At 58.4% G+C, this 57,671-nt stretch carries 49 protein-coding genes and 4 pseudogenes (1 of these 53 running past the window's edge); 29 read left to right on the top strand and 24 right to left on the bottom strand.

Annotation, left to right across the window (positions count from 1 at the left end; all coding sequences use genetic code 11):
• Positions 1-150 (bottom strand): annotated as a pseudogene (locus DFO48_RS25915) (MFS transporter) (its annotated part extends 12 nt beyond the left edge of the window); the annotation flags it as partial.
• Between DFO48_RS25915 and DFO48_RS23360 the strand changes: the two are divergent.
• Positions 119-325: a hypothetical protein gene (locus DFO48_RS23360; protein ID WP_114864928.1), complete on the top strand. Its 207-nt coding sequence runs from the start codon at positions 119-121 to the stop codon at positions 323-325. The pseudogene DFO48_RS25915 and the gene DFO48_RS23360 overlap by 32 nt on opposite strands.
• A gap of 68 nt (positions 326-393) precedes the next feature.
• On the opposite strand, the gene DFO48_RS23355 is transcribed toward DFO48_RS23360, so the two are convergent.
• The 6 genes from DFO48_RS23355 to DFO48_RS25840 form a co-directional block, all read right to left on the bottom strand.
• Complete coding sequence (locus tag DFO48_RS23355) at positions 394-6,231, bottom strand: pilus assembly protein (protein WP_158545689.1); 5,838 nt, start codon at positions 6,229-6,231, stop codon at positions 394-396.
• A 215-nt stretch (positions 6,232-6,446) separates the two neighbouring features.
• Entirely contained in the window at positions 6,447-7,025 is a 579-nt protein-coding gene (locus tag DFO48_RS23350; RefSeq protein WP_158545688.1) for a PilX N-terminal domain-containing pilus assembly protein, read from the bottom strand.
• On the bottom strand, positions 7,022-8,107 hold the full coding sequence (locus DFO48_RS23345) for a PilW family protein (RefSeq protein ID WP_158545687.1): 1,086 nt from the start codon (positions 8,105-8,107) through the stop codon (positions 7,022-7,024). Before DFO48_RS23345 ends, DFO48_RS23350 begins: the two co-directional genes overlap by 4 nt.
• Before the next feature lie 48 nt (positions 8,108-8,155).
• On the bottom strand, positions 8,156-8,668 hold the full coding sequence (locus DFO48_RS23340) for a hypothetical protein (RefSeq protein WP_114864924.1): 513 nt from the start codon (positions 8,666-8,668) through the stop codon (positions 8,156-8,158).
• Positions 8,662-9,246, bottom strand: coding sequence for a GspH/FimT family pseudopilin (locus DFO48_RS23335; RefSeq protein WP_114864923.1), 585 nt, complete (start codon positions 9,244-9,246; stop codon positions 8,662-8,664). The genes DFO48_RS23340 and DFO48_RS23335 overlap by 7 nt, the downstream gene beginning before the upstream one ends.
• Positions 9,246-9,662, bottom strand: coding sequence for a type IV pilin protein (locus DFO48_RS25840; RefSeq protein WP_304466309.1), 417 nt, complete (start codon positions 9,660-9,662; stop codon positions 9,246-9,248). The genes DFO48_RS23335 and DFO48_RS25840 overlap by 1 nt, the downstream gene beginning before the upstream one ends.
• Positions 9,663-10,738: 1,076 nt before the next feature.
• Here DFO48_RS25840 and DFO48_RS23325 point away from each other — a divergent pair.
• A complete protein-coding gene (locus tag DFO48_RS23325) occupies positions 10,739-11,719 on the top strand; it encodes an AraC family transcriptional regulator (protein ID WP_114864921.1) in 981 nt (326 codons plus the stop codon).
• Between the two features lie 430 nt (positions 11,720-12,149).
• On the opposite strand, the gene DFO48_RS23320 is transcribed toward DFO48_RS23325, so the two are convergent.
• A complete protein-coding gene (locus tag DFO48_RS23320; protein ID WP_114864920.1) occupies positions 12,150-12,632 on the bottom strand; it encodes a GreA/GreB family elongation factor in 483 nt (160 codons plus the stop codon).
• Between the two features lie 285 nt (positions 12,633-12,917).
• On the opposite strand from DFO48_RS23320, the gene DFO48_RS23315 reads away from it, so the two are divergent.
• Positions 12,918-13,892 (top strand): tripartite tricarboxylate transporter substrate binding protein, encoded by a 975-nt coding sequence (locus tag DFO48_RS23315; RefSeq protein ID WP_114864919.1) that lies wholly within the window; start codon positions 12,918-12,920, stop codon positions 13,890-13,892.
• A 19-nt stretch (positions 13,893-13,911) separates the two neighbouring features.
• Here the strand turns inward: DFO48_RS23315 and DFO48_RS25910 are convergent, their stop codons facing one another.
• From DFO48_RS25910 to DFO48_RS25510, 3 genes and pseudogenes are all read right to left on the bottom strand, one after another.
• Positions 13,912-14,025: a TonB-dependent receptor plug domain-containing protein gene (locus DFO48_RS25910; protein WP_370449612.1), complete on the bottom strand. Its 114-nt coding sequence runs from the start codon at positions 14,023-14,025 to the stop codon at positions 13,912-13,914.
• A gap of 32 nt (positions 14,026-14,057) precedes the next feature.
• Positions 14,058-14,270 (bottom strand): annotated as a pseudogene (locus DFO48_RS25905) (hypothetical protein); the annotation flags it as partial.
• Between the two features lie 539 nt (positions 14,271-14,809).
• Positions 14,810-14,962: pseudogene (locus DFO48_RS25510) on the bottom strand (IS30 family transposase); the annotation flags it as partial.
• Here DFO48_RS25510 and DFO48_RS23300 point away from each other — a divergent pair.
• The 10 genes from DFO48_RS23300 (at position 14,947) to DFO48_RS23250 (ending at position 26,643) form a co-directional block, all read left to right on the top strand.
• Positions 14,947-15,663 (top strand): RNA polymerase sigma factor, encoded by a 717-nt coding sequence (locus DFO48_RS23300; protein WP_370449610.1) that lies wholly within the window; start codon positions 14,947-14,949, stop codon positions 15,661-15,663. The pseudogene DFO48_RS25510 and the gene DFO48_RS23300 overlap by 16 nt on opposite strands.
• 74 nt (positions 15,664-15,737) lie before the next feature.
• Positions 15,738-16,853 carry a FecR domain-containing protein gene (locus DFO48_RS23295; RefSeq protein WP_114864917.1) on the top strand — a complete coding sequence of 372 codons (1,116 nt, stop codon included), beginning with the start codon at positions 15,738-15,740 and terminating at the stop codon, positions 16,851-16,853.
• Positions 16,854-16,970: 117 nt separating this feature from the next.
• Entirely contained in the window at positions 16,971-19,376 is a 2,406-nt protein-coding gene (locus tag DFO48_RS23290) for a TonB-dependent siderophore receptor (RefSeq protein WP_114864916.1), read from the top strand.
• Between the two features lie 283 nt (positions 19,377-19,659).
• Positions 19,660-21,306 (top strand): PepSY domain-containing protein, encoded by a 1,647-nt coding sequence (locus DFO48_RS23280; protein ID WP_199407045.1) that lies wholly within the window; start codon positions 19,660-19,662, stop codon positions 21,304-21,306.
• Positions 21,303-21,605: a DUF3649 domain-containing protein gene (locus DFO48_RS23275; protein ID WP_114864914.1), complete on the top strand. Its 303-nt coding sequence runs from the start codon at positions 21,303-21,305 to the stop codon at positions 21,603-21,605. The genes DFO48_RS23280 and DFO48_RS23275 overlap by 4 nt, the downstream gene beginning before the upstream one ends.
• Entirely contained in the window at positions 21,575-22,450 is an 876-nt protein-coding gene (locus DFO48_RS23270; protein ID WP_199407044.1) for a DUF3325 domain-containing protein, read from the top strand. The genes DFO48_RS23275 and DFO48_RS23270 overlap by 31 nt, the downstream gene beginning before the upstream one ends.
• Entirely contained in the window at positions 22,437-22,805 is a 369-nt protein-coding gene (locus DFO48_RS23265; RefSeq protein ID WP_199407043.1) for a hypothetical protein, read from the top strand. Before DFO48_RS23270 ends, DFO48_RS23265 begins: the two co-directional genes overlap by 14 nt.
• 21 nt (positions 22,806-22,826) lie before the next feature.
• Positions 22,827-23,474 carry a hypothetical protein gene (locus DFO48_RS23260; protein ID WP_233506507.1) on the top strand — a complete coding sequence of 216 codons (648 nt, stop codon included), beginning with the start codon at positions 22,827-22,829 and terminating at the stop codon, positions 23,472-23,474.
• A 14-nt stretch (positions 23,475-23,488) separates the two neighbouring features.
• Entirely contained in the window at positions 23,489-24,682 is a 1,194-nt protein-coding gene (locus tag DFO48_RS23255; protein WP_370449609.1) for an efflux RND transporter periplasmic adaptor subunit, read from the top strand.
• Positions 24,676-26,643 (top strand): MacB family efflux pump subunit, encoded by a 1,968-nt coding sequence (locus tag DFO48_RS23250; protein ID WP_114864910.1) that lies wholly within the window; start codon positions 24,676-24,678, stop codon positions 26,641-26,643. The genes DFO48_RS23255 and DFO48_RS23250 overlap by 7 nt, the downstream gene beginning before the upstream one ends.
• 386 nt (positions 26,644-27,029) lie before the next feature.
• Here DFO48_RS23250 and DFO48_RS23240 read toward each other — a convergent pair whose 3' ends face one another.
• The 4 genes from DFO48_RS23240 to DFO48_RS23225 form a co-directional block, all read right to left on the bottom strand.
• Positions 27,030-27,368 (bottom strand): DUF6616 family protein, encoded by a 339-nt coding sequence (locus DFO48_RS23240; protein ID WP_114864909.1) that lies wholly within the window; start codon positions 27,366-27,368, stop codon positions 27,030-27,032.
• Positions 27,369-27,378: 10 nt separating this feature from the next.
• Entirely contained in the window at positions 27,379-28,152 is a 774-nt protein-coding gene (locus tag DFO48_RS23235) for a DNA alkylation repair protein (RefSeq protein ID WP_114864908.1), read from the bottom strand.
• Entirely contained in the window at positions 28,149-28,643 is a 495-nt protein-coding gene (locus tag DFO48_RS23230; RefSeq protein WP_114864907.1) for a MarR family winged helix-turn-helix transcriptional regulator, read from the bottom strand. Before DFO48_RS23230 ends, DFO48_RS23235 begins: the two co-directional genes overlap by 4 nt.
• A 718-nt stretch (positions 28,644-29,361) precedes the next feature.
• A complete protein-coding gene (locus DFO48_RS23225; RefSeq protein WP_114864906.1) occupies positions 29,362-30,762 on the bottom strand; it encodes a PLP-dependent aminotransferase family protein in 1,401 nt (466 codons plus the stop codon).
• Positions 30,763-30,933: 171 nt separating this feature from the next.
• Between DFO48_RS23225 and DFO48_RS23220 the strand changes: the two genes are divergently transcribed.
• The 4 genes from DFO48_RS23220 to DFO48_RS23205 all read left to right on the top strand — a co-directional run bounded on the left by DFO48_RS23220 (position 30,934) and on the right by DFO48_RS23205 (position 35,063).
• The gene (locus DFO48_RS23220) at positions 30,934-32,223 is read left to right on the top strand and encodes a hydroxymethylglutaryl-CoA reductase, degradative (protein WP_114864905.1); all 1,290 of its coding nucleotides are present in this window, start codon (positions 30,934-30,936) and stop codon (positions 32,221-32,223) included.
• Positions 32,224-32,311: 88 nt separating this feature from the next.
• Positions 32,312-32,755, top strand: coding sequence for a hypothetical protein (locus DFO48_RS23215; protein ID WP_114864904.1), 444 nt, complete (start codon positions 32,312-32,314; stop codon positions 32,753-32,755).
• A 17-nt stretch (positions 32,756-32,772) separates the two neighbouring features.
• Positions 32,773-34,155, top strand: coding sequence for a tripartite tricarboxylate transporter permease (locus tag DFO48_RS23210; RefSeq protein WP_003066594.1), 1,383 nt, complete (start codon positions 32,773-32,775; stop codon positions 34,153-34,155).
• A gap of 14 nt (positions 34,156-34,169) precedes the next feature.
• Complete coding sequence (locus DFO48_RS23205) at positions 34,170-35,063, top strand: hydroxymethylglutaryl-CoA lyase (RefSeq protein WP_114864903.1); 894 nt, start codon at positions 34,170-34,172, stop codon at positions 35,061-35,063.
• 276 nt (positions 35,064-35,339) lie between these two features.
• On the opposite strand, the gene DFO48_RS23200 is transcribed toward DFO48_RS23205, so the two are convergent.
• From DFO48_RS23200 to DFO48_RS23180, 5 genes are all read right to left on the bottom strand, one after another.
• Entirely contained in the window at positions 35,340-35,795 is a 456-nt protein-coding gene (locus DFO48_RS23200; RefSeq protein ID WP_233506506.1) for a DUF4198 domain-containing protein, read from the bottom strand.
• Between the two features lie 427 nt (positions 35,796-36,222).
• The gene (locus DFO48_RS23195; RefSeq protein ID WP_114864901.1) at positions 36,223-38,637 is read right to left on the bottom strand and encodes a TonB-dependent receptor; all 2,415 of its coding nucleotides are present in this window, start codon (positions 38,635-38,637) and stop codon (positions 36,223-36,225) included.
• A 129-nt stretch (positions 38,638-38,766) separates the two neighbouring features.
• A complete protein-coding gene (locus DFO48_RS23190) occupies positions 38,767-39,933 on the bottom strand; it encodes a FecR family protein (protein WP_114864900.1) in 1,167 nt (388 codons plus the stop codon).
• Between the two features lie 80 nt (positions 39,934-40,013).
• Positions 40,014-40,511: an RNA polymerase sigma factor gene (locus DFO48_RS23185; protein WP_034350297.1), complete on the bottom strand. Its 498-nt coding sequence runs from the start codon at positions 40,509-40,511 to the stop codon at positions 40,014-40,016.
• 343 nt (positions 40,512-40,854) lie between these two features.
• Positions 40,855-41,778: a LysR family transcriptional regulator gene (locus DFO48_RS23180; RefSeq protein WP_114864899.1), complete on the bottom strand. Its 924-nt coding sequence runs from the start codon at positions 41,776-41,778 to the stop codon at positions 40,855-40,857.
• 87 nt (positions 41,779-41,865) lie between these two features.
• Between DFO48_RS23180 and DFO48_RS23175 the strand changes: the two genes are divergently transcribed.
• The 4 genes from DFO48_RS23175 (at position 41,866) to DFO48_RS23155 (ending at position 45,565) form a co-directional block, all read left to right on the top strand.
• A complete protein-coding gene (locus tag DFO48_RS23175) occupies positions 41,866-42,372 on the top strand; it encodes a GNAT family N-acetyltransferase (RefSeq protein WP_199407042.1) in 507 nt (168 codons plus the stop codon).
• A 247-nt stretch (positions 42,373-42,619) separates the two neighbouring features.
• Positions 42,620-43,666, top strand: coding sequence for a GNAT family N-acetyltransferase (locus tag DFO48_RS23170; RefSeq protein ID WP_233506504.1), 1,047 nt, complete (start codon positions 42,620-42,622; stop codon positions 43,664-43,666).
• 460 nt (positions 43,667-44,126) lie between these two features.
• Complete coding sequence (locus DFO48_RS23160) at positions 44,127-44,825, top strand: hypothetical protein (RefSeq protein WP_114864896.1); 699 nt, start codon at positions 44,127-44,129, stop codon at positions 44,823-44,825.
• 284 nt (positions 44,826-45,109) lie between these two features.
• Complete coding sequence (locus DFO48_RS23155) at positions 45,110-45,565, top strand: hypothetical protein (RefSeq protein ID WP_114864895.1); 456 nt, start codon at positions 45,110-45,112, stop codon at positions 45,563-45,565.
• Between the two features lie 525 nt (positions 45,566-46,090).
• Here the strand turns inward: DFO48_RS23155 and DFO48_RS23150 are convergent.
• Together DFO48_RS23150 and DFO48_RS23140 are read right to left on the bottom strand one after the other, a co-directional pair.
• A pseudogene (locus DFO48_RS23150) lies at positions 46,091-46,357 on the bottom strand (transposase); the annotation flags it as partial.
• Between the two features lie 315 nt (positions 46,358-46,672).
• Entirely contained in the window at positions 46,673-47,581 is a 909-nt protein-coding gene (locus tag DFO48_RS23140; protein ID WP_114864893.1) for a LysR family transcriptional regulator, read from the bottom strand.
• A 154-nt stretch (positions 47,582-47,735) separates the two neighbouring features.
• On the opposite strand from DFO48_RS23140, the gene DFO48_RS23135 reads away from it, so the two are divergent.
• Together DFO48_RS23135 and DFO48_RS23130 are read left to right on the top strand one after the other, a co-directional pair.
• A complete protein-coding gene (locus DFO48_RS23135; RefSeq protein WP_114864892.1) occupies positions 47,736-48,734 on the top strand; it encodes a tripartite tricarboxylate transporter substrate binding protein in 999 nt (332 codons plus the stop codon).
• Between the two features lie 51 nt (positions 48,735-48,785).
• Entirely contained in the window at positions 48,786-50,006 is a 1,221-nt protein-coding gene (locus DFO48_RS23130) for an amidase (protein WP_233506503.1), read from the top strand.
• On the opposite strand, the gene DFO48_RS23125 is transcribed toward DFO48_RS23130, so the two are convergent.
• Both DFO48_RS23125 and DFO48_RS23120 read right to left on the bottom strand, forming a co-directional pair.
• On the bottom strand, positions 49,996-50,256 hold the full coding sequence (locus tag DFO48_RS23125) for a helix-turn-helix domain-containing protein (RefSeq protein ID WP_080569939.1): 261 nt from the start codon (positions 50,254-50,256) through the stop codon (positions 49,996-49,998). The two genes, DFO48_RS23130 and DFO48_RS23125, sit on opposite strands and share 11 nt — an antisense overlap.
• 110 nt (positions 50,257-50,366) lie before the next feature.
• Positions 50,367-51,011 (bottom strand): TetR/AcrR family transcriptional regulator, encoded by a 645-nt coding sequence (locus tag DFO48_RS23120; RefSeq protein WP_003081579.1) that lies wholly within the window; start codon positions 51,009-51,011, stop codon positions 50,367-50,369.
• 280 nt (positions 51,012-51,291) lie between these two features.
• Between DFO48_RS23120 and DFO48_RS23115 the strand changes: the two genes are divergently transcribed.
• From DFO48_RS23115 to DFO48_RS23090, 6 genes are all read left to right on the top strand, one after another.
• Positions 51,292-52,839, top strand: coding sequence for a bifunctional 3-(3-hydroxy-phenyl)propionate/3-hydroxycinnamic acid hydroxylase (locus DFO48_RS23115; RefSeq protein WP_003081581.1), 1,548 nt, complete (start codon positions 51,292-51,294; stop codon positions 52,837-52,839).
• Between the two features lie 31 nt (positions 52,840-52,870).
• The gene (locus DFO48_RS23110) at positions 52,871-53,773 is read left to right on the top strand and encodes a VOC family protein (RefSeq protein WP_114864890.1); all 903 of its coding nucleotides are present in this window, start codon (positions 52,871-52,873) and stop codon (positions 53,771-53,773) included.
• A 45-nt stretch (positions 53,774-53,818) separates the two neighbouring features.
• Positions 53,819-54,664, top strand: a complete 846-nt coding sequence (locus DFO48_RS23105) for an alpha/beta fold hydrolase (protein ID WP_003081586.1) — start codon at positions 53,819-53,821, stop codon at positions 54,662-54,664.
• 82 nt (positions 54,665-54,746) lie between these two features.
• Entirely contained in the window at positions 54,747-55,697 is a 951-nt protein-coding gene (locus tag DFO48_RS23100) for an MBL fold metallo-hydrolase (RefSeq protein WP_003081588.1), read from the top strand.
• 117 nt (positions 55,698-55,814) lie between these two features.
• Positions 55,815-56,606: a 2-keto-4-pentenoate hydratase gene (locus DFO48_RS23095; protein ID WP_114864889.1), complete on the top strand. Its 792-nt coding sequence runs from the start codon at positions 55,815-55,817 to the stop codon at positions 56,604-56,606.
• A gap of 25 nt (positions 56,607-56,631) precedes the next feature.
• Positions 56,632-57,582: an acetaldehyde dehydrogenase (acetylating) gene (locus DFO48_RS23090; protein ID WP_114864888.1), complete on the top strand. Its 951-nt coding sequence runs from the start codon at positions 56,632-56,634 to the stop codon at positions 57,580-57,582.
• Positions 57,583-57,671 lie beyond the last annotated feature (89 nt).

Below are 57,671 nucleotides of genomic sequence, written 5' to 3'. Positions count from 1 at the left end.
CCAGGCTTCGCGCATCATGGCGCCATAGCCGCCCATCATGCCGTTGACGAACAGGCCCACGAGCGCTCCGGCCCGGAGCATGGCCACGGAATCCGACAGCTGAGAGTAGAGCACCGCCATGATGACCGAGCCCGGCAGGAAGATCAGGAAGCCTGCGGCCTATGCAGTTCACATCGAAGACTTGCTCAGGCTCAAGCCCAGTCATCTGCGCGCATTTACCTGTGCGCATTTATCTGCGCACATTTCGTGGCTCGGTGGTGTCAGCCACTCCAAGGAGGATCTGCACTCCCCTGTTTTCATGCACCAATCCATCACAACCTATTGATTGCATTGAATTGGATTGGATTGGATTGAATTTCCAGAAAACGAGGTTTTGCAGAGGCCCCCTCATGCTTATTTCACCAGTTCACGCCAGCTAATGCGTCTACCCAGCGGCTTGGGTGAAGCATAGGGAATGTCAATGTCCAAAGGCCTGTCCCTGTTGCCCGTCGTCGATATGTGATCGGTTGCCTTGCCATCGCCGGTGGTAGTGGTGGCATGTCCCGAGATCGTTGAGCCGTCCACAATGATCGATACATCGCCCTTGCCATCCGGCCCTTGGATCACGGCCTGACCAGTGTTGAAGTTCAGGTAATTGATCCAGCCATAGCCGCCTGCCAGGCACACATCGGGTGAAGGCACATTGCTGGCGATGACCAGGGTTGTGTTGGCTAAGCGCATGTCGATATTCACGCGCTCACCTGAGTCGGGCAAATCTACGTACCAGCCCTTGGCATCATCCTTGCAGTCCGTCGAACTGCCCAAGCACCTTATCGTGCGCGTGCGCTGGCCGCCCGCTCCGGTACTGGGCTCCAGCAGCATCTGATTGAGCCGGCTGCGCAGCGACTCCCCCGACATGCCATCCATGCTGTCATCGAAGCCATAGACGCTTTGCGTACTCTTGTCTGCAAGATCGTATGAACCAAACAGCCTGCCGGTTCCCACCAGGATGCGCGGCCTCTCGGTCGCCGCAGAAGTGGGCACCAGTTCCATACGCGTGGTAATGGGCTGGGGATTGCTGCTTTCGTCCACCAGTTGAACGACCTTCTTCGCGCTCTTGGCTGAGCCGTCCTTATTGAACTCGAAGCGCCAGACATTGCCTTCCAGATCGCCGCCATACAGCAGCTGCGTCGTATTGTCGGTGGCCGGGTTGCGCACGAAGTTGTTGATCTCCCTCAGGCCGCTGCCTGCCGTGGCAATCGTGTGGATGATGCTGCCGTCGTTGGCATCAAGCACATAGAGATACCCCTTGTTATCCGAATTGTTGTAGCCAGAGGTCAGGAACACTGCCCAGCGGCCGTCGGGCAGCTTGGACACCAGTGGCCGCCCAAAGCTATGGCCCATGGTGGAGATGCTCGTGCTGTTGACTTCCCATAGCGGCTTGGGGTCCTGCGGGTTGGTGATATCCAGCGCATAGTAGCCCTTGCCGCCCTTGTTGAATCCGCCCACCAGGATGGTTTTCCAGGTGCCGCCGGCCTGGATGTCGGCCGTCACCGCAGAGCCGTCCACAAAGTAGCGGTGACCGCCTTCATAGCTGACGCTGGCCAGTCTGGGCAGCTCCGGCATCACGGTCGTCGGCACAAAGGCCCAGGCCTCACGTGCAGCCGTCTGCACCTGCTTGCTGCCTTCGATGCCGGAAGCACGCGGGTCCACCTCGGCATAGAAGGCATGCAGCATGCCATCGTTACCGCCCACATACACCATCGGCGTGCGGCCGCGCTGGGCCAGCCGAAAGGCGCTATGGCCTGCATCCCGGTACTTGCGCAGTGGCTCCCCCACATACAGCGGCTGCGAGCCGATGATGTCGCCCAGCCTGCTCTCGCGCGTTCGGTACAGCCTGCCGCTCTGGTCCTTGGTGAAGCCCTCCTTGCTCTGGTCGCCACGGATGAAGTTCACCAGATTCTGGCCCAGGGCGGCCTCCTTTTGCGTGGTCGACATCTGGTCGTACTGTGCCAGACGGCTTGAGGCATGGGTGCCGCTAAAGTTGCTTTGCAGGCTGCCCAGCTCGCTCCATGTGAAAGGCTTTCGCGTCTTGCTGCCGTCCATGAAGTAGATCGTGCGGGGGTCGCTGGCCTGATCACGGGCATCGAGCCTGGCCCGTGCCGACCAGCCATCAATCTGTGTGCGCTGGCCCGATTGCGGATCGATCTTGTAGGCCAGCAGGTCGCCAGACCATCGGCCGGTCTTGTAAGTGGCGCCGTAGGCGTAGTGGCTGTCGGCACTTACCAGCGCAGAGGACACCGCCACGCCGGCCCCCGAACCCGTGGCTGCGCGGATGTCTGTAAACACCTCGCTCAGGCCGGCCTCGATGGCTTTGGGATCATTGGCGCTGAAGTACAGGCCCCGGCCATTCACGGCGGTATGCCAGAAATCATCGATGGATTGCCGTTGATCGTAGTTCGTCGTGCCCTCAATGGGCCAGATCGGCCAGGTCTTCTTGCCCGTGCGCAGGTCGGCAAAATCGCCCGCACCATTCTTGTAGTTCTTGTCGTACTTGAGGTTCCCCGAAACGCCCATGCCAATCACATAGGTGCTCATGTGCTGCCAAGCAGCCTTGTCATCCTCCGCTCCGTTACCTGCGGGCTTCACCACATTGTCGCTGTCAGGGCGAAGGTCGGTCGCATAGTAATACTGGGCCACGTCGGCCAGCGAGTTGGTGCTTCCTCCTCGGGCGTCTTGCATATTCAACACTTCGCAGGGCAGCTTGCCGCAGGCCGTGTGGGTCGCGGGAAGCTTTGTCCATGGGGGCGTTCCTGGCTGCGGCCGCCCTCCCGGGGGTTGTTCAAGCGGAAGCAGCGCCGCCCATTCCTCAGGGGCATAGCATCTTGGAGGGGACTCCAGGTCACCGTCGAAGTAATTTTTTTTACCTGTCGTCGTTTCCGTCTCGACCGTGCCGGTCATCACCTTCTTGTCGGTCCAATAGCTGCCCGCGTAGGTCTTCTGCCTGCCCAAGGCTTCCACGCAGGCCGGCGCAGAGCAATTGGCAGGTTCGTCGGCCACGATTTCGCTTGTGGACTGGCCCACGCCTGAGCAGTCCGTCACCTTTTTCGTGCTCGCGTTGTAGCCTGGGATACAGGCTTCACCCTGGAGCACTGTGACGGTGTGGGGGCCGTCCTTGATGCACTGGATTTCGACACCATTGGCAGCCTTGCTCTTGCTGGCCTCGCAAGCCGCAAAGTCCGCTTCGGACTGCAGGTAGGTCAGTCCGCCGCCTGCCCCTTCATCGACCTTGCTGCAACTGCTGGTGGTCCAGCCATTGGCTTGCGTTGGATTCCCGCCCCCATCCAGCGAGGATTCGCAGGTGCCGTAGGCCATGTCCGTGGCTTCGGATTTGTCTATACAGTCGGTAATTTGCTTGAAGCCGTCTATCAATGATCCCGAGCAGGAAGGCACGGATTTGCCTGGCTCGGAGGCTGTGGTACATGTAGTCTGCGTCCAACCATTGGCCGCCGAAGGGAGGCTGGCAGCGCACCGATTCGTTGCAACGTCAGTCGGATCGGGGGCATCAATAGTGCACCAGCTGACAATACAGCCATTTTCTGCCGTGGCGTCCTGCGGTGTGCAGGTGCCTGGAGCCTTGGGACGGCTCGCCGGCGGCACAATGCCCTCCTTGCCTGGCTCTGGCTTGCATGATGGCGGGTCTGTGACGTCGCCTCTGTTTTTGCACTCGCGGCCGATCCAGCCATTGCTTGCCGAGGGAACCTCATCCGAACAGGTCTGCGCAGGCCGCCAGATACTGTTTCTTTTCTCACAGGACAGCCCCTCCGAAGGAACTTCCCGGCAGGTATTGGTGGAAGGGCTCTTCTCAACCGGACCGCTCCAAGTGATCGGCAAGGGCGTGCATTCCCAGAAATATCCATTCAAAATGTTGCCGTCTTTGCAAAACATCGGTGCAACATTCGCGGTGTGCAGAGGGTCCGGGTCCCCACGGCTCCCGCACTGGGTATTCATGCGCCCCGGTTTATCGTCCAAGGGACCCGGGGTACAGACTGGAGTCCACTCCTGACCAGCATACTTCTTGCATTCGTAATACAGGTTGTTGTTGGATGCATCCAGCACGGGGGTCGTCGTAATCTGGCAGCTATTGTCCGTGACCGATGTGTACTCCTCTTTTCTGCAATTGGTCGTCTTGAATCCATTGTCCTTGCTGGGTTGAACCGATTTGCATTCGTCGGCTGTGACGAATTTCTCTTCCTTGTGCTTCGCGTTGCAGTTGGAGAACTGCACCATTGAAAGAGGATTGGCATGCCCTTGCGATGCAGCCAGGATTTTGTCCCGCAGATCCGGGTGAATGGCCCCGCAAGCGGCAACAGGCCCGGAATAAGGTGCGACCGAGGTAGTACCGTCACATTGGATGAGCCCCCATCCCTCCACATACTGGCCATGTCTGTCACAAAAATCCTTTGCGATGACGGGTACGGACAAGGTTTCGCACTCGACCAAGAAGAATCCGTCCATACCGGCAGAGCAGAACTGCACCACGCTCCCCTGGTCGCTGCCCTCCAGCCTGCAGCCGCCTGGAAATTGATCGCATACCGCTTTGTCCGTGGTCTTGAGGTCCTGCTCACCCACGGCAGGGTTCTTGTACCAATAGAAATAGCGCTTTTGCCGGGTCTGTATGGCCAGGGCCGAAGCCCAGGGCGTCTGTGTTTGCGTACTCCAGGTGCTTGTCAACTTCCAGCGGTATTGCGACTTGCGGACATAGTCCCAGGTAATCAATTGTCTGTAGAGCTTGCGGGTGACCTTCTCTGTCTTTTGCGAATACCAGTAGGACTGGACGCGCTTGGGCCATTCCAGTTGCTCCGTCATGTCGCCGATTTTTCCGAAGTGCTCTCGCAGCGTCCTCGTGCTTTTCTTCATCCAGCGAAGAGTGGCAGTACGCCAGGTTTTCTTGAGAACGTCTTTCTTGACGATCTTTTTGTAGATGGTCTCGGTCTTGGTGCCCCCGCCTGGCGTCGTCACCTTCCAGCCCAAGCTGCACGACTTCGAGTCATAGCTGACGCTGGCATCGTGTACGTCTTTGGTGCCCTTGACCGAGCCATCGAAAATAGGCCGCGGGCGCAGCCCATCGGCATCGGTCAGCGATTCTGGCGGGCCGTCCTGCTGGCCGACCAGGGTTTTGCCATCGATCTTCACAGGCCCTGCGCTCTCTTGCCCGATGTTCCAGTACCCATCAGTGGTGACAATGGCGTAGTGGCGCTGGCAGGCCGAGACCACAGGGTCGACGAAGGGCGTCATGCTGGCATTGATGCTGTCGCTTTGGCCTGCATAGTAGCGACCGACGCGAGCCAGTGCCTCGCGGGCGGGCGAGGTGCCGCCAGTCTTGACCGTCTGTATGGCCTCGAGCCACTGCTGCTTGCCCTCTGTGTTGAAGTCAGCGACCGGTAAAAACTTGCTGTGGGGCCCGGCACCGGGATTGGCCACGGTCAGAAAGCCGATGCGAAAATTGTCGTTCAGTGTGGAAAAAGCCAGGCTGACCGACGACTTGGCCATATTGATGCGCGTGCGGTAATAGCTATACCAAATGGCGAAATTTTGCTTTTGGGTGTCTGATGATATGGCTGTGCGTACCCAATGTCCGTTTGGGCCGCCGCCCCAGACGCGTTCGCTGAGCACGCCGACGCGCAGTGTGCCGTCGTCCACGCGCATTGAGTTCCATTTCGATTGCTTGCTGTCGATCTTGTTGCAAACACCGGAAACCTGGGAGGACTCCTCAAACTGAGGCTCCGCTATATATACCGAGTGGTACTTTTGCCATCGAAAGTAATAGGCTGGCTGGGCGGGATCTTCAATATACGCCCTGCGGCGGGTGTCGTTGTCGTAGGCCTGAAAGTTCGTAGACAGATTCACCGTGCCCAGAGACTGGTCGTAGCCGTCCTTCCAGGCGTTCTCAAACGCAGGCGTGTCCATATCCCGGCCATCAGGCCTCTTGGGCAGCACATAAGTAGTTTGCGGGTTGTAGTACAGCGTGTTGCACAGCGCGCTTTTGTAGCCAACGGGAAAGTAGGTGGTGCCGTCCGGCTCCCAGTCGTCGGGCATGTGGGTCCACTGCATGGAGTCAGAGGTATCCAGAAGCAGCATCACGTTCGGCTTGTTCTGATCGGCCATGATGCCCAGCGGCGTGTCCGATATCTGCACGACATCCTGGGCCGGGGCGTCGGCCACGGCCATGCGGCCGGCGAAGGCCAGCATGCCCAAACTGACGACCCCTGCCAGCGACGCTGCTACGAATGGCCGCAGCCTGTATGTCAGTTTCTGGTGCATCTCGAACCTCCCTTTTCCAATCTCGGGTAGCCCGAGTGCCTGTCTTTCTGTTGGTCTGTCTGTCTGCCGGTCTGTCTGTTGGTCTGCATTCATGCCGAGCTGTCCACGGCCTGCGTTTTGCCGCCAGCCATGAGCACCCACGGTCAATACACGGTCATCTGCACCAGGCTTAGGGTGCTGCGCGGGCCCGTGGCCCGTGCCGTGATGCGGTACATGGGGCGGGCGTTGCAAGAGGAAGCACTGCCTGCCGTCTCTGAGGAGCCTGGACAATCCAGCTCCTGCGGCAGCACGCAGCTTTGGCCAGCCGCATCCCAGCGGCCGGCGTCCCTGCACAGCCGGTGAATGAGAAATTCCACCTTGTTGCCCAGGCCATCGTCTTCGGTGACCAGCTTGGCCTGGCTCCAGTCCAGCGGCGCCCCGGGGTCATGGCTGGCGAAGTAGCCACCGTCGGCATCGGCCTCCAGCGTCGCACTGCCAGCGGAATACAGCGCATCGAGCTGGGCCATGCCTCTCTCCAGTCCCAAGTCGGCACCCGATGTGGCCCCTTGCTTGAGCGCAAGGCTGCCCGCCATGCCGGCGCCCTGAGTAGAGGTGCGCATCACGGCCAGGCCGGTGAGCGTCATCACCAGCAGCACGATCAATGCGACCAGAAGGATGACGCCGCGTTGCGGCTCCTGCCTGGGGGGCCTGGGGCGATGTGCGGGTGAATGCACGGCTTTCATAGCTGCTGTCCCCATAGCGTGTTGCGCAGCGGGACAATGCTTTCGTATACCCGGTAGCGGTAGTGCATCCACTCATCCCCGTCTCCCATGCTGAATTGCTTGGTGCCGTTGGCCCAGCGGGGGGCGGAGTTGGTGACTTTGTCTTTTTCGTAGTGCGGAATACGCATCAATACGGCGATACGCACAGCAAGAATCTGCTCCCACCTGGTTGCATCGGGAGAAAGCGAGGCGGTCCATTCGGCTTCTTCATCGATCGCGCCATTGGCGTTGGCGTCATAGCCGTATTCGGCCTGAAGTTGCAATATGTCATGGGCCACGGCGACCTTGTCCGTCTCGGTTTCGTCGAGATGGTTGTAGCGGGTCAGTTGCTTCTTCTCGTCCACGCTCCAGACGGTGAGGGTCGGCTCCGGCCCCAGGCTGTAGAGCATGCCTTCGCCCAGGCTGCTTTTGCTCGAATCCAGGAGGCTGATGTGAGCGCCATCATTGCGCGTGGCATCGACCTCCTGGCCTTGGTAAAAATCCTGGTAGGAGCCGGTCTTTCGATGGACTTTGTTTTTGTTGGCGGCTGCCGTCGCGGATGTCGGGTCGGCCCCGGCGGTCACTTCCATCAGCAGGCAGTTGTCGGTGAAGCTGTCGCTGGTGCCCAGGATCACATCGCCGGCCTGGAAGCCCGCATTCGATCTCTCCATCTTGAACTCACCGCCACTGCTGCCCACATAGCGGGCACCGGCAAACATATTGCTGGAAGAGCCGGTCAGCACCCAGATTCTCCCGTCTGCTATACGCACAGGTAGCAGCGGGAAGTCGAAAGCGGCCGTGCTGCGTCCGCTGTTGTACGCTTTCACTGAGCAGTTGAGATAGCGGGCGTCGATGCTTGCAAACCCCAGCCCTGCCGAGCGGATATCGCGTTCAATGGCGAACAATGCCATGGAGCCTGCCGTCTGCGCTTCACTGATCGAGACGATGGTGCGCCGCCGCCCTTCGGACGTTGCATACAACTGGTAGATGGCCAGCATGCTGGCCAGACCTATGGCCAACCCCACCATGATTTCGATCAGGGAAAAACCGAGGGATCGACCCATCGCCGGTGGCCTTGCGCATGGGCGCTTGCGTTTGTACATTGGCATGCCCTAGTGCACGAAAGCCTGGATCTGGTAGTTGCGCACGGCCGGGTCATTGGGCCCTTGCCAGCACAGCGTGACCGTGATCCGGTTGTCGTGCGCTGCATCAATCCTGACTTGCTGCATGGCAGCCGTGGCGCCAGGCAGGCCATGCACGTTGGGTTGCTCACCCCGTGCGGCTTTGAGCACGCCTTTGAACGTGGAGTCTCCTGCGCTATTGCCGCTGAAGTCGCACATCTCGCCATCGGGCTGGTGCTGGAACGCTGTAAGCGAGTTCGCCAGATTTTCTGGCGAGCTGCGGCTCACTTTGAGTTCGATCAGCCGCACGATCTGCGAAGCGAACATGCCCGCCTCCGTGCGGTACTGCGCATGGCCGGCCCAGGTCGCAGACTTCATGGTCAGCCCGGCAATTCCGAGGATGCCAGTCATGACGATGACGATGGATACAAGTGACTCGATCAGCACAATGCCGTGCTGGTTGCGACCCTGTCTTGCGCCTGTACTGGCGGGCGAAGTCAGCATTTGCGGTTATCTCCGTTGTTTGAAATGCCTGGATCGCACAAACGAACCTGTCCGCCAAGCGATATGACGACATGCAGGCAGCGGGGACCCTGGGGATAGCAGGTGTCCGCTGCGGGGCCCAGGAATTTGACGATCTGGTTGACGGAGGCCGCACCCTGGCCATCGAACTGCACGACGGCCTCGTTGGCCGCCACGCGCAGTCCCGTGGTTCGTGCCTCCTGCGGATCTTTGCTGTCAACCCATTCCGTTCCCTCGAGCGTGCTCCAGTCGACTCCCTGCGGGCCACCACCTGCCAGCATTACCCAGCCGAGGCCATTCACACTGGCAGTGGGCTGTGAAGCGCGGGGATCATCGGTCAGCAGGAGACGTACCTCGGCATTGCGACGTACGGCCTCGGCGCGCGCAAGTTGTGCGCCGCTGTAATAGGTCTGTGCCGCCGCGCGGATGCGAGCGTCGGTCAGGTAGGCGCTGGCGCTGGGCAGCGTCATCAGCATGAAGAAGACTGTGAGACCCAGGCCCACGAGCATCTCGACCAGGGTGAAGCCCTGTACTCCCTGGAATGCGGCGGCGCGGCGCATCAGCAACTTCCATCCCTGCGTGAAGACCAGCAATTTGCTTCAGGCTTCGTCCAGCCAGTAGGCGTTGCAGCAGTCTTGCGCACGCCCTTGGTGTCAATGGTGAAGACAAAACCACCCATGCTGCCCTTGCCTGTGGCGGTGACCTTGGGGGGTGTTTCGTCCAGGGAGCAGGTGTACTTGAAGTGGCTGGTTTCCGCAGGCAAAGGCGCGATCGAGTCCGCCTCGCAGGCACCGGTGTACTTGCGGTAATCCTGGAAATACTGCTCCAGCTTGGCCCCCATGTCCGCAAGAGGCACCAGGCCATCGACGATGCGTCCGCGTTTGAGGTAGTCGCTATAGCTAGGCACGGCGATTGCCAACAGGATGCCCATCATGGCTATGACGATCAGAAGTTCGATCAGTGTGAAGCCTCTCACACACTCACTCTTATGCATTGATACTCTGTTTTTATTTAATTCAGGGCGCGAATTTAGGCAGAAACCCAGAAAAACTCCCACAGCAAAATTTCAAAATAAGACTATTCTTATAGAAACCAAGGAGTCCTGTGCGTAAAGTGCATTCTTCAATCCGAGTTCCATGGATTAATCATGGGAAATATTGTTGGCGTCGGAATTAACAACCCCCTCATTATCATGATTTTTATTGCCTATTCCTTTCCCATTCATGAATATTTCCCCAAACGCCTACTTCCGGTTGATCCGTATCATTTGAGTCGATATCGTTTTCGTTGGCGTTTTGCTCTATTCTCTTCCGATTTCTGCGAATTCTAGCCAAAACCAACCACAACAACAAAAATACAAAAACCATACTTAATGAGTACCACGACCAATCCACAACTGGCTCAAACCGCATTAACTTCAATACGGAAACAACTGCACCCAATAGAATCAAGAAATACATACCACCTCCCCCCTGCTGAACATGTGAAATATGCAGATTTCAGTCAAATGACATTCAATTCAATGCAATCTCTTGATCGGCGGCAATCCATTGCGTTAGCTGCGCATGCAAGCCAAAGCACAGAGACAAACAGCAATTGCCAAAGCCAAGAAGATCATTCCCATTCAGTTCTCACAATCACCCAATAACTCACCTCTCTTGCAAGGATGAACAGCCATAGAAATCAATGCCCCTGCAGTAATCTTGAGCAACTGAAAACCAGGTAGGAGTGTCTGCTTTGTACTGAAATGGCAAATCTTGCCGCTCATGAATAATAGTGATCCAACTTTGCGCTTCAATCACCTGCTTAGCACCTGCACTACACCTCAGATCCCGCCAGGAATTATCAATGATGAGTTTCAGGAAAAAAGTATATGCATCCTGCTTATTGATTTACCGTACATATTTTGGTGACCGTTCTGAAAATGGAACCGATGCGCTCCATTGGAGAGATCACTCCTGAGCAACAGGAAATTTCCTCAGTTCCCTATATATCCACGAGATCCACACAACAGCCTCTCTGGGAAATCAACAATCGACCATCAGAAAAACCATGGAAAAATGCAGTAAGAAAAACAGCTATTCAGGCGTTTGGAATCCTCCGCAGCAATCCACTTCTGCCTCACGCCTGCGTACGCAGTCATGGTCCGCGCTTGAATATAGACTGGAGGAAACCTCACTTCCGCAGATTGATAGCATCAAGATCCTTCATTCCAGTGAAGGGTGCGGATGGGGCGATTTAGCGGCAGCGATTACTCAGGAGTCCCCGCACACCATTGAGCACCGACCTATCTCCAGCATATGGATTGCGATGGTGCTGACTCCAGCAGACATTCAGCGCAATGCACAGGGGGAAAATTTTGCAGGCTTGCTTGAGCCTCAGTCGCTGGTCATAACTCCGCCCGGTGAGGCCGTTGTAGATACGATAGGCAACCATCCTCGCACGTTGCATTTCTTCCTGAAGGATAGTGTGCTCAGAGAAGTGGCCGAGGACATATTCGACTTAGGAAAGGTGGAATTTCACTACAAGGCTTCGTTCGGCGCCACCGACCCCATATTGTCGCAACTGATGCGCGCGACCAAACAGATGCTTTTAGAGGGTCTATATCAGGACTGGCGCGGCGAGTACCTCGCACGCGCCATTGGCAGCCACATCCTCCAGCGGCATTGTGTACTTGACGGCAAGGAGCCCCCTCATGCCGACGTACGGCTGTCAGCGTCTCAACTCAGAAAAGTGGACGAATATATGCATTCCCACTTGGAGCGGCCTTTCACATTCGGAGAATTGGCCGCATATGTCGGCTTGAGCCGTACCGTACTTTTCCAGCGATTCACCCGGACCTTGCATCTAACGCCCAACCAATATCGACAGAATCTGCGGGTTGCACAGGCCAAGGCACTCATTAAAAATGGCGAAATGACGCTCTCCGAGATTGCCAGTGCTTGTGGGTTTTCTGACCAAACCCACATGAATCGCACCTTCCGACAGCAACTGGGGGTGACCCCTGGTCAGTATCGCAGGGACATCGAATAGGGCTCCTCGACAACAAAGAGTTCGCCATGAACAAGCCAGTTTTCAGATTCCGGTTCGGCGGTGTTCTCCCAGCCTGAGTGGAACCATCAGCGAGAGCACATGAGAGTCTTGCGCCCCCATATTGAAGCTTGTATCTGGCAGGGAGGAGGACATGGGACGCCTGGGGAACGTCGACTCCGGGCAGAAGAATACCGGGATGGCATTGGCCCTGCGGTCGCCGAATGACCGCCACCATGCTCGATTTGGCCGCAGACAGCTGCTCTTTCGTCCATTCACTTGTGACCCCGAAATCAGGCGCAGGACGATCTGGCGCTCATATCGAATGTCTGCTCCAGGAATTCATGACGCCCGCAGCCTCCTCGCCATGAGCTGGCCTGAAGGGTCTGAAACGAATGATCTCCGATCCATCCAGTGTGAACTTGCTCGGGGCCTAATGAACCCACAGCACCTCGAACTGCTGTCGGAGCGGCGCGACCTGTACCGACACCTCATCGCCTTCACATTTACCCAGCATAGCCCTGCCCAAGGGGGCTTTGCTGCTGATGACCTGGATGAGTTCAGCGCCGTTGAGCAACTTCATGTTCCCCCCATCCGGGCCGAGAAAGATCTGTTGTTGCTTGTCGTCTGAATCCACCAGGCAGATCAGTGCGCCGAGCTGTATACCTTGGCTGGCGTTGTAGGGCTGCGGGCGGAACTGGCGCCAATTGGCCATCGCTTGGCGGATGGCTTCTGCGCGACGAGCTTGGCCTGCAGCCAGGTAGGCAGCTTCGAGACCCAATGTGTCGTATTTGTTTTCGGCAATATTTTCCTCATGAGTCGCCGTTTCATGGGCGACCCTCGCTGCCTGCTCGACTTGCAGAAGGTCCTCGGCCAGCCGTTTCAGCACCTGCTGCTGCAACAACAATTTATCCATAACAAAAGGTAGGCATCTCGAACAAGTTGGAGGCCTTGATTATGAAGGCCCCCTCCCCCTTTCGAGGCTTCCATTGGCTACAGGTCAATGGGTTGCCAGCGCCTGCACCACATCTGCACCTGGCAGTTGCTCAGCAGTTGCCAGACTGAGCTCCCACGGGCTGCATTGAACAAATACACTGCTTGTCACCCTGCTTCGGGCGATAACGGCCTCCGAGGCCTTGCTTCAAGCAGATTCCGGATATCGACTTCAAATGCTACCCACTAGAACTACCAAGGAGACCCCGTGAACCGTCGACAGATACTTGCTTCCATCGCCGCCGTAGGCACGCTCACCACCATGGCAACCGTCCACGCGGAAACTGCTTTTCCGCAAAAGCCCATTACTTTTGTCGTTCCGTATCTGGCTGGTGGAACTACCGATCTCGTGGCACGAGTCGTGGGCGAGCACATGGCACGCACGCTGGGTCAACCGGTGGTGATCGAGAACAAGCCTGGCGCCGGGGGCAATATCGGCATGGATGCAGTGGCCAAGTCCAAGCCCGACGGCTACACGATCGGTTTCGGAGCCATCTCCACCAATGCGCTCAACCCGCACATCTACAAATCGATGGCATTTGATCCCCGCAAGGACTTCACTGCAGTTTCCATGCTGGGCTACTCCACCATCGTGCTGGAAGTGGGCAAGAGCTTCCCGGCAAACAACGTGCAGGAGCTCATCGCCTACATCAAAGCGAACCCAGGCTTTCAGTACGGTACGGCCGGCGCCGGAACCAGCATGCACCTGGCTGGCGTGATGTTTGCGCAAATGACAGGCCTGGATACTGTCCATGTGCCCTATAAAGGCAGCGTACCGGGTATCACCGACATGCTTGGCGGCCACCTGCCCGCCATGTTTGATAACCTGCCCGCTTCCCTGCCACACATTCAGGCAGGCAAGCTCAAAGCACTGGCCGTGGCTGGTAGCGAGCGCAGTCCATCGTTACCCAATGTGCCGACAATCGCGGAGAGCGGACTCAAAGGCTACGCAGTCGACCCATGGTTCGGGGTATATGGCCCAGCCAAGCTCGACCCCGCCATCACAGCCAAACTCAATACTGCCATCAACCAGGCCCTGAGCGATCCGGCCGTCAAGGACAAACTGGTGCAGGCCGGGTTCACCCCCAAGGGATCTGCGGCACCAGCCTTCGAAGCGCTGACACAGTCCGAATACAAACGACTGGGCGAGGTGGCACGCAAGGCCCAGATGCAGGTCAACTGACGGCGCCGCCTCCAGACGCCTAGCAATAGAGAGTCGAAGCCGGGCCTCTTAGCACCTCGACACGCTCCAAAGCAAAAGGTGTTTCCGCAAAGCAGCCGAAATACCCACCCGAATGAATGCGCAGACCATCCAGGCAGGTTTGCCTTCCGTGAGGAGACCGCGCATGAACAAGTTGTTGGCACTGGTCTGCCCCTCTTCCGAGCGCACACCCGAGGTGCAGCGCAAGGCGTCAGAGAAGGTTTGAATGCCTTGCCGGTCCATTGGGTCGCGAGTGACACGAATACCGCCTGCGGGGCCTCGCGCAGGTCGGTGTCGGTCTGGTGCCGGTAGCCGCCCACTTGGCAGTCCAGTCCACGACGAGACTGGTAACGGCTTCATGCTCGGCTTGCACCGGCACCCGCACCTTACCCAAGGTGGCATCGTGCCCTATTGCAGCGCCTGACGCCACTACGGGCGTGCCACCTGTCATTGCAGGCAGAAGCGATTGCCAGAGAGGGGACGCGTCGAGCCAAGCAACCGACCCCGAGGACGAAGTTGCCGCTCAAGACAGGGGACGCTCCAAAAACTGGTGTGGCCGGTGAAAGCCGCTCAAGCAGTGGTCCGTGATCGGCTGCATATTCCGGTCAAACTGACCGCGTTTGCCGGTGTGGCTGACCAGGCTGCTGGTCGTGACCGACTGAGTTCGGCTAGAAGTTGTCGTCCGGTCGGTAGCCGTGAACGGCAGGTCTAGGCTGATCTGAGTCATTCAGGGTCTAGTGCTTGAGCGACCGCAACCAGCAACATCGGTTGTTGAACGCCACAGGTCCTGAATGGCTGCTTCGCCCTTGAAACATGTCGCTCGATTGCGCGGTTCTCTGCATACAGGCACGAAGGAGCGCCTCTGGCGCAGCGATAGGCTCATGTCGACCGTGGATTCAACGGCGCTGCAGGCCGTTGGTGTTCTCATTCGTGTTGCGCTGCCAGAGGCAGTGTGGAGCGGCAAAGAAGACCTTCACGCCGGACTCAATGGTGGGCCTAGCATGATCGGGCAGCTCCCTGCTGCGGACCCAGGTCAGTGACTGCAACAATTGTGCAGCGAACACACCCACAGCTCAGGAAGGGATGCTGTATCGCAGATAATGAGAAGGATTCCCATCTAAAAGCGCGCATAGGTTCAGCCACCGCCACATCTCGACGCCAAATTTCCGAATGCAATCCCCATACTTATCGCATTGGTCGAGTTGTGCTTGAGCATTATTACCGTGATCTGCTGAACTTCTTGTCTCGCAAGGTGGCGGATCGTTCTGTCGCAGCTGATTTAACGCAGGAAACCTATGCCCGCATCTATGCGGCGCAAGCCTCAGGTACAGCCATCAACAACGGACGGGCACTTCTCTATCAGACAGCCCGCAATCTTGCTATCGACCATCAACGGCATAACATTGTCCGCGATGGCGTTGAAGTACCCTCTATCGATGAAGAGCCTGTCGAAGTTGCTGGTCCGGTAGGGCTGGAGCCCGAGACGGCACTTTCCTCGCAGCAAGGCATATTAAGTTTGGTGACGGCTATCGACGGACTTCCTCTGCGTTGCAGGGAGGCATTCATGCTCAACCGCTTTGAGGGAATGACCTACCCGCAGGTGGCAGAACGCATGGGTATTTCAGTCAAGGCAGTGGAGCAACACCTTAAGCATGCACTTGATGCCTGTGAACGTGTCCGTACACAAGGCCAAGTAGGCCCAGGCGTAACGGCCGTTGCACGCAAGAAACTGAATCGGTCCAGGCATGACTGAGCAAGATTGAGTCCGACAGCCGGCCTAGGGTATTTGGCTCACGACACGTCTACCTATATAAGAAACTAAGTCCCATGACTCCATCTCTGCCCCCCACTGCCAACGGCAATCCTGCTCGGGAAGATGCCTTGGACTGGTTCGTCCGGCGGCGAGACCAAGGGCTTAGCGCGCAAGATGAGCATGCATTTCAAGCATGGCTCAACGCCGCCTCGTTAAACCGTGCTGCCTTTGATCATTGGCAAGCGGAGTGGCAGTCTTTCGACGCCATCCCACAAGACATGAAGGCGCTTCTGCAGCGCAACCTGGCATACGACCAAGCCATGGAAGCAGCCAGCGGCGCTGCGCGCGAGGCCGTTCAGGCTGGCAAATCGAGGCAAGACCATGCTGAAGCTGAATCCAATACTGAAACTATCGTCAGAACCGGACCAACGCGCCGCAGAATTCTGATGCCAGCCTTAAGCATGGCAGCCGTAGCTACCGTCGTGACAAGTACAGGAGGCCTTGCCTGGAAGCACTGGCAGGCCCAGCCCACTTTTGTTCAATCATTGGCCTCCAAGCGAGGTCAACAATTGGAAGCAACGATGCCTGACGGCAGCCGTTTGCGTCTTGATGCCGCTACCCGCCTAGAAGTCGCCTACTACCGCAATCGACGCGAAGTGACATTGCTTGAAGGCCAAGCTATGTTCGAGGTTGCGACCAACCCGACTTTGCCTTTCGATGTGTTGGCAGGGCCTGTACACGTCACGGTGGTGGGTACACGTTTTGCCGTGCGGTACACCCCCAGCTTGCCGGGCGAAGCTGGAGTACATGTTGCCGTTGAGGAAGGCAAAGTGCGTGTCGCACAAATGAGAACTAGCGGCCATGTTGTGATGCTCTCTGCTGGCCAGCAAGTCACAAGTGATCGCGATGGCGTACTGGCATCTGTGAGTTCCATTGCGCCTGCTGACGTGGCACCTTGGCAGAGTCAGCGTGTGCGCTTCGATAGCCAACGACTGGATGTCGCGCTGGCGGAACTTGGGCGCTATGTGGATGTGCCGCTGGTCATCCATGACCCTAGCGTTGCCGCCTTGCCGATCACTGGCGTGTTCAACCCTACCGATCTATCTACCTTCCAGCGCGTGCTGCCTGCATCGCTACCCGTTCGACTTAAAGCGGTCGGGCAAGGAACTTGGGAAATCGTCATGCGCTGATCTGCGCCAAGTTCGTGTCACTCATCCAGCAAATTTTTTTGCTACGGGACTAGGGTATTCGGCACTCACCCCGTCTTCCTAAGTAAGAACCATTCGTTTTTGCATCGGAGGACTTTGATGTCTCGTTTCCCCCTGCGGCCAGCACCGCTCGCTCTGGCCGCCGCACTGGCATTGGCTGGATCTTCGCTTCATGCTCAAGGCATAGCGCCAGCTCCTTCCGCTGCTCCGCTTCAGTTCAATATTGCGGCCAAACCATTGGCCCAGGCATTGAGCGATTGGGCTTTGCAAACGCGCTTGCAGCTCATTGTCCAGCCGTCGTTGGTTAGCGGAAAAACTTCTCCAGTTGTCACGGGTACTTTGACACCGCGGCAGGCTCTGGATCGTCTGTTGGGTAGCAGCGGCCTCGTGGGCGTGCAAGACGGGAACGCGATTGTTATCAAGTCCGCAGGCGCAGCGCAGGAGGCTATGACGCTTGGTACTGTCACTGTCACAGGGCAAATCGAGCGCGATGGAACCACCGAAGGCACCGGCGTTTACACCACCAACAGTGTGCGCACGGCCACCAAAATGGACTTGTCCATCCGCGAGACGCCGCAATCGGTCAGCGTGGTGACGCAGCAGCAGATGCGCGATGCCAACATGCAGTCGCTTGACGATGTGACCGAAGCCATTCCGGGTGTTACCTTTAGCAAGCTAGGCACCGAGCGCTCGTACTTCTATTCGCGTGGCTTTCAGATCACCGACCTGCAGATCGATGGCCTGTCCACCAGCATGGCCGAGAGCTTCTCAGCCGACGCCATGTCGCTCAACAACATGGCGATCTATGACCGGGTGGAGGTAGTGCGGGGCGCCAATGGCTTGCTCCAAGGGTCGGGCAACCCGTCTGCCATCATCAACCTAGTGCGCAAGCGGCCTACTCGTGAGTTCCAGATGAGCGCCGAGTTGGGGGCCAGCTCCTGGGCGGATTACCGCACGCAGCTTGATGTATCGGGCCCGCTCAATGCCTCAGGCAGCCTGCGCGGTCGCGCCGTGGTGTTCGACAACCAGGCCAACAGCTTCAAGCAGGGCGCCAAAACCGACAACCGCATGCTTTATGCCATCGTGGAGGCTGATCTGGGCAGTGCAACGACGGCCAGCCTCGGCTTCAGCGCCCAGCGAGATAACCACCAGGGCTATGACTGGGGGGGCTTCAATACGCGGGAAGATGGCTCGTTCTATCGCTTGGACCGCTCTGCGTCACAAGCAGGCCCAGACGCTCACCTTAACCGGGACAACTACACCGTCTTCGGCGACCTAAAGCATGATCTGGGCAATGGCTGGAATCTGAAAGCTGCCTTCAATGCGGTGCGTTCCAACGCCAGCTTTCTGGCCAACTACCCTGCGCGCGCCTCGGGCAGTAACGAGACCCTGTCCTGGGTGAATGCAGAGTACACTGATAAGCAGGTCGCCTTCGATCTGCATGCCACTGGCCCATACACTCTGTTTGGCCGTCAACACCAGCTCATGCTGGGCCTGAGCAGCCGCAGAGACAACTTCGACTACGACATCTATGCGGCGCAGGGGTCGCAGACGATCGACGTCACCAACTTCGACTTCTCCTCCATCCGTCGGCCGGGCTTTAGCAGTACGCCCACTGTTTATGCGTTGGAGCGCAACGAGAAAGGCGCGTCTGTCGCCACTCGTCTGAGCGCCACTGATGCGCTCAGCTTCATCATCGGCAGCCGTCTGAGCTGGGCGGACTATTCCTCGCGCAGTCCGTACACCAACGCATCGTTCGACTCCGGTCGGCAGTTCATTCCCTATGCGGGCGTGGTCTATGATCTGAGCGCGGCACATGCGCTCTACGCCAGCTATACCGATATCTATTCGATACAGCAATATTACAGCCCGAGCGGGTTACTCGACCCGGTGAAAGGTAAGAACTACGAAGTCGGGATAAAGAGCCAGTTCTTCGAAGGCCGTCTGCAGACTGCTGCGGCCTTGTTCCAGACCGACCAGCTCAATTTGCCGGTGGCCATGAATGTGGCTTCGACCTGTGGGCTAAGTGGCGGCACTCGGTGCTACACAGAGGGTGCCAAGGTCCGGAACCGCGGCATCGATCTTGAGGTTACGGGCTCACCCACACCGGGTTGGAACATTGCCGCAGGCTTCACGTTTAGCGACCCGAAGTACGTAGCAGGCCCAAATGAGGGTAAGGACTACAACACAACCTTGCCTCGCAAGGTCTTCAAAGTATCCACTGACTATCGACTCCCCGGGGGGCGGTGGCGAGTAGGGGGGAGTGTGCAGGCGCAGAGCGCCATGTTCTACAACGGCAACGGCTTTCAAATTCAGCAGGGCGGCTACACGCTGCTGAATCTGCATGCAGGTTATGAATTCAACCGCCATCTACGGTTGCAATTGAACGTGCGAAATGCGCTGGACAAGCATTACTACCAATCCATCCCTACCAACAACAACTATGGCGGTGTCTTCGTCGGAACGCCACGCAGTTTCGCTGTGACCCTGCGCTACGACTACTGAGCGGCAGCCTTATTCACTGTCCACTCGACTGCCGGCTTCGTCGCCATGCTTTGGCAAGCCATCGCAGTCGCAGGATTCGGCGGCTATGGCCATTGTCAGTACCCAGGGCTCAGCGCGACTAAATGGTTGCCATAAATGGAGCCCTGTTTGCCTCGCATATGTTGTGGGCCCTAGCCATGGGTACGGTTTAGACCGTGCAGATCAATGTTCGCATTCGATTCGAGTGCTATCGACGAACACTAGTGGCAACGTAAGTGTTATTCGATCAGAGACAGGGATATCAGTGGGAAGTTCATTACGACAATCGGCAGCTTGGCTGCACACCTGGAGCGGTCTAATCGTTGGCTGGCTGCTGTTCTTCGTGTTCGTCACGGGTACAGCCGGATATTTTCAGTACGAAATCACACGTTGGATGCAGCCGGAGCAGTTGAGGACACAGCCACAAGCGCACGCGCAAGAAGACCTGCTGCGCATGACTGCTCTGGGGTTAGCACGCCTGGAAAAAATGGCACCAGAGGCGTCGAGTTGGCGCATCACGCTGCCGCATAAGGCTTTGGCCGGCCGAACTTGGCAAGAGTTCGGCGTGCGCTGGCAACTGGTGCCTGATCCCGGCCATGAGTTTGGTGCCTTCGTCAGCGAAAAGCTCGATCCTTGGGATGGATCATTGCGGCCATCTGACCTGGAGCCGCGAGCCACCACGGGTGGCAATGGGCTATACCGCATGCACTATCTGCTGCATTACATGCCTGATGCATGGGGCATACGCATAGTTGGCGTATGCACCATGCTTATGCTGATTGCCATCGTTGCGGGTGTTATCACGCACAAGAAAATCTTCAGGGATTTCTTTACCTTCCGACCAGGTAAGGGGCAGCGCTCCTGGCTGGATGCGCACAACGCTATTAGCGTCATGGCGCTTCCGTTCTTCCTGATGATCACTTACAGCGGGCTTGTGTTCTTCATGTTCACCTATATGCCTGCCGGCCGAGACCAGCTATATGGCAGCGGACATGTGGAGCAAGAGCGCTTCTATGAAGAATTATTCGATAGCGAGGGCCACAAGCACATCGCAATTGAACGTCCTTCGGCTGACATGGAGGCACTTGTGAATCAAGCCTGGGCTGTCTGGGGTCCAGGTCAGGTGGCCTTTATCACCGTTGAGCGTCACGAGGGTGAGCCCACTGAGATATCGATCGCCCGTGTCAACGGTGGCCATCTGGATCTTTGGTACCCACCCATCTTGCGCTTTGATGCCGCGACTGGGCACCCTCTACCCGATGAAGCGCGCAAGGGCGGTGGGGCGTCCTCTACGCAAGATGTGATCTTGAACCTGCATGAAGGTCTGTTTGCAGGCATCTGGGGCCGCTGGCTGTACTTCTTCGCCGGACTGTTGGGCTGCGCCATGATCGGCACGGGACTGGTGCTATGGACCGTCAAACGACGCAAACACCACCTTGCCGCAGGTTACGAAGGCGAGGAGCACTTTGGTGTGCGCTTGGTGGAAAATTTGAACGTCGCCACGATCGCCGGCCTACCGCTGTCTGTGGCCGCGTATTTCTGGGCCAACCGGCTTCTGCCAGTGGAGATGGCAGACCGCGCGGCCTGGGAACTTCACACCCTGTTCGCCGTATGGCTGGGTACGCTGTTCTATGCACTCGCTCGTCCTTTGGCGCGAGCCTGGGTCGAACTGCTCTGGAGCTGCAGCCTAGTCTACGCACTGGTGCCGGTACTCAATGCACTGACCACCAACCGGCACCTGGGTCACAGCCTGCTGGCGCGTGATTGGGTGTTCGCGGGGTTTGATCTGACCATGCTGGCACTGGCCGCTTTGTTCGCCGTGATGGCGGTGAAGGTCCGGCGGCGCGTGATAACCGGGCACGCGTCTGGGCTGCACATGCGCCGGACGGTGCTGGGTAAGGGGTCAGTATGAGCAAGACCATCACACTGACCGCCGCCTATCGCTGGTCCGTCGCATCGCGGGTGGTCGCTGCTGCGCTGGGCGGCTACGCGTTGGCATCCGCTGCCACCGTGCTGCTGGCACTGCTGTGGCCGGTGCCCAGGGCGCAAGGCGTGCTCTGGGCCACCATGCTCAGCTTTGCTATCTACACCGTCGCAGTGATCTGGGTCTTCTGCGCCCGCAGTGCCACTCGGGCCTGGGCTGGGATGGCAGTGAGTACTGCTGTGTGCGCGGGCCTGGCATGGCTATTGATGTTGGGAGGCCGTCCATGAGCGCTTCACTTCAAACCGGCGCCCACCTGGGTATTCTGGCTGTGAGCTGCGCGGGCTTCTTTGCGCTGGCTCTGGCCACGGAACGCCATGCCGAGCATCTGCTGGGAAGCCTGCCTGCACCGCGCTGGCGGATGCTGGCACGTATCGCCGGTTGGTTGCTGTTGGCTGTGTCACTGGTTTGGGCTGTCGATGCGCTGGGTACAGGTATCGGCATCACGTTATGGCTAGGCTGGCTGAGCATTGCGGCATTGAGCTGGGTCTTTACATTTCCCCTCTGGCCTTGGCAGCCACCATTGCGGGCGCAACCCGTGCGCCAAGCAAAAGCACCTCCAGCAGAGCCTGTTGCCGTGGAGAAGACCCGCGCGCGCCGTGTGATCGCCGCCGGCCTGCTCGTTCTCACGATTGTTGGCTTCGCGCTCGCGCTGGCCCGTATGGAGGTTCCGCCGCTCAAGCGCGCCGATGCGATTCAGGGCACGGTGGGTCCATGGTCCTTCACCTTCGCGCAAGCCAATCGAGGAGCACCAGAGGTCATGGAGATGGATGTCCCCATGAAGGAATATCAGCTGCGTTTCTGCGAGACCTGCGATAGCGAAATCCGCCAAGCCTATTTGAAGGTCAACAAGCCTCGCTCGGCGCGTGCCGTTGGCATGGCTTTTATGGGGCAAAGCTGGAAACGACGCGTGGAGATCCCCTTGCCATCCACCACCCACGCCGACAGCGAGCTTTGGCTCACCGTTGTTGGGAAGGACGGCAAGATTTACCAAACTGCACTGCGCATGGATCAGGCTTCGCCAGCCACTGTGCTGTGGTTCGATGAACAGAGGAAAGCTCATGCTTCGCACTGAACGAATGACAGTCCAGTGGCTGCTCGCTTTGGGCCTCGCACTTGGTAGTGCCTCAGTGTCGGCACATGAACCTGTGGCCCGCTGCTTCTTGCTAGACGAGTCCACCGTGCGCTGCCGTGGCGCAAGCAACGACGGCGATGAGATGCAGGGCTCTCGCATGGAAGTCATCGCACTGGATGGCGTACCGCTACTAGAAGGTAAGTTGGGCGTTGACTCCACCTGGACCTTCAAGAAACCCGCGCAGCCTTTCTATGTGCTGTTTGACACCGGCCCGGGATTGCAGGTCACCGTCGAACAGGAAGAAATCGCTGTGCCTCCCCGCAGCCGCACGCCGCGCTGGATGCGCACGCCGTAAAACTAGAAAAAAGGACAGGTTATGTTGCCGTTCCATTCATCACGACCTTCCACGCTGCGGTGGCTCTGCACCGGCGTGGTCTTCACGGCAGGGTGGCTTGTCGCCACATTGGCGCGCGCCGACTACCTCTGGATTCAACCCGAGGCGAATGGTGCGAAGGTCTTTGCCGGCGAGCTGCGTAAGCCACTGGAGAGTCTGCCTGTGTTGCGGGATGCCAAGGCAGTACTGCCAGAGGCCAACGACGTCCCGTATGAGCAGGTATCGGATCACTTTGGTGTTCCGAAGGCTACGGGGGATATGCGTTTCACGGCCACCCACACCAGCACCGATGGCGTGCTGACTTACTACCAGGCCCGCTTTGGCAGAACGGAGACCAAGTCCGTCAACGATCTGGAACTGGTGCCCACGGAGCCCGGCGGCAATACCTACCAGCTCATCTTCAAAGGACGGCCGGTGGCAGCCAGCCAGGTCAACGTGGACACCAGCGAAGGCTGGCATCGTACGCTGACCCCCGCCAAGGACGGCACTGTCAGCTTTGTGCCCTATATCCCGGGCCTGTATGTCCTCGAAGTCACTGCCCGGATAAACAACGGCAGCGTCACCCTGAACGGCAAGAAATACGACGACGTGCGCCACACCGCCACGCTCAGCTTCGAGGTTCCCCGCTAATGGCTGTCGGCTCCATGCAACGCCGGTTCTGGCCCGGTGGGGGAAAGCTCGTCCTGGTGATACTTGTCTGTGTGATGGTCGCTGCCGGATGGATGTTGTCGCAGCCTCGGTCTGCCCCCACTTGGCAGAGTGCCAAGGTCGAGCGTGGCGACATCGAATCCAGCGTCGCTGCCATTGGCACTTTGCAGCCCGTTCGCTCGGTGGATGTTGGCGCCCAGGTCTCCGGCCAGATCACCCGTATCCATGTTGCCGCTGGCGATGCGGTCAAAAAGGGGCAACTACTTGCCGAGATTGATGCCAGCGTGCTAGCTGCCACTGTGGAGTCTGGACAGGCTCAGATTGCCAGCCTGCGCGCTCAGCTAGAGGATGCACAAGCTCAGGCAGAACTGGCCGTGCAGCAAGATCGTCGCCAGCAATTGATGGTGCGTGACGGAGCAACCCGTATGGAAGATGCGCAGATAGCCGCGGCCACACTGCGCTCTGCGCGGGCTAAGGTAGCGCAGCATGAGGCCACGATCCGCCAGACCGTGGCCAGCCTGCGTGCCGATGAAGCGCGGCTGGGCTACACGCGCATCTATGCTCCCATCGGGGGTGTGGTGACAGGCATCGATGTCAAGGAAGGCCAGACGCTCAACGCCACCTACCAGACTCCCACGGTGCTGCGCATCGCCGATCTGTCACGGATGACGGTGTGGACCGATGTGTCCGAGGCGGACATCCGCCACGTTAAGGCGGGCCAGACCGCCTACTTCACCACGCTGGGAGGCGACAAACGCCGTTGGGCCGGGACGGTGCGGCAGGTGCTGCCAGCTCCACCCGTGCAATCTGGTGTGAATGCCTCGAGTGGCAGCGGTGCGGCTGTGGCACCGACCATGAAGGCTGTGCAGTACACCGTGCTGTTCGACGTGGACAATACCGATGGTGCCCTGATGCCGCAGATGACGGCGCAGGTCACTGCGGTGGCTGCTGCTGCCAAGGACGTGCTCACGGCTCCGCTGGCAGCCTTTAAGCCTACCAGTGACTCCGAAGTCTATGAGGTCCGCTTGCTCGCCGAGCGAGCACCCGATCAAGTCGTGGAAGTCCGCCGCGTGCGCCTGGGCGTGAAGGATCGGCTCCGGGCCGAAGTGCGGGAAGGGCTGAAGGAGGGCGATCAGATCATCACGGGCGAAACTGTGCCAGTCGCAGGTCCTAGGAGATTCCGATGGTGACTCCGCTCATCGAGCTGGGCGGCATCCGCAAACGCTACGGCGGCGGTTCCACTGGCAGGCCCGAGGTCGAAGTGCTGCACGGCATCGACCTGGCCATACATGCTGGGGAGTTCGTCGCTATCGTGGGTCAGTCGGGCTCGGGAAAGTCCACGCTGATGAACCTGCTGGGCTGCCTGGACCGGCCAAGCGAAGGCACGTACTGCTTTAATGGGCAGGACGTGGCCAGACTGGATGCGGACGAGTTGGCATGGCTGCGACGCGAGGCGTTTGGCTTCGTGTTCCAGGGCTACCACTTGATCGCCACAGACTCCGCCCAGGAGAACGTGGGAATGCCAGCGATCTACGCCGGCAAAAGCGAGGCCGAGCGGGAAGAACGCGCAGGCGCCTTGCTGAGACGCCTTGGGCTTGCCGGCAAGCTGCACCTGAGGCCAAATCAGCTCTCAGGCGGTCAGCAGCAACGCGTGTCCATCGCCAGGGCGCTCATGAACGGTGGGCACATCATCCTGGCTGATGAGCCCACGGGCGCGCTGGACAGCCAAAGCGGTGCAGAGGTGATGGTGCTGCTGCACGAGCTGGCCGATGCAGGTCACACCATTATCTTGATTACTCACGACCGAGAGGTGGCGGCGCAGGCACGGCGAGTCATCGAGATTCGCGATGGGCGTATCGTCGGTGACAGCCAGAAAGGCCAGCTCGCGTCGGGCCGTGCGCTGGTCGATCTCCCCGCTCCCAGCACGGTACAGGCGCGACTGGACCCTGGAACGCCGCTGCTGGCGGACCTGCGCGAGGCGTTGCGCTCTGCGTGGCGCTCCATGCGCATCCACCGCTCACGCACCGCGCTGACCTTGCTGGGCATCGTCATCGGTGTAGCCTCGGTCATTGTGATGCTGGCAGTGGGCATGGGAGCGCGCGAAGAAGTCGTTGCTCGCCTGGGTGCGATGGGCTCGACTGTCATGTACATCAATAATCGCACGCCGCCGCAGGGCGGACCGGAAGGCGTGACCACTCTGGCCGACCTCGAAGAAGTGGAGAAGCTGCCGGAGGTGGCACATGTCATGCCCGTGGCGCGCGACCCGGCCATGCTGCGCCATGGCAACGTGGCCTGGCAGGCAGACACCATTGCGGCTACCCACACGTGGCCAGCCATTCATCACTGGCCGGTGGCCGAAGGCCGCTTCTTCACCGAAGCGGAAGACGATGAACTGGCTCCGGTGGTGGTCATCGGCCAGAAGGTGCGTGAGCGCTTCTTCGAGGATGTATCTCCGCTGGGCCGGCAATTGCTGATCGGCAATACACCGTTCCAGGTGATCGGCGTGATGTCGGAAAAAGGAGCGGCCGATGGTGGCAAGTCCGAGGACGATCTGGTCGTAGTACCTTATCGGTCGGGCATTCTGCGCATCTTCCCGAACGGACGCAGCTTTGATCCTCACTACACGGTAGTCCAGGCACGGGACTCAGCTAGTGTGCTTAATGCTCAGGCAGCCATTGAGCGCTTGATGCGTCAGCGCCATGGGCGAGAAGACTTTTACGTCGCCAATGCGGCGGCACGGCTCAATGCAGAAGCCCAGGCCAAGGACTCCATGACCACCATGCTCAGCATGATCGCCGCCGTGTCCTTGCTGGTCGGTGGCATAGGTGTAATGAACGTGATGCTGATGGCTGTGAGGGAGCGCACACGTGAGATCGGCATTCGCATGGCGACAGGTGCACGCCAGCGGGACATTCAGCGGCAGTTTATGACGGAGGCTGTGCTGATCACGATGGTGGGCGGCGCGGTGGGCGTGATTGCAGGACTCGCGATCGGTGCTGGCCTGATCTTCTTTGGGTCCTCTGTGGTTTTCTCGATCAGCTCCATACTGCTCGCCTTCGGCTGCGCGGTCACGACAGGGCTGGTTTTTGGGTTCATGCCGGCCCGGCGCGCGGCAAGGCTCGATCCAGTCATGGCGCTCGCGGGAGAATGACAATGCTTGGAAGGTCAGCCATCGCGTGCGCCATCGCCGCATCAATAATGCTCGCGGGTTGCGCGACCGCGCCTCTGAAGCGCCCAGATGCCACCCGTTGCACTCAGGATGGTGTGATTGGAGAAGCGTGATCGGTCAAACAGCTTGCCGATCTCGTGCATGGTATCGACAGCTTTCCAGCGATCCCACACCAGGGCCTTCTGAGCTTCGGTGTAGTAAATCGCGGTCTTTGCTTAATGCCAACGTCTTGCGCAGAGGCATTCATTGTGTTGCATTGACCAGTTGAATCCACACCTTGATCAGTGACAGTCTGGGATTGGCCAAAAAGGGGCGAGAAAGTTACCAGCCGCATTGCAGATCACACAGGCATTATCCGAAAGACCGCGCTACGCGGCAGCTAGAGCAGCCAAGTGAATATCCGCAGCCCCTTGAGTGCTGGCTGCATTCACATGGTCAAAGTAGTCATACCAGCCGCTGGCTTTGATGCCTGCCAGCAGAGCGTCACGAGCGGCCAGGTCAGAAAAGCGCCAAATGCCAAGGAATTTGTGCGCGGATCCTTGGTCGATGCTGGAGTCCGTTTCTGCCAGAGAGAGAACTTCGACACCGAGGCTGGAGAGTTGACTTAATGCGAGTCCGATGCCGCCAAGAAAGTGTTGCCTTTGTTCGGCAGGCAGTGCGAGCCAAGCCGAATTGGGGGTGTAGAGCTCTACGAGGTAATGAGACATGGTTCCACTTTCACTTGAGATTGCGCAGTGCGCGTTGACATATACGATGTGTGGCGGCGGCCTGGGAGCTTTGAAGCCATTGGGCACAGATGTCACGTACCCAGGTTGGCTGGTCCTTGGCGGCATCATTGAGCCAATTGGCGACCGAGTCCTGCACGTAGACCGAAGGGTCGTTACTCAGAGCTGAGAGCAAAGGCAGTGCTTGCTCGGGCGAGCGTTTGAGCTGTGAGATATGCGTGCTCCACACACCGCGGGGACGCAAAACCTCGCACGCGAATCGTCGGACACGTTCGGAAGGATCTTGTGTCCATGGCATCAGCTGAGCGATAGCCGCAGCCAGGTCTTGCACCAGGTGCGGCCGCATCGCCATCCAAGCCCATTCACGCACACCAAAATGGGCATCGTCTGCCAACGGGCGCATTGCGACCAGCCGTGCACTGAGATCCAGGTTAGGCTGAGCACCGATCATGAAACACGCCCAGCCACGTGCCATATCGGCGCGGTGCGTTTGGCACTGTGCAATGCCGTCAGTACCCAGGGCCTCCAGCAAGACTGAGCCGATACGGGCCATGCGTTTGAGCACACCTAGTTGGCAGGCTTCATCGATCGTGCTCAGTGCTTGAGCCGTAAGTGCCGGAAAGAGTGTTCGTGCCAGTACCGCCTGGTCGACTGCCAGGCATTCAGCCAGCGTTGCGCATTCCAATTCCCCGCGAGATAGCGCATGCAGAACGTCCCGAGGAATGTCAACGGTGCGCGTCGCGCCTTTGCGGACTTGATCTCTCATGATTCAACGTCCGATTTAGGGCCTCGTACTTTCTCCAGCAGCGCTGCTAGCTGCTTTCGTTCAGGTACAGACAGGTTGCCAAACAGGCCTGCAATCCACCGGCCATGCTGGTCGATAACGGTACTGGCGAGCTGTTTTCCTTTTGAGGTGAGCCGAATGCAAAGTGCCCGGCGGTCTTCGGGGTTGGCGTGACGTTCAATCAGACCTTCGCGCTCCAGTCCGTCTAGCAGGCCGGTCACCGTGGCGCGGGTGACCCCAGCCTGTTCGGCCAGCGCGTTGGGTGCGAGTCCGTCAGGCGCCACATCGAGAAGGAACAACAGCACAAAGCGCCCCTCAGACAAACCATGAGGGGCCAGCAAAGCAGCACAGTCGCGGTCGATGTTTGCAGCCATCGACAGCACTTGAAAACACAGCTGAATGCCATCCACATCGGGAAGCTTGCGTCGTTGCGCTTCTTCAATTAGCGCCTGGTACTTCTGTTCAAACTTCATTAGTTATCCAACATATAATATGGTGGCTAATTATATGAGCAAGTACACTTCATGACTAGTAGATCAAGCATCACTTCCAGAGATGTCGACTGAGCTTCCGGTCGTACGAAATGACAGCGGACAACATGCAACCTATTGGACTGAACTTGATGGTCGATGTCCGCTTCACGGCGGAAACCTTTGCTGAGAATGAGCCTGGGTCAAAGCCCGAATGGCTGCGACGGAGCTAGATCACAATGCATTTTCAAGCGCCGGTAATCGCTGCATTGCTGCCGCTCGGCCTATATTGCTCAGCCTCTGCAACGGGTCGACAGCACCAATTCGTGAGCCGATATTGCGGACTTCCCGCATCCAGGGGGGCAGCCTGTTAGCGAGAGGCTGCAGCTGACATGAAAGCAGTCTTTGGAGAGGCGACTGTCTTGGAGCTCTGAATGACCGCTATGAGACGGTGATCGGCAGTTCGCCCTGCTGCCATGAACGGCAGCAACCGCTGCACAGCAGACATTACTGGGAGCAGCTCGAACGACAGCAACGGGTCGTTTGCTGCCGGTGGTTAGTACAAGCAGGCCGGTCCTCGCGTATCGGAATGATGGTCAATTAAGGCCAGCGACCGCAATCGGCTGCCATAAGCCCGTAGCGTTGAACAATCCAGGGAAGGCGGCTCTCAACCATGGCCACGACTCCAAACAATGAGTTGCGCAAAGCTATGCAAAAGCGATTAGCGCACCTCCTGCATTGCTCGGTAGGCCACCTCAAAGCGGGGGTCCAGCATGGCACCTACATTGCAGCGCGACCAAGGCGATGTCTGGCTCGGGTCGAGGCTGAAAACATGGCCCGGAGCCATGGTGACTTTTTGGGCGAGCAAACGCTCGGCTAGACGCACGGCATCGGGATTGCCGGGAAACGTGGCCCAGAGGTATAGCGACTGAGGGTTACGCGCAAACACCTCGCACTCGTGCATCTCCAACCAATCCAGCGCCTGCTCCGTTGCCTTGCCCAAACGTTGGCGCAATCGCACGAGATGCCGCTCGTAATGGCCTTCGCGCAGCATCACATCAACCATGCGCTCGCAGTATTCGGATCCGCTCACATGGATCAGTGATCGCAAATCTGCCAGGTCGCTGGCCAAAGCATCGCTGCAGGCGATGAATCCCACGCGAAGGGCCGCAGAAAACGACTTGGAAAAACTGCCTATATAGATCGTGCGTTCCAGCTGATCCAGCGTGGACAAACGCACTGACGAGGTCGGTTTGAAATCGGCCAACGGGTCGTTCTCTACCAACAAGAGGTTATGCCGTTCCGCAAGTTGCAGGACGCGGTAAGCCTTGGCAGCGCTGATGTCCGAGCCCGTGGGGTTGTGCGCCAGAGACTGGGTAAAGAACAAGCGCGGGCGCTCGGTCAACAGCAACTGCTCCAAAGCCTGGACATCGGGTCCATCGGCTTGCCTGGGGACTCCCAACACGCGCGCCCCTGCCAGCTTGAGCTTGCCAAACAGCAAATAGTAGCCAGGATCGTCTACCAGCACCGTCGCGCCGGGCGGGACGAAGTAGCGAATCACCAGATCCATGGCTTCATTCGCACCTTGGGTCAGCACCAGTTGCTGAGGTGTGACACCCAGGCCGAACACACCCAGCTTGCGTACCAGGCTATCGCGCAGCGGCGCATAGCCAAAGCGGCTGCCATAGCGAAACAGGGACCCCAGTCCGGTTCGCACCACTTTCTGGTGATAGCGATCCATGCGCATATCTGCCAGCCACTCTATCGGCGGAAATCCATCGCCAACCGCGACAGCGTCTGGCTGGGTCTTGAGTTGCTCGCGCATCAACCAGACCACATCCATCGCACGATTGAGCTGCCCTGCGTCTTCATCCTGAACCGCATGGCGTGCCTGCGGCTGAACATAAAAGCCAGCGCCGCGCCGGGACTCCACCAAGCCGCGCGAGACCAGAAGATCAAAGGCTGCCACCACGGTGTTTTTGGCGTAACTGTGCAAATGCGCCAGCTCACGCAAGGACGGCAGCTTGTCCCCTGCTCGATACACGCCATCGGTTATTTGCTGCCCTATCAAATCAGCTAAACGCTCTGCAATAGGGGCCTGACGCTTGCTACCACCCGCCATTCAAGTCTCCTGGATCGTGAGTTGCCAGTATGTATGCAGATGGGTCCAATGTTGCATCGCGGCAGTACTGTTCTTGCAAACTGTACCTGTATTAAAAGGTACAGTTTGAATAAATTCTCGGCCAACCGTCCCCTTGTATTGATATCCAGATTTGGATCTGTAGGAGTTTTCATGGCCGTCGATTCGCGTCTTCCCAATTTCCGAGCTCTCACCCCCGCACAGCGCTGGGAGCATGTCGCCACCGCGTGCAATCTCAGCGCCGAAGAACGCAATCTACTGACCCAGGCAGGCGCCCTGCCCGCCGCCTTGGCTGACGGCATGATCGAGAATGTGGTGGGCACGTTCGAGCTACCCATGGGCGTCGCAGGCAACTTCCGCATCAACGGCCGCGATGTGCTGATTCCGCTCGCAGTGGAAGAGCCTTCCATCATTGCTGCTGCATCGTATATGGCCAAGCTGGCCCGTGAAGACGGGGGCTTTGAAACATCGAGCACCTTGCCGCTGATGCGTGCGCAGGTGCAAATCGTCGGCATCAGCGACCCCTATGGTGCAAGGCTGGCATTGTTCAAGGCCCGCGATGAAATCCTCGCGCAAGCCAATAGCCGAGACAAGGTGCTGATCAGCCTGGGCGGTGGCTGCAAGGACATCGAAATCCATGTCTTCCCCAATTCTCCACGCGGCCCCATGGTCGTGATGCACTTGATCGTGGACGTGCGCGATGCCATGGGTGCCAACACCGTGAACACCATGGCTGAATCGGTCTCGCCGCTGGTGGAAAAGATTACCGGTGGTTCGGTGCGCCTGCGCATTCTCTCGAACCTGGCAGACCTGCGCCTGGCCCGTGCTCGTGTACGCCTGACACCGCAAACCTTGGCCACCAAAGAACGCAGCGGCGAAGCAATTATTGAAGGCGTGCTCGACGCCTACACTTTCGCCGCCATTGACCCCTACCGCGCCGCCACCCACAACAAGGGCATCATGAACGGCATCGACCCCGTCATCGTCGCTACAGGCAACGATTGGCGCGCAGTGGAAGCCGGTGCCCATGCCTATGCCAGCCGCAACGGCCAATACACCTCGCTGACGCACTGGGAAAAAGACAATGCCGGCGCTTTGGTGGGAACCATCGAGCTGCCCATGCCCGTGGGCTTGGTGGGTGGTGCCACCAAGACCCATCCGCTGGCGCGTCTGGCGCTCAAGATCATGGAGGTGAAGTCTGCCCAGGAACTGGGCGAAATTGCCGCCGCCGTGGGTCTGGCCCAGAACCTGGGTGCCTTGCGCGCGCTGGCCACCGAAGGCATTCAGCGCGGCCATATGGCACTTCACGCTCGCAATATTGCGCTGGTCGCAGGTGCCGTGGGTGAAGAAGTAGAGATCGTCGCCAAGCGCCTGGCTGCCGAGCATGACGTGCGCACCGATCGCGCACTGGAAGTGCTGCAAGAAATTCGCGCCCAGCGCTAAGCATCCTCAGCCTCGCCAGGCACATCCGGGCGAGGCTTCTTTTACCCGAAACGGGAACAACAACAACAACAAGCAAGGAGACAAGGCTATGAGTTCCGACAAGCAAGCCTCGCACTGGCAACTCGCTGAGGTCTGGGGTGATACCGTCGACCTCAAGCACCTGAGCTGGTCCATCCTGATTGGCATCGGCATCAGCGTGCTCGGATTTTTTGCAGCCAGCCGTTGGCTGAGCTCGGTGGTCGAGTCCAAACAGCTGGCTCATGCCTACGCCATGCTCGCTGGCCTGGCAGGCTGTGTGCTGGCCGGCGCTATTTGCGCCCGCATCTTCCCACCCAAACGTGTGGTGACCGAAGAAGACATCTCCAGCAACCCTGAATGGCGCGCCGAGGTGCTGCGTGAGCTGGAGCAGCAGCCCGGTGGTCTGGGTTCGGTGTCTGACCTGCCCCCAGTCGTGGTGCAGGAGCTCAAGGAACTCAAGCTCTACGAGCTTTTCGTCACGCCACAGGCCTCCCAAAGCCGTGATGGCCAATAACCCAAGGAGTACACGGCATGGATCCTCAACTCATTGAACAAATCGGCGTCGCTGCGGGCATGGGCCTGATCGGCGCCATCGTCTTTGCTGCAATCGGACTGGTTTCCGGCACCGACGAAACAACGACACTGGCACCACTCACTCTGCTTGTCGTTTTGCTCGGCGTTCCGCCTGCAGGCGTCTTTACCTTCTTTCTGGCTGGTGCCGTTGCCAAGCACATGACCCACGCCGTTCCGACAGCGCTGCTGGGCATTCCCGGAGATACACTCGCCACGCCTTTGCTGCAGGATGCAGACTTGCTGCGCAAACTTGGCGTGCCGCATATTGCCTTGCGCAAAATGGTCTCGGGCGCCATTGTCGCGGCCTTTGTCGCCGTGCCGCTGGCGGTGCTGTTTGCAGTGATGCTGGCGCCGTTCGGCTCAACCATTACCAAGACTGCACCCTGGATTTTTCTGGCCGCAGCCGTGCTGATTGCTTATTTCTCCAAAGGCCGCTGGGGTGCAATTGCTTTGCTCGTGCCTTTTGTGGTGGTGATTCTGGCTCTGCAGGCCCTGACTGCCAAGTACGACACCAAGCTCAGCATCAGCTACTTCCTGGGTATCGCCATTGGACCTCTGGTCGCAGATCTCTTTACCGTCATGGCGCCCGCAGGCCGCAAGAGCATGTTGCGCGACAAGGTTCGCCAGTTCAACCTGGCTCCCGATGTCAAGGGTTGGTCGGGCTATTTCCCCAACCCTCTCAAGGTGCTGGATCGCACCCAGACCCGTTGGACATTGACGACTGCCGCCATTTCCAGTGCAACCTTTGTATTCAGCCCTGTGGCCATGACCGTGGTGCTGGGCGAGTTGGTGGGCTCTCGCATCAAACACGCTTATCACCGCCTGACCACGGTGCTCAGCGCTCGTAACGGCGTGACGGAAGCCACCTACATTGCTGAAGCGCTGATCCCGCTGATCGCCTTCGGTTTGCCCTTGAGTCCTGTGGCTGCCGGCCCTGCTGCACCATTGTTCAATGCACCTCCACGCTTTACGGTGGATGCTGCTACGGGCCAGACCCACAATCTGCACAACCTGCTGAGCCACTGGGAGTTTCTGGGCTACGGCATGTTGTCGGTGTTGCTTGCCGCAGTGGTGTCCTATCCGTTTGCAATGAACTACGCGCGCCGTGCTGCAATGTTTGTCTCGCGCAAAGTCAGCCACGAAGCCATCATTGCCACCTTTGTCGGCCTGATCATTGTGATCAGCGTCTGGGAAGGCGGTCTGCTGGGTCTGCTGGTGATCTTGACCATGGGCCTCATGGGTGGCCTGCTCTCACGCACCTTCGGCTTTAACACCGGCGTGCAGTTCATGGGCTATTACACAGCCGTGCTCAGCGTTCCTGCGCTGCTCAAGCTGTTCTGAAAGCGAGGGCAGCAATGTCGAATGCATCAGAGCGCCGGGTCAAGATCGTGGAAGTCGGGCCACGCGACGGCCTGCAAAACGAAAAGCTGCCTGTGCCATTGAATGCCAAGGTCGAGCTGATCAACCAGCTCAGCGGCGCAGGCCTGCGCTTTATCGAAGCGGCTTCGTTTGTGTCGCCCAAATGGGTGCCGCAAATGGCCGGTAGCGCCGAAGTGATGGCCTTGATCGACCGTAGCCCTGGAGTTCGTTACAGCGCACTGACGCCCAACCTGCAAGGACTGGAAGCTGCTCTGACTGCTCGCTGTGACGAGGTGGCGGTCTTTGGTGCGGCTTCGGAGACCTTCTCGCAACGCAATATCAATTGCAGCATTGCGCAGAGTCTGGATCGCTTCAGGCCTGTGGTGCAGAAGGCGCTGGAGGCTGGCGTCCCTGTGCGTGGCTATGTGTCCTGCGTGTTGGGTTGCCCCTATGAAGGCGATGTTGCTGCAGAGGCAGTCTTGCAGGTTGCGCAAGAGCTTTTGGCCATGGGGTGCCATGAGATTTCTCTGGGCGATACGATTGGCCGCGGCTCGCCCGAGTCCACACGCAAGCTGCTGGAAGTCTGCCTCAGGGACCTTCCCAGCGCGCGCCTGGCGGGCCATTTTCACGATACCTATGGTATGGCTGAAGCCAATGTCTGCGCTTCTCTGGAGATGGGACTGCGCATTTTCGACAGCTCTGTGGCGGGTCTGGGCGGCTGCCCCTATGCTCAAGGAGCATCAGGCAATCTGGCCACCGAAAAGCTGATCCATGCCTTGCATGCCATGGGCTATGAGACCGGCGTAGATATGTCCAGGGTTCAAGCCGCAGGTCGCTATATCCGACAAGTGCTGGGCGATTTGCATGACCAGCAAGTGGTGCAGCACTGAAGCCTGCGCTTCTACATAAGCACCGGCGCAAAAAGGCCTTGAGATCTCAGATCTCAAGGCCTTTTTATTTGAAGGCGTCAAAGCCCGCAGTCAGAGCAAGTTCCGACTTCTGCACGCAAGTCTGCCATGCGCTGCAGCAGTCGCTGACGTCTCTGAGATGAACTACCTCGACCCACCAGAGAGAAGCTTCTGGCTGTCTTGCACCGCAATTATTGCGATGACTGGCTCATGCTCGTCAGCAGAGTTGATTGTGGTGCGCTTCCAGCGCCAGACAACTCACCTCCCCTCTTGCTGAGGGACAGTAAAACTAAGCGTCGCGGTATAGCGTACATCGTTGTATTTCTTACCGCCCACAGTAACCACTGCATCATTGACACGAGCCGATACCTCCAGCACATACAGGCCAGGAAAAGACGGCATGAAGCTCACCGTACCGTCCTTTGACGGAGTCAGTGAACGGCGCCACCCTTCCCCCGTTTCGATATTCACCTGACTGGCTGCGACGGGCCGCCCCTTGAACATCAATCGAAAGGTGTTTCCGTCAGGGTGGGTAGGAACCAGCTCCAAGTCGTTCCTGGCCTGAATGTCCTGGCGACCGTAGCGAGCTTGATAGTAGGTAAGAACTCCATCATCGAGCCCGGTTGCAGAGAAGCGCAGATCGCTGATGGGCCTTGTAACAGCGATATGGTTGATCGCAGTCTGAATTGGCAATGATTTGCCATCAGCTTGCATTGCCTTGGGCTCCAGCAACGCAGGCAACTTGTCTAATGGCTTGTGTAACTCTCCTACGTAGGCTCGGACCTCCGCCCCGTCGGGCTGCACCCAGAGATACTCCGCTTGTGCCTGTGCTGGGCACCATAGGCCACTGATTAGCAGGCACAAGGCCATTCGATGAAATACAGGAAGCAATTGCACTCAGCGATCCTCATCTTGAAGGTTGTATTCAATCCGCTCGGCGTCTTGGTGCCTTTTGGATTTCTCCCTGTTCGACAATGGCCTGCAGTCCAGGCCCTGCCTCGAACAGCACATAACAACGACTGGGCAGGTTGATTGCTGGTCAGCGCGGAGTTTCTATCCGCCCTGCCCAGAATCAGTGGAGGTCCATCATGGCGAGCTCCACGGCAGCGAAGTACCGACGTTCAACTTTGAGCATCGGCACTCAGAAGTCATAACGCATTCCGACATTGACGCTGCGCGGAGCACCCCAGGTGTAGAACAAGCCTGCTGCGGTAAAGTTGGTGAGCCCGGCCATGTACTTCTTGTCCAGTGCATTGTTCACGTTCAGGCTGAACGACAGGTGCTTATCGACCTGATAGCGCGCCATCAGGTCCAGCACCGCATAACCTCTCTGCGACAAAGTGGCAGCGCTATTGCTCATCGAGGTCTTGCCCTGCCAGCGTGTGGCCGCTCCCACAGTCAGTCCCCGCAACGAGCCTTGGTCAAAGCGATAGGTCGTGCCGAGCTTGAACTGGTACTTGGGATATTGACTGGCGCTGGTGAGCGAGCTGCTTTGCTGCACCAGACTGCCCTGCGCTTGCCAGCCGCGCGCGAGTTCGCCCGCCAACTCCAGCTCCCAGCCACGCCGCGTTGCAGACGAGACCGCACGGTAGGCCGTAGTGCCCGCAGGAGTGAGATCACCACTTTCCTCTGCGGTGTTTTTCGTCTTCATCCAGAAATGAGCGATGCTGGCGTTCAAGCGCTTGTCGAAAAATTCGGCCTTGGCGCCGACCTCATAGGTGTTGCCCTCCTCCGGTGCCAGCGTTGAACCCCGCGCATCCTGAGCCGTCTGCGGCTGGAAAATGTTGGCGTAGCTTGCGTACAGCGACACGTTCGGCTGCACCTCGTAGACCAACCCAGCGTACGGGGTGATCACGCCGTTCTCCTTCATGTCATAGTTCCACCAGTAGGGTGTGATGTCACGCTCTTCAAACCGTGTGACGCGTAAGCCCGTGATCAACTGCAGAGGATCAGCCACCCGGAAGCGTCCCGCAGCATAGGCATAACGCTGCTTCTGACTGAATTTGTTGTTGCCGTAGTTCAAGACACTGAAATCAGGCTGAGGCAGCGCAGCGCCCCCCTGTGCCATGTTGATGCCGAGATTGCCGAGCGGCACCAGGTTCAACGCATTCAGCGGCAATTGCACATTGCTGTGAAAGCGCGATACGCCTGCGCCGGCCAAAATTTCATGCGAGCGGCCCAACAGCTCGAATGACCCCTTCACATCCAGATTGACGCTCCAGTTATCGGTCTCCATGTTGCGCCACCGGCCGAAGCTTGCGCGGTCCTGGTCGTAGAAGTAGCCAGCCTTCATATCGTCCATGGATACGTTCTGATGTGAGAACTTGAGCGTGGCTGTCCAGTCATCCGCCAGACGTTGCTCCAGACTGCCGAAGATATTGAGACCTTTTTGGGAATATCCGCCCCAGGGGGCACCGGTGTTGAAAGAGCGCGGCATCCAGGCCACCTCACCACCTGTTCGCGTGTAGCGCTGGATCGGCTGCGTAGTGCCGATACCTTGTGCATCGCGTTCGCGATAAGTCATACCGAGGTTGAGGAGTGTGCCGGGAGTGAGGTCCGCTTCGAGTGCCCCGAAAAGCATCTTGCTGCTGCTCTTTTCATGATCGCGGAATCCCCCTGCGTCCATGGCAGAAGCGACCAGACGCCCCCGTACTGTGCCCGCCTCGTTCAGTGGACCGCTCACATCGGCCTGTGTTCGATAAGTGTCCCAGCTCCCCGCATTGGCACGCACGCTGGCCTGAAATTCGCGGGTCGGGCGCTTACGGATCATATTCACCGTGGCGCCATAGTCGCCCTTGCCGACAACCAGACCGGATGAACCCTTGAGGACCTCGATCCGGTCGATCTCAGCCATATCGTCGAGCGAAAACATGGTGCTGGTCAGGTAATACCAGCCGCTGCTCAGCTGTGCCATGCCATCGGTCTGCAGGTTTACCTTTGCCCCACGCGCTTGAAAGTCAGTGGCATTGTTCTGCCTGTAGACGGCGATGCCAGGTGTCTGCTCCATCACATCGGTCAGCGTCTCCAGCTTGAAGTCATCCATGCGCTGACGCGTCATGACGGTCACGGATTGAGGTGTCTCGCGTAGCGAGAGATTCAGGCCCGTTGCCGTCCGGCTGGGGCCCGTCTGGGTGTAGCTGCCCGTGCCCTCGGTAACGCCGTCCCTCTCAAGCTGTGCAGTCACCGTGACTGTGGCCAGCGATGCGGAATCATCGTTTGACGCGATGGCCTTGATGATCAGACCACCCCCTTGAGTCACGGCGACCAGACCGCTTCCAGCCAGCATCTGCTCTACAGCCTGCTTCAGCGTGAGTGCTCCATGGACGGGGCGCGCGGTCTTGCCGGCAACCAACGCGGGAGCAAACCCGATCGAGGTGCCAGAGGCTGCTGCCAGCTCGTTGAGTGCGCTCCCCAATGGCTGGGAAGTGATCGAGAAACTGATGCTTTTTGCACTATCAGCAGCGGATTGCGCGTGCGCAATCACCGGGGAGAGGACTGCCAGGGCTGCGGCCAAGGCAAGAGGAGCGGGCTGGAAATGAGGCTGCGTGAAGCGCATGGAGAGGGATTCCGAACGTCGAGTAATGAATGAAAATGAAACTCACTACTCTTTAAGACGCATCAGATCACCAGAACTACACCCCTAGTCCGAAAAAAATTCAAAATGGCCGCATTGAGCATGAAGTGCTCAATGCGCACTGACGATTTCGGTCTTCCCCGATGACATGCCGACCAGCTTCACAGGCAGGATCTGGCTCAGCATGCGCGCAAACTCCCCTGGTCTATCAATCTGGTAGCTGCCGCCGATGGTCAGAGCGGCAACCGCAGGGTCGCGGATCTCCAGGCCCGTAGGCCCGTAGCGCTCCAGCTCCAGCAATGCATCAGCCAGTGAGGTGTTATCAAAACGCACCAAGCCCTTGCGCCAAAGGGCGACACTGCCGGGAGAAACACTGGCCACCTGGCCTAACACCCCGTTGGATGACACCCTCAGGCCTTGTCCTGCCAGCAATTCGACAGGCAGATCAGCCTTCGCGCTGGCGGTGCTGTAGGAACTGGCGACCCGTACATGACCCTTCTCCACCGAAACATTGACAGCCCCGGCATCGGCCCCCTGGTTGCGATAGCGAACGGAAAACCGTGTCCCAAGTACCGTGACACGCGCAGGCCCAGCGAGAACATGAAATGGCTTCTTGGGATCGGCCGCAACCGAGAACATGATTTGTCCATCAGCAATCCGCACTTCTCTGCGGTCGCGGTACATGGTGACCTTAGCCTGGGTGTCGGTGTCCATGGCGAGCTCGGTGCCATCTGGCAAGGTGACAAGCCTTTGCTGCCCCTTCTGCGCAACATAGCTGCTCTCGAATGTCGGCTGCAGCATCCATTGACGCCATCCAATCCCTGCCGCAAAGACCGCAGCACAACAGGCAGCGGCCAAGGCAGAGCGCGGCTGCATCCAGCTCAACAAAGCGCCTGCGCGCGCCCACCCCTCCATCGCTTTCGGCTTCGGCTTCGCAGGCTCCTCGCCAGGCTGCGCAGAAGATCCACCACTGGCGATGGCTTCGCATTTGAACGAGGAACGCGCTTTTGCAACCACGTCGGAAGGAGCAGAACGCAGCACCGCCACGTCTTGCATCAGACGACGAAACGCCGTGTCATGCGCAGCATCCTCAGCCAACCACTGACGCAGGGCTTCATGCTCGCTCTCGCTCAAGCCTTGCTCCCAACGCGAGTGCCATTCGACGGCCACCACATCCACCGGATTCTGTCGACTGAAAAAATCCGCAAGCTCGCGCGCTTCCGCTGCCTCGTCAAAGGAGGCCGGCACATTGCGCTGGGATGCAAAAGAGTGACTCATCTTAGGGATACGGATGCACGGGGCGGGGCAAAAATTCACCCTCGGCGAAACAGCTATGCAAAACGCACGCGAATTTGCGATCACTCGACATTATCAAGTTCCATTCTGCGCGCAGCACAAGCAAGTTTTCCGCGGCTGATGTACTGATTCACCATGCTCAGCGACACCCCCAGACGCTCTGCAATTTCCTTGTTGGGCAACTCATCGAAGATGTACATGCAGAAGGCATCACGACACCGAGGCGGCAGCCCCTCGATAGTGTCAAGATACGCTTGAATGCTCTGAGACGATGCATAGGCATGCTCGGGCTGCAGATGCAGAGGACTCGCAGGCTGATCCCGCTCCTCCAAAGAATCGATATTTTGATGCTGGCGCACCTCGGCCCGTCTATCCATATCGATTTTGGCGCGCAAGGCCACCTGCCTCAGCAATGCACCTGGCTCAAGAATGACCTGCCCCTTCTGCTGCATGGAAAGCACACGGGCATAGCTTTCCTGCGCCAGGTCAGCCGCAGTATCGCGGTCTCTCACTTTGCGCATGCAGAAATTCAGCAGGTCTCTGTAGTAGCGGGTCAGCACGATCCAAAAAGCCAGTAGCAATGAGTGAGGTCGAACGTGCGCGGCGGTAAGACAGCCCTGGATCCCTGGCGCAAAGAGTTGCGATCAACTACACGGCAAAATTATAGATTGATAATGCGACTTATTCTCAACCAAAGCATCCAGTGCGATGCGAACAACGGATACTGGTCGGTCGTGCCCCCTGTTCGGCTCAATGTCGACCGGCATACCTGATGGGTACCGACAGCAAACCGCCTCAAGCCGCCGTTCGAAAATCTGCGGTGGCCGGCTGCTTCTGACCGAGAGCCGCCAGTTATCTAAAGCAGCTCTCGACCCACGAAGCTCAATCGCTCTCACGCTTTTGTCACCCTTGGGGGTGCAATATGCTCTCCAGACGAGCGCGCATCCAGCGATGCCATGGACTGCTCAGATGCCGGTGCTGAAAATACACGTTCAAGGTGTATGACGGCACCTCAAAAGGTGCTTTGAAGATCGCAATTGCTGCCGATGCCTCCAACTGCAGTGCCGCCAGGCGGGGCAGCGTGATGAGCAAATCTGAATTTGCAACGATAAAAGGCGCGGCCAGGACACTGGGCAGCTCTATCGCAATCTCGCGAGTCCACCCGCCCTTGCTCAAAGCTGAGTCTATGACGCCTTTCTCCTCCTGCCAGGGTTTCACGACCACATGGCGTTCCGCGAGATATTGCGCCATGGAGAGCCTCTTGCCGATGCGAGGATGACCTCTGCGTGCAACGACGACATAGGCATCGGTATGTCCCTGCAAGACCTCCACGCCTTCTTGCGCAGGGCTGAATTCATCCGAAAAACCCATGACGAAATGGGCTCCTTCTTGCACCAGGTCGCTGTAGGCATCCCGATGACGCGAATGGACCACTCGCAGGCGTACATGAGGAGCCTCACGCTCAATCCTGGAGATCAACGCAGGCATCAAAGCAAAGGTGGTGAAGTCGGTCGCAGCAAAAGTGAAAGACTGAGTGCTGCTGCCAGGCGCAAACGTTGCCGGGTCGCCCAGCTGGTCCGAAAGCGTATGCAGTGCCAGCGTAATTCCCTCCGCCATCTCGGTGGCTCGCGGTGTGGGCTGCATGCTGCTGCCTGTGCGAAAAAACAGCTCATCACCCAATCCCTCCCGCAGTCGGGCCAAGGCATGGCTGCACGCAGAAGGACTGATGGCCAGCTCATCGGCTGCCGCAACGACACTGCGGTGGCGAAACAGTGCGTCAAAGACCAGCAGCAGATTGAGATCGAGACGGCGCAAAGCAAAGTGCATGACATGCAGTATGCAGTGAAAACAATGCACTACATGCAGTGTTCATTCCAATTAGCATCATGAAATTGATGATTTATGAGCCTTGAAATGACCTCCGCCATGACACCAGATCTCACGTTCCGCCATGCCCAAGCAGAAGATGCCGATCGCTGCTATGCCATCGAAGCCGGTGCCTATGAGGGTGATGAAGCCGCCACGCTTGCCAAGATCACCAAGCGTATTCGTGAATATCCGCTTGGCTTCCTGATCATGGAGCGCGATGGACAGATCATTGGATTCATCAACAGTGGCTGCGCCTACGAGGTGCGCATGTCTGACGAGGAGTTCAAGGAGCTGGTCGGGCATGACGCTGCCGCACCTAATGTGATCATCATGTCCGTGGTGATCGATCCGGCTTTCCAAGGCCGAGGCTACGCCACCACCATGATGCATACCTTTGTCGAGCAGATGCGCGCCGAGGACAAGAGAACCATCCACCTGATGTGCAAGGAGCGGCATGTGGGGCTGTACTCTCGCCTGGGATTCCAGTACCAGCGTCCTTCGGACTCAGACCACGGTGGCATGGCCTGGCACGAAATGGTCATGGCCCTGTGAACTGCACGGACTTCGAGGGCTCAAAGCCTTGGCCAATGGTTGCTTCTGGCCGATCTAAGACTGTCGCTGATCGACCCATATTGGCCAGTGGCTAATTGAATCAATTGGCTGACGCCCGCCTAGTAGCGACCAATTAGAAATACCATGGTTGGACTGTTCCATCCAAAAGCCTAGTGACTGTGCTTTACTCCCGCGTTCTTTGCTGGGGAAATTTATGCACTGATCTATACCTGTGCCGCTGAACATAATGGACCTACCTGCCGATTTTCCCGAGTTTTTCCTGCCCAGCTGTACATTGCGACGGATTCATCGTAATGACGTCCAGGCGATTTTTTCCGGGCTTTCCAATCCGCAGGTGATTGCCCACTACGGCGTGTCTTACGACAGCCTTGAAGCGACGGACGAGCAGATGCGCTGGTACGACGCGTTGCTGGAGGAGCATCGGGGCATTTGGTGGGGCGTCACCCTCCCGGGGAGGGATGAACTTATTGGCGCCTGTGGTTTCAACGATTGGTCTCACTCCGATCGCAGCCTGGATATCGGCTATTGGCTGATGCCAGAACACTGGGGACGAGGGCTGATGCAGGAGTGTCTTCCCACCATCCTCCGCTTCGCTCTGTTCTCACTCGGCGTACACCGCATCCACGCAGATGTTGAACCTGAGAACCCCGCCAGCACTCGTTTGTTGGAGCGCATCGGTTTCGTGTTCGAGGGAACCCTGCGAGATGTGGAATATAAGGACGGTCGCTTCCTCAGCCTGCACCAGTACAGCCTGCTGGCCACTGATCCGGCGGGGCGAGCTTTGCAGGAAGACAACACTCCTATCCTTCGTCCATCCCGCGCGTCTGATGCGCAGGCGCTCAGTGCTTTGGCTCATCGCAGCAAAGCCCATTGGGGATACCCCGAAACCTGGATGGAGGCATGGGAGGCCGCGCTGACTTTCCAACCTGAGCAAATGACCGGTCAGTACGCGGTGCTGGTCGCAGCGGATGGGCAACTATTAGGCTTTTATGGTCTTGAGAGCCGCGAGGAAGGCTGGCAGTTGGAACATTGCTGGGTCGACCCACAGTCCATTGGAAGTGGTCATGGGCGGCACCTGGTGGAGCATGCGCTGTCTGTAGTGCGCGGACTGGGCGTGAACACTCTGGCGGTGGAGTCGGACCCGTCGGCTCGGGGCTTCTACGAGAGACTGGGTGCACAGCATGTGCGCGATATGCCGCGCCCGATATGTGGTGAGCCCCGATATTTGCCAATACTTGAGTGGGAGTTCAATCACTACCCTCTAGAAAAATAGTGACCGCCGTTCACTTTGCTGTTGGCAGCCATGGGCAGTACCGCTCTTCCTGAACGACGGTTATGGGTCGATTGCTGGCCGACACGCAGGACCGCTGTAGGTACCCTCGGTTTATCGCGCTGCCCCATCAAGTCTGCCATCCAGCGACAGACCGCTCACGCAGCCATAAGCAGCCCCTTGCAGGAACTGCTCCAGGGATCGCTCCTGGCCGGTAGCAGCCCGCCACCGAAGGCTGCTCACTACCCAGAGGAGACAGTCACCCTTCAACCGCAAAGCGGTCCATCGCTTGCCCAAGCCCATGGCATTCAGTGATGCAGAAGGTTCCATTAAATGGAAAACATGGGCGACGGTAACGGCCAAAACTATCCATAGATGCTGCCGGTTTTGGGATACTGTTGCTCTAGGGCTTGTTGTGTTTGCACTCCGCCATTCGGCCCAGTTCAGGCTTTAAGATGAACTTATGGCATTTGATATTTACGCAGGAACTTTCGTTCGCTTCTATACCCGAGAATGGGAAAACGTCATTCAAGCTCAAGCTCGAATGGACGGCAATGAATACAAGATGATTTATGCAGGGGAAGATCAAGGCCCTCCTCGCAAAGAAGATGTTCTAGCGGCTGTAGATGCATGGAAAAGCGGTATCAATGCCGCACTCGAACCCCATGGCCTGGGCCCTATCGAGTGGTCCGAAGAAGACACTCAACCGTACTATACAAACCGTCCATCTTGGGAAGGCTACTCGGCCATTCAACAGTGGGCAGCTCATTTGGAGAGGCCGAACCTCTCCGTCCCCTATCTTCTTCCTGAAAGCTACGCGAGTGGAACAGCCATGGCAAGCATCCTAGAAGACGATAAAAACCTCCATTTCAGATCAATTCTTCAAGGTGGTGTCTGGCTTCCTGGTGATTTCGAGTTCCTCTTTAAGTTTCCTGCGCTCACGGATGGTGAAATCATGATTGGTTCAACGGGTCGACTTCTTCGAGAACTCAACGAGCTCAAAGGTCGACCTCTGATATGGGATAAAGAGCTCTCGCTCTCTTTCGATAGAAAGAAGGATTCGATCGCCTTTCAGGAGGCCGCTGAATGGGCATTGCCAATCTTCACGAGTGTTATCGAGCGTGGACATGCTGCAAAAGTCCCCTTCATTCTGTCTTTCTAGAGATGCACCCTAACAATTCATTCGGGTTTCTCGCAGATCAGCGTTTGAACATTTCTGAGCCTGAATATCTTTCAATGTCTCACCAGGAGTTTGAAAACGTCTGGCAACAAGTGAGGGCATTTAGCGAATGCGCCCAATTAACATAAAAGCATCTGCTCCCAGCCTGACTGGTCGTTCAACGCGGACGCCGCGGCAGGCCATGCCTTGGGCATTCTCATGGCCTGCCGCAGTATCCTTCGCACTTCGTGCTCCGGCGCCGGTTAACTAGGGCGTTAGACCTTGCAATGACTCTCTCAGAACTCGAAGACGGACTGCGATCAGCTCAGCTGTTCTCGGCGTGTGGCCAATTTCGCAGTGAGCCAGGCGCTATACGGCTCCAGTTGGCTATTGGCTGGGATTGGCTGCCAACCAGTCGTGACCAGCCAGACCCTATTCACGGCCTTAAGCAGCTAGATCAACTAGATGCAGCCGGCCTCGGAGCCGAGCGCCGGGCTGCCGAGCTATCTCTTGTAAAAGCCGTATTGGTGGGACAGCGATCGGTCGAAAGCTATCCGGTGCTTATCGAGGGTCCGGAGGACTACGCACAAGCTGCTCTTGCCGGCGCTCAATTCTCCGCACGCATGGCGGCCCGCGAGCTACTGCTAGAGCAGCCCGGCTTCTGGGTCAAGGTGGTGACGCTTTACATCGCCGGGTTCTGGCCATGCGGCATTCTTCCAAATCAAGATTTGGTCATTTACTAGGCCAGATCTAATAATTCATTCAAACCGAAGCCGCTTTGCGGCTCGGCTTGATTAAGGCGTTGAATGTCTGCTTCTTGATTTCATCAGCGACGGCTCATGGCCGACTGATGATGCCCCGCCCCGTTGACTGCCTGTCATAAACCAGATGCTCAAGGCGCAGCGCCGAAGGTCGGCTTTGCGGCGCTGCGCTCACAAGTAGCCAGGCCCGGCTTCGGCCAGCAGCAGTCCTTGGAGGCGTTCCAGCAAGCGACTGCTTCTGGCTGTATGAGCAGTCTGTCGCCAAATGACAGACTTGATGAGGCCGCGCCACAAACCTGAGGTACCCGTTAGCGGTCGTTCGCGTCGGCCAGCAATCGACCCATTGCAGCCACATTGCGATTCCCGACTAAGGAAGGTCTGCGCAATGCGCTTTGAGATGTGCTGATGCTGGGCGGCCAAACAGATTCGCTGCGACGTTTCGTCCACAAGCCATCGCAGCGCTGTCTGAAGCCGGTTCTCCTACTCTTTGGCCGTGTACAGGCGCACTCATGCCTGCGCTCCTATCAAACGCCCTCGCACCATCCACAAGTTCGAAAATGCGAACAGGGTGTGCAACTGCGCGGTGTTCTTGGCTAGGCCGCAGTAGTGCACCTTCACGTGGCCGAACTGGCGCTTGATCACACGGAACGGGTGTTCGACCTTGGCCCGGATGCTGGCCTTGAGGCGTTCGAGTTGGTCGGTCAGACTGTCCACCAGGCGAGTCTTTTCCAGCAGCTTGCGCTTGCCTGGGTGCATGGCGATGTTCCAGTGCACGCCATGGCCTCGTACTTTTCTGCTGCCCACCGCAATAAGCGCACCGTGTGTGTAGACGTGTCCGAGCCCAAAGGGCGTGGCATGGCGATGCGCATCGCTACAGGACGCAGACGTGCATCGGCACGCTGGAGCGCTGACCATGCCGACATCACAGCGCTTGCGGGGGCAGCTGCCCCTGACCAACTCGGAGGCACCAGCACGTTGGCCGATCCGGCGGTGGTCGAGCGACTGGTGAAGGATCGCCTCAATACATAGGATTCCGTGCAGAGCTACTGCCTGGAGTAAGAGCGGGGGCTGCCCCCTGCCCCTACCTCATCAAATCCGAGCCAAGCTCACTGCCGGGGCGTCCGGACATAGCTGCGCCACGAACTGTTCGCGAAGCCAGTGGCGAGGCGCGTCGCGCTTGACGCAGACGCGGTGTTGGCGCAAAGCCCAGGGCTCATCCAGTGCTGCAATTACCGTGTGCGCTTCGTCCTGGGGCGTGACTGCCGAGCGCGGCAAGATAGCCAGTCCTGCTCCAGAGGCCACGAGTGCTGCAATTGCCCCAAACCCTGTTACCTGTACGCGCACATCAAGACGGCCGCCAAGCAGCACCGCCTGATTGGTCAGATAGGTATGCAGTGCAGTCCCGGTCTGAAGACTGATGAAGGGGTGATTCAGGCAATCGGAAAAACGTAGCGAGCGGTGCTGGGAAAAAGCATGGCGACGCGGCAACAGCACGACGAAATAATCTTCCTGGTAGGGGTAGAAAAAAAGCTGCGGATGGTCGGTATCCACAGCCACGATCCCCACATCGGCTCGCCCCTCGGCCACAGCCGGAATGATGTCAGTGCCCATGCGCTCCTGCAGATGAATGCGAACGTCGGGATAGCTAGCCAAAAAGGCCGCAAGATCCTGAGGCAAGAATGAGTGCAGGACATTGTTGTTCGCCAGCACCGTGAGCCGGCCGCTCAAGCCTTGGGCGAAGGGAGCCAGGTCACCCTCCATCTGCACGAGACCAGCCACGCATCGCTGCACATGCTCAAGCATGATTTCTCCGGCGGCGGTTGGTACGACCCCACGTGCGTGGCGGACAAAAAGCGCCGTGCCCAACGCCTCTTCAAGCGCTTTGATCCGGAGGCTGGCCGACGAGGGGGAGAGATGGCATCGGGCAGCGCCACGCGACACATTCCCTTCCTGGCAAATCGCATGGAACACTCTCAAATCAGTCAGTTCGTAGCGCATTGTCTTTTTGCTGCTGTGAAATCCCGAGTGTGGCTCCATTAAGGAAAATGACAAAGCGTTTGTAAAAGACAAAACCATGATTTGAGAAATCTCGCTTGTTGGGACTGAGCACTCTTTGAATACTTCAGCTTTGATTTACTCAAGGAGACAAACAATGGTTTTGCACGCTACGCTGCGACGTCGGGTGCTGTGGGGCCTATTGGGCGCGACGCTCAGCCCATCGGTGCTGGCTGCTCCGGCATCGGCATCCGGCTACCCCCAACGCCCCGTGACCTTCATTTCCCCCTTCCAAGCAGGTGGCGCCACTGATTTGATGGCGCGTGTGCTGGCTCAAAAGCTCGGAGCAGCTTTGGGGCAGCCGTTCGTGGTGGAAAACCGAGTCGGCGCTACCGGCCTCATCGGGGAAACCGCCGTCATGCGTGCCAAACCCGACGGCTACACCATCCTCATCGCCAGCAACAGCAGCCACGTGATTGCGCCACTGCTACAGGCCAAGCGGCCATTCCATCCAGTGAATGACTTTGAGCCGATCAGCATGCTCAGCAGCTATCCCTTGGCATTGACAGTGGCGGCGGGGTCGCCCTTCAAGTCTGTCGCCGATCTGCTTGCGCAAGCCAAAACACAGCCTGGCACGCTCAACTTCGGCAGTGTGGGACAAGGCAGTGTCATTCACCTCGTGAGCGAGCAGTTCGCGCAGCAAGGGCAGGTCAAGCTCACACACATTCCGTACAAGGGCACTCCCGCGTTGACCACGGCACTCCTGTCTGGAGAGATTGGGATGCGGTTTGACAGCGTGGGGTCCACTAAGCTGCTGGTGGAGGCCGGCCGTGCAAAGGTATTGGCTGTCTCCGGCCCTACACGGTCTGCGCTGATGCCCCAGGTTCCCACGTTGCGCGAGGCTGGGGTCAGTGGCGTAGACGCCCTTGTATGGGTAGGAGCCTTTGCCCCTAAAGGTACGCCACAGCCGATCGTGGACCTACTGCGCGAAAAGATGCAATCCCTGCTTCGCAATGATCCAGAAGTCAAGCGCGTGCTAGCTGGCAACGGAATGGACCCCATCGGTTCGCAAAGTACCGAGTTCGCAAAGGCCATAGCGGACGAGTCCAACCGCTGGTCCCAGCTGCTGACCCGGATCGACCTGCAACTCAATTGATCAGGAAAATTTTCAGATATGCCCATACTTGACAACGCGGCTCGCAATGATTTGCTGCAACCGGGACTTGGCGGAGCCTTTGTACGCGAGGGTTTTGGCACTGCTCCGCCTTTTACGCCGACCGGCAATGCCCTGGCCGGCATGCGCATGGGGGTCAAGGATATATTCCTTGTGCAGGGTCAACGCATGGGGGGTGGAACACCGGCCTGGGGAGCGCAGCAACCTATCGCCCAAGAAAGTGCACCAGCAGTGCAACTGTGCCTGGAAGCAGGCGCGCACTGGATCGGAAAGACGGTCACGGACGAGCTGGCCTACAGCCTTGCAGGTATCAATCATCACTATGGCATGCCCCACAACGCTGGTGCGCCGGGGCGACTACCTGGAGGTTCATCATCTGGCTCGGCTGCTGCCGTGTCCGCTGGTGACGTGGACTTCGCGCTCGGCACCGACGCCGGTGGTTCCTGCCGGTTGCCAGCCAGCTATTGCGGTATTTGGGGAATCCGGACGACGCAAGGGCGCTTGCCGGGTGGGGGATTCAAACTGGCACCCAGCTTCGATACCGTCGGCTGGTTTGCCAAGTCCGGCGAAGACATGGCACGCATTCATGCCGTGATTGACAATGAGGCTGTACACGAGGCCCAGCCTGACCTTCAGATACTCCTGTTTGAAGACGCCCTGCATGTGTGTGACCCTGACGTTCGCACCATGTTCATGGACGATTTGCAGCGACTCGGCCTGAATGGGCAGTGGTTACCTGCCGGCGAACTTCCTCTTGCCCACTGGGCGCAAGCCCACCGTATCCTGGCAGGAGCGGAAACTTGGAGCATCCACGGCGATTGGGTGACAGCACATGGCGCAGCATTGGGGGCCGATGTCCGCGCCCGGTTCGGGTTCGCTTCGCAAGCCGCTCAAGAAGACCTGGCGGTATGGCAAGCCCTCCGAGATGCCGCGACCCGTATGCTCGACAAGCTGTTTGCTGATACGGGGGCATTCGTGCTGCTGCCTACTGTTCCAGGGCCAGCGCCCATGCGCGATACCGCAGCTCATGAATTGCAACGCATGCGAGAAATGGCGCAGCAGTTGCTTTGCATCGCAGGACTGGCAGGGCTTCCGCAGGTGAGCTTTCCGTGGCGCAACGTGGATGGAGCACCGGTAGGCATGTCCGTCATTGGCCCTCGCGATGCAGATGCCCAGGTGTTGGCTGCAGCCATTGATTGCCACACGCGCATGACGACCGATATTCCTGCTGCGGCGAAAGACGCTATTCGTTGACGGGGTTGAATGTGCTTCGGTACTGCTGAGGAGTGACGCCCACGCAGCGCACAAAAGCTCTGCGCATGCGTTCTGAATCCACAAAGCCGTATTCAAACGCAATGGTTTTCAGGGGCGTGGCGCTGCACTCCAGCATGGATCGGTCGGCATCCGCCCGTGCCCGCTCCACAAACTCCCAAGGCGTTATTTGAAGCTCTTTCCTAACGCGTACCTCAGGTTTGTGGTGCGGCCAGAAATCGACCCAAAGCAGTCGCTAGCAAGATCACCAGCCAGTGTCTGCTCTGGGTGGGAGCGGTCACTCGACACCAGGCAATCTGGACGAAGTCTGGCCGCAAGTTTGCATGCCGGTTAGCCTGTGACTCAACACCGAACACAAGCCTGAGCTTCACCGAGAGCCACCATCGCATCAGTGAGCTGGGCCATGTATTGCGACATCGCTCGGCCATCACCTGATTGCATACCCACGAATGCACCGTCGAAGCCTGCGACACCGAAGAATGCCAATGCATTCGCCAACTCATCAGCGACCTTCTCGCCCTTGTCGTTAAAGGACATCCGAATCATGTGTCGCATGTAGTCGAGACCCTCTTTACGGATCTCGGCGATCGTTTGCATTGCTTCGGGAGCATCTGTGGCCTCGCTGCTCATAACCAGCAGCAGCAGCAGACGAAGAAAGTCCTCTCGATGCACAAAGACTTCACCCGTCTTGTGCAGGTACCAACCAAGTCGCTCACGTGGCGTTCCACCTTCCGGGGGCGGCTGATGAGCATCGCGCATCGCAGCGAAGAACTCCCTCGCGCCACGCGCCATCACTTCGGACAGCAGACCCGCCTTTGACTCGAAATGGTGATAGATCGCGCTCTTGGGAATACCGCTCTCCTGCACTAGTGCGGACATCGATGTGCCGGCATAGCCACGGGTAGCCATCACCTTGGCTGCCGCATCGAGTATCTCCTGACGCGAACGTTGTCCGCGCCGATTTCCATTGCTTTTGCTCTCTTCCATATGTGCAGTGTATGTGTCTGGCGACTTCACATGCAGCACTCGGCAGCAGCAATTGCCTTCGGTGTACCTGCCGTCCACCTCAAATCATGTGGGCTCTTAATACGTTCACACATCAAATTCATACATGCAAACCCTTACTAGTTTTCACTAATCACAAATTATGGACCAATCGGTACATTATTGTTTTGTACCGATTGGTCCAATTTAATCCATGTCAAAGCATGCTTGATCTGAGCTTTATGACTGGCACCAACGGTTGCGAACTCAGGAGACAAGCTAAATGACCACCAAGACCTACGACGCAGACGTTGCCATCGTCGGCTATGGCCCGACAGGGCTGATCGGCGCGCTAACCCTCGCCAACAAAGGCGTATCTGTGATTGCGCTGGAGCGTGAGCAAGACATCTACCAACGAGCCCGTGCTGTGACGGTCAATGACTGGACGATGCGCATCTTCCAGGACCTGGGAATTGATGAGCGCATCGAGAAAGTCATAGATCCACAGCGCGCGCTTCGCTGGATCACCTATGACGGCACGGAAATCATGCGAGTGGAGCACCCACCGAGCACCTTGGGTCGCAAGCCGCGCTTCTACAACATCTACCAACCCACCATGGAGGCTGAACTGCGCCGCTGCGGTGATGCCTACGGGGAGCGCCTACAGGTCCGGTACGGCGCTGAAGTCATCGCTATCGAGCAAGACTCTGACGGCGTGACGCTGACCAGCCGTGACAAAGCAACCGGCAAGCTGAGTTCCGTGCGGGCACGCTACGCGATTGCCGCCGACGGGGGCTCCAGCCCCTGCCGTGGGATGCTCGGGATAGATCTGCTGGGTGACACCAATGACGTGACGTGGGTGGTCATCGACTGCCGCGTCAAGCGCTGGTGGCCTGACCGTGACTTTCTGACTTTCTGGTCTGACAAAAACCGCCCTGTGGTCGATATCGCGCTCTCGGCTGGCAATCACCGCTGGGAAATTCCTCTCACGCCAGGCGAGACACCGGCCGACTACCCATCCAGTGCAGAGGTCTGGCCACTGCTCAAGGCCTTGGGCGTGACGGAAGACGATGTCGAGATTCACCAGCACGCGTTCTACAAGCACCATGTACGCATGGCCGACACGTGGCGCAAGGACCGCGTCTTCCTGGCCGGTGATGCAGCTCACTTGATGCCTCCATGGGCAGGCGCTGGCATGCAAACAGGCATGCGTGATACTTTTAATTTGGGTTGGAAGATGGCCCGCGTCATCAAGGGCGAGTTGCCCGACAACTGGCTCGACACCTATGAAACGGAACGCCGCCCCAATGCGGTCTTCTACACCAATCTGGCCGTAGCTCTGGGACGGGTAATCAAGCAGGAGGCTAGTGCCGAGGAAATCGAAGCCCTCCATGCAGTACCCACCGAGACAGTAACGCCCTACGAACCGCCTTTGATCGCACCGCCTGCACTGGAGGCAGGATGGATACGCGGCGCCACAGGCGATGCCAGCATCGTCGGCCGAATGATTCCTCAGCCCATCGCGGGAGACACTTTCGGAAAGATGGCCCGTCTCGACACCTTGCTGGGTGATGGCTTCGTCTTGCTGGGCGTCGATACGAATCCAGCTGACTTGCTGACCCCAGAAGAAAAAGCCGGCTGGGACGCACTCAATGCTCGATACCTCACGGTTCGCCCCAAAACCGCTTACACGCACGGTTCTGATGAGCTGGTGGATCTCGACAACGTATTGCTGCCTTGGCTACAGCGCTACGGAGTCAAAACTATCGCCATACGCCCAGACAAGTTCGTAGCGGCAGCCGATACCAGTGGCCTCGCTGTGCCCGCCTGAACACCTCCCGTAGTTCTGTAAGGAGACTCCAATGAGTAGCGTGAATCAACTTGCCTATGTGGGCATTGAGGCCAGTGACCTTGCCGACTGGGAGCGCTTCGGCGTCGACCTGCTGGGTATGCAGCTGGGCTCCAGGAGCTCTGACTCCCTGCAATTGCGCATGGATGACAAAGTCTATCGATGGTTGATACAGAAGGGCCCCGCGGACGATCTGTCGCTCACCGGTTTTGAGTGCGGCAGCGATGCAGACCTCGATGCCATCGTTGCACGCCTGCAAGCCGCAGGTCACCAAGTGCAGCAAGGGGATGCAGCCCTTGCAGAGCAGCGCCAAGTCCAGCGCATCTTTGTAACGGCAGACCCACTCGGGAATCGTGTGGAGCTGGTCACGGGATTCGCAACCGCAAGCACACCCTTCGTCTCCAAAACGCTGAAATCCAGCTTTGTGACGGGCTTCGGCGGCGCGGGCCATCAGGTACTCATGGAGCGAGGCATAGATCGCCAGCAGTTGATGCACTGGTATGGGCTGCTCGGCTTCAAACTGACCGATGTGATCGACGAGAAGCTGGCTCCCAACTTCATTGCCAGCGTGGCGTTCATGCACTGCAATGGTCGCCATCACACCTTGGCCCTGGCAAATATGCCGTTTCCCAAGCGCATTCACCACTTCATGGTCGAAGTGTCCTCCATGGATGACGTGGGCCATGCCTATGACCGCTGCATGGACGACCGAAGGCAGTTCGAGATGACGCTAGGCGTGCACCCCAACGATCAGATGTTCAGCTTCTATGTCCGTACCCCTTCGGGCTTCAACGTGGAGTTCGGCTGGGGTGGCTTGGTCATTGATGAGCAGACCTGGCAGGTCCAGCACCTGGATCACCTCAGTAGCTGGGGACACCGCCACCCCAAGGCTGTAGCTGAGTTGCTGCAAGCCTGAGCCTCGACTTCATTTCATTTATCCCAAAGTCCCAAGGAGATACCAATGTCTATCACGCAAGCCAGCACTAGCCGTACCGTCAAAACTCGCGACTGGAACCTGCAATATTACGAAGCCGGTGAAGGTCATCCCGTCATACTGCTGCATGGCAGCGGTCCGGGCGCCACCGGTTGGAGCAACTTCTCCGGCAACATTGAGACGCTGGCGCGCCAGTTCCGCGTGCTCGCGGTTGATATGCCCGGCTGGGGCCTGTCCGATGCGTGCACGGTGGACCGCCTCGACCATGTGGATGCAGCTATCCAGTTCATGGATGCACTCGGTATCGAGAAGGCGGCCTTTGTCGGCAACTCCATGGGTGGTCAGACTTCTCTGCGTCTGGCCACCGAGTATCCGGAGCGCATCAGCCACCTCGTCACCATGGGGCCGCCCGTGGGCAAGATGCCTTCGCTGTTCGGAGCCGGCGACGGCCCCTCCGAAGGTCTGAAGGTTCTGATCCAGGCTTACCAGGACGCGTCACCAGAGAACATGCGCCGTCTGGTTGAAATCATGACGTTCGACAAAGCGCGCTTTGCCACTCCCGAATTGACGAAAGCACGCTCCGATGCGGCGCTGGCCCGCCCGGAACATCTGAAGAACTACGTTGCTGGACTGCCCCAGGGTGCACCGCTGCCCAAGTGGGTGGACCGCTCCAAACTGCCGCAGATCCAGATCCCCACGCTGCTGATTCACGGCCGTGACGACCGCGTCGTTTCATATGAAAGCTCTCTGTTCTTGCTCGCCTGCATCCCCAATAGCCGACTGGTACTACTCAATCGCTGCGGCCACTGGGCAATGATCGAACACGCCGAGGAATTCAACCGCCTGGTTGCAGACTTCATCGCCAGCAACTAAGCACTTGCATAGGCCTGCGGCGCCGACGTGGTCGCGACAGGCCCTGGACTTGCTTACTGAAATTTCATGAATGGAGAACAGCATGAAACTGAAGACTCTCCTGGGCGCCAGCTTGCTGGTGGCAGCCTGGGCTGGCGGAGCATTCGCACAGACGCGACTTGTGACCCTTGGCACCCAGGGTGGACCTCTGCCATCCACCGCTCGGTCGCAGCCAGCCAATGCACTGATGGTGGGCGACAAGGTATATGTCATTGATGCGGGTGACGGCGTCCTGCGACAGCTGTATGCGGCAGGCATAGATCTGCGCAAGGTCAGGCAGATCTTCATCACCCATGACCATGACGATCACAACGCTGGCTGGGGCTCATTGCTGGGCGTGCAGTGGGATCTCGGGATCTGGCCGGTGGACGTCTACGCACCGAGTGCGAAGTCCATGATGAATGGCTTTCTTCAGTATTTCTCGGTCAACGCACGCATTCGCCAAGCAGACTCAAAAAGCGGAAAACTCCCTCCCGAGAAAGCATTTCATGCGCATGACATCCAAGGCAATGGCCTGGTCTTCAAAGATGACTTGATCAGCGTTACGGCCCAGGAGAACTGTCACTACAAGGTAGACCCGGCTGCTGACGCCAAACGCGGCAAACAAGATCGCTCCTATGCGTTGCGCATCCAGACGCCCGACAAGACTATCGTTTTCAGCGGTGACACAGGCCAATGTCCAGCGCTGACTGCCTTCGCCAAGGACGCCGACCTGCTGGTGCATGAGGTCATAGACCTGCCTCTGACTCGCGAGATGATGCGACGCCAGCATGTACCCGATGCAGTAGCGGACGGCATGATGCGCCACATGACCGAGGAGCACACGGTACCGGAAGACATCGGCTTGCTCGCGAAGGCCGCCGGCGTCAAGAAAGTCATCCTGACACATCTGGTCCCCGGCGGCGATGAGCCAGATTCGCGATACACCGACGGCGTTCGCAAGCACTTCAGTGGACCTGTCGAAGTGGCACGCGATCTCATGGTCTTCGAATAGAGGCCCCCCAGAGTAAACAGCACTTCACCACCGGCTGCACCAGGTCTGTGGTGTGGTCGGCCGACTGCGGCCGAAGGCAAAGAGCCTTGCTCCTTACCCGATCACAGCTCCCCCCATATGACTGCCCCATCAACAAACCTTCATGCTGCTGCCCTGGCCATACGAGAGGCTCGCAGCTCCCGCTGCCCGATTGCCAGAGTATCCGAAACCTTTGGCATTACCGGGCTCGACGCTGCCTACCAAGTGGCTCAACTCAATACACAGGCTTGCCTGGAAGATCCAGCCCGCCGAGTCGTTGGCCTCAAGGTTGGACTCACCAGCAAAGCTGTACAACAGCAGCTGGGAGTGGATCAACCCGACTTCGGAGTGCTGTTCAACGACATGGAATACATGAATGGCGACACCATTCCCATGAGTCGACTCATCCAGCCCAAGGTGGAGGCCGAGGTTGCCTTTGTCGTCGGCAAGGATTTAGGCAGCCATGCGCCCTCCTGGGCCGAGTTCCTCAACGCCCTGGCTTATGCCTTGCCAGCGCTGGAGATCGTGGACAGCGTGATCCAGGACTGGAAGATCACCCTGGTGGATACCGTGGCCGATAACGCATCTTCGGGTCTCTATGTGCTGGGCGAACAGCCTGTCAGCATCGGCGCACTGGACACCTCGGCCCTTGGCATGCAGATGAGCATCAACGGCAGAACCGTTTCGGTCGGCACGGGCGCCGCCTGCCTGGGCCACCCTCTGCGCGCAGCCTACTGGCTGGCCTGCACCATGGCCGAGCGCGGCCATCCCTTGCGCGCTGGCCAACTCATTCTGTCCGGTGCCTTGGGACCCATGGTAGCTCTCAGCAACGGCGACCTGGTCCAGGCACATCTGGGCAGCCTGGGCAGCGTCGGCTGCCGCCTGGCCTGACGACCCCTCTCCTACAAGGACACCCATGAGCAAGAAACTCAAGGCCGCCATCATCGGCAGCGGCAATATTGGCACGGATCTGATGATCAAGATCCTGCGCCATGGCAAAAACATCGAGATGGGCGCCATGGTCGGCATCGATCCCCACTCCGACGGCCTTGCCCGCGCCTCCCGCATGGGCGTGGCTATCACCCACGAAGGCGTGGAAGGCCTCACGCGCATGCCCGGGTTCGCCGACATCGACTTTGTGTTCGATGCCACCAGCGCGGGCGCACATGTGAAGAACGACGCCTTCCTGCGCAGCCTCAAGCCCGGCATCCGCATGATCGACCTGACGCCGGCAGCCATCGGCCCGTACTGCATTCCCGTGGTCAACGGCGACATGCATCTGGATGCGCCGAATGTGAACATGGTTACCTGCGGCGGCCAGGCCACCATCCCCATGGTGGCGGCCGTCTCTCGTGTGGCCAAGGTGCACTACGGCGAAATCATTGCCTCGATTGCCAGCAAGAGTGCCGGCCCCGGCACCCGTGCCAACATCGACGAGTTCACCGAGACCACGTCCAAGGCGATCGAAGTCGTGGGCGGTGCCACCAAGGGCAAGGCCATCATCATCATGAACCCGGCCGAGCCGCCTCTGATCATGCGCGACACGGTCTACACCCTGAGCGAGCTGGCCGACGAGGCCGCCATTGCCGCATCAGTGGAGCAGATGGCCGCTGCCGTGCAGTCCTATGTGCCGGGCTACCGCCTCAAGCAGCAGGTGCAGTTCGACCGTATCGACACCCCGATCCGCATCCCCGGCGTGGGCTATGCCCTCACGGGCCTGAAAACCTCGATCTTTCTGGAAGTCGAGGGCGCGGCCCACTATCTGCCCGCCTACGCCGGCAACCTCGACATCATGACCAGCGCCGGCCTGCGAACCGCCGAGCATATGGCCGAGCGCATGCTGGCGACGCTCGCCGTGGCCGCCTGAGGAGACGACACACCATGACGCAAACCAAGAAAATCTACATCTCCGACGTGACCCTGCGCGACGGCAGCCACGCCATTCGTCACCAGTAC

This window comes from Comamonas sp. AG1104, from assembly GCF_003350425.1.
GTDB lineage: Bacteria > Pseudomonadota > Gammaproteobacteria > Burkholderiales > Burkholderiaceae_C > Comamonas > Comamonas testosteroni.
The sequence above is the reverse complement of the archived record's forward strand: the minus strand, read 5'-3'. Positions and strand labels throughout refer to the sequence as shown.

Coding starts and splice junctions, on each gene's coding strand:
- DFO48_RS23175 (WP_199407042.1), top strand. CDS start 41,866: ATGACCTCCGCCATGACACCAGATCTCACGTTCCGCCATGCCCAAGCA.
- DFO48_RS23110 (WP_114864890.1), top strand. CDS start 52,871: ATGAGTAGCGTGAATCAACTTGCCTATGTGGGCATTGAGGCCAGTGAC.
- DFO48_RS23255 (WP_370449609.1), top strand. CDS start 23,489: ATGCAACGCCGGTTCTGGCCCGGTGGGGGAAAGCTCGTCCTGGTGATA.
- DFO48_RS23325 (WP_114864921.1), top strand. CDS start 10,739: ATGGAAAAATGCAGTAAGAAAAACAGCTATTCAGGCGTTTGGAATCCT.
- DFO48_RS23180 (WP_114864899.1), bottom strand. CDS start 41,778: ATGCACTTTGCTTTGCGCCGTCTCGATCTCAATCTGCTGCTGGTCTTT.
- DFO48_RS23200 (WP_233506506.1), bottom strand. CDS start 35,795: ATGCAAGCTGATGGCAAATCATTGCCAATTCAGACTGCGATCAACCAT.
- DFO48_RS23205 (WP_114864903.1), top strand. CDS start 34,170: ATGTCGAATGCATCAGAGCGCCGGGTCAAGATCGTGGAAGTCGGGCCA.
- DFO48_RS23340 (WP_114864924.1), bottom strand. CDS start 8,668: ATGCTGACTTCGCCCGCCAGTACAGGCGCAAGACAGGGTCGCAACCAG.
- DFO48_RS23240 (WP_114864909.1), bottom strand. CDS start 27,368: ATGTCTCATTACCTCGTAGAGCTCTACACCCCCAATTCGGCTTGGCTC.
- DFO48_RS23105 (WP_003081586.1), top strand. CDS start 53,819: ATGTCTATCACGCAAGCCAGCACTAGCCGTACCGTCAAAACTCGCGAC.
- DFO48_RS23350 (WP_158545688.1), bottom strand. CDS start 7,025: ATGAAAGCCGTGCATTCACCCGCACATCGCCCCAGGCCCCCCAGGCAG.
- DFO48_RS23090 (WP_114864888.1), top strand. CDS start 56,632: ATGAGCAAGAAACTCAAGGCCGCCATCATCGGCAGCGGCAATATTGGC.
- DFO48_RS23225 (WP_114864906.1), bottom strand. CDS start 30,762: ATGGCGGGTGGTAGCAAGCGTCAGGCCCCTATTGCAGAGCGTTTAGCT.
- DFO48_RS23275 (WP_114864914.1), top strand. CDS start 21,303: ATGAGCAAGACCATCACACTGACCGCCGCCTATCGCTGGTCCGTCGCA.
- DFO48_RS23250 (WP_114864910.1), top strand. CDS start 24,676: ATGGTGACTCCGCTCATCGAGCTGGGCGGCATCCGCAAACGCTACGGC.
- DFO48_RS23235 (WP_114864908.1), bottom strand. CDS start 28,152: ATGAGAGATCAAGTCCGCAAAGGCGCGACGCGCACCGTTGACATTCCT.
- DFO48_RS23155 (WP_114864895.1), top strand. CDS start 45,110: ATGACTCTCTCAGAACTCGAAGACGGACTGCGATCAGCTCAGCTGTTC.
- DFO48_RS23360 (WP_114864928.1), top strand. CDS start 119: ATGATGACCGAGCCCGGCAGGAAGATCAGGAAGCCTGCGGCCTATGCA.
- DFO48_RS23195 (WP_114864901.1), bottom strand. CDS start 38,637: ATGCGCTTCACGCAGCCTCATTTCCAGCCCGCTCCTCTTGCCTTGGCC.
- DFO48_RS23115 (WP_003081581.1), top strand. CDS start 51,292: ATGACCACCAAGACCTACGACGCAGACGTTGCCATCGTCGGCTATGGC.
- DFO48_RS23210 (WP_003066594.1), top strand. CDS start 32,773: ATGGATCCTCAACTCATTGAACAAATCGGCGTCGCTGCGGGCATGGGC.
- DFO48_RS23190 (WP_114864900.1), bottom strand. CDS start 39,933: ATGAGTCACTCTTTTGCATCCCAGCGCAATGTGCCGGCCTCCTTTGAC.
- DFO48_RS23100 (WP_003081588.1), top strand. CDS start 54,747: ATGAAACTGAAGACTCTCCTGGGCGCCAGCTTGCTGGTGGCAGCCTGG.
- DFO48_RS23345 (WP_158545687.1), bottom strand. CDS start 8,107: ATGGGTCGATCCCTCGGTTTTTCCCTGATCGAAATCATGGTGGGGTTG.
- DFO48_RS23095 (WP_114864889.1), top strand. CDS start 55,815: ATGACTGCCCCATCAACAAACCTTCATGCTGCTGCCCTGGCCATACGA.
- DFO48_RS23215 (WP_114864904.1), top strand. CDS start 32,312: ATGAGTTCCGACAAGCAAGCCTCGCACTGGCAACTCGCTGAGGTCTGG.
- DFO48_RS23140 (WP_114864893.1), bottom strand. CDS start 47,581: ATGCGCTACGAACTGACTGATTTGAGAGTGTTCCATGCGATTTGCCAG.
- DFO48_RS23135 (WP_114864892.1), top strand. CDS start 47,736: ATGGTTTTGCACGCTACGCTGCGACGTCGGGTGCTGTGGGGCCTATTG.
- DFO48_RS23335 (WP_114864923.1), bottom strand. CDS start 9,246: ATGCGCCGCGCCGCCGCATTCCAGGGAGTACAGGGCTTCACCCTGGTC.
- DFO48_RS23270 (WP_199407044.1), top strand. CDS start 21,575: ATGGCTATTGATGTTGGGAGGCCGTCCATGAGCGCTTCACTTCAAACC.
- DFO48_RS23120 (WP_003081579.1), bottom strand. CDS start 51,011: ATGGAAGAGAGCAAAAGCAATGGAAATCGGCGCGGACAACGTTCGCGT.
- DFO48_RS23230 (WP_114864907.1), bottom strand. CDS start 28,643: ATGAAGTTTGAACAGAAGTACCAGGCGCTAATTGAAGAAGCGCAACGA.
- DFO48_RS23355 (WP_158545689.1), bottom strand. CDS start 6,231: ATGCTGGCCTTCGCCGGCCGCATGGCCGTGGCCGACGCCCCGGCCCAG.
- DFO48_RS23290 (WP_114864916.1), top strand. CDS start 16,971: ATGTCTCGTTTCCCCCTGCGGCCAGCACCGCTCGCTCTGGCCGCCGCA.
- DFO48_RS23295 (WP_114864917.1), top strand. CDS start 15,738: ATGACTCCATCTCTGCCCCCCACTGCCAACGGCAATCCTGCTCGGGAA.
- DFO48_RS23220 (WP_114864905.1), top strand. CDS start 30,934: ATGGCCGTCGATTCGCGTCTTCCCAATTTCCGAGCTCTCACCCCCGCA.
- DFO48_RS23265 (WP_199407043.1), top strand. CDS start 22,437: ATGCTTCGCACTGAACGAATGACAGTCCAGTGGCTGCTCGCTTTGGGC.
- DFO48_RS23170 (WP_233506504.1), top strand. CDS start 42,620: ATGGACCTACCTGCCGATTTTCCCGAGTTTTTCCTGCCCAGCTGTACA.
- DFO48_RS23320 (WP_114864920.1), bottom strand. CDS start 12,632: ATGGATAAATTGTTGTTGCAGCAGCAGGTGCTGAAACGGCTGGCCGAG.
- DFO48_RS23160 (WP_114864896.1), top strand. CDS start 44,127: ATGGCATTTGATATTTACGCAGGAACTTTCGTTCGCTTCTATACCCGA.
- DFO48_RS23260 (WP_233506507.1), top strand. CDS start 22,827: ATGTTGCCGTTCCATTCATCACGACCTTCCACGCTGCGGTGGCTCTGC.